Origin of the sequence: Acidithiobacillus concretivorus, assembly GCF_018853445.1 — a bacterium.
GTDB classification, from domain to species: domain Bacteria; phylum Pseudomonadota; class Gammaproteobacteria; order Acidithiobacillales; family Acidithiobacillaceae; genus Acidithiobacillus; species Acidithiobacillus concretivorus.
In genome coordinates this window covers 1-57,671 of sequence record NZ_JABELD010000017.1, presented here as the reverse complement: position 1 = coordinate 57,671, position 57,671 = coordinate 1, and the positions used below count along the sequence as shown (strand labels likewise).

Genomic DNA, 57,671 nt, shown 5'->3' with positions numbered 1-57,671 from the left:
CACCGGCAGGTCGTTTTCAGGTGCTGCACGCCGATCTGGTCGCAGAACGGGAGAATACGATGGCGGTGTGCTGGAATGATACTGATCTCGCAGATAACACCCATCCCCGTTGGCAGGAGGCGCATCCGGTCATCGGTTATGACGCAACGGGGACTTGGGAAGATCATTTATTGTGGGGACGGAGTTTGCGTTATGCCCTGTCCCATGAAATCCCCATCATTCCGGCCGCGCTATCCCGAACTTATGTAGGCCATACCATCACGCCACCCCGGGAAGGCCGTTTATTGCAGGTCGCCGGACATGTGTTTCTGGATACGGGGGCCGCCCATCTGGACCAGCCCGAAAAATATCTCAATCAGGGTTTAACCCTGTTTTGCCATCAGGAACAGCAGGGCTGGATGGCCACAGCCACAGAAATAGTGTGCGTGGCGCTGGGAAATGCGCCCGCACTCTAAAAAAACAAGGGGAGAAAGCACACATGGATATCGCCTTGGAACAGGCCTTGCGGCGGGATTATCCCGCACTGTACAGCCGCTATCGGGAAAATCATTTCTGGTGCGAAGACGGCTGGTATCCATTGCTTTGTACCTTGTCACAGACGCTGGAAACCTACGCCGAGGAGCATGGCATCCGTATTCACGTCCATGAAGTCAAACAGAAATTCGGGACAATGCGTTATTATTATAGCTATGACGGCGTGCTGACGGACCGGCAGAAACATGCCCTGTTTCAGATCGTCGAGGAATATGAGAATCGCTCCCGCCGGATCTGTGAGCACTGCGGTTTGCCGGGCACCTTATTGGTCCGTGGCGGTTACTGGTATGTAGCCTGCCCGGAACATGCCAAGGACGGACTTACGCCCGCTGCCTTCCAAAAGTTGCAGGAATCCCCATCTCAACAAAAAGGATGTCCAACTGAAGGCTCTTCTACCGCAGGTCGGTCGAGCGCTGATCCGGAACAGGAGGCGTCCACCTATCGGCGTTATGTGGCTATCCGACGGGCACATTATGCGGAAGAATTGGCAGAAGCGCGAAAGCACTGTCATCATGCCGACACCGGAGCGCAGGTGCTGCATTATCTGGCTGGCAGTGTCGGTTCCGGTAAAACCCTTCTTTCTGAACCGTTGCGCCACGAATTGGGTATAGCGGAAAACGCCTGGGTCGATGTGGATCGCTATCTGCCACAGCTCCCGAAAGAGCATGCCCATCTGGTCACGATTGCCCGTGCGGCCATTCATCGCTGGTTGCCCGATAGGGATGCCGCAGAAGCGGCCATGGGTCTGATTCCAGCCGCCAATGAACCACTGCCGGAATTGCAGGTGGCCTATCTGCTATCCAATGCGGACTGGCGACGGGGTATGGATTCCCGCCAGAATCTGCTGGTGGAAACCACCTTCTTCCTTGCCGGCCGGTTTGATCAGGTGCTGGAAAGCGTTCGGGCAGGGGCGGTCATCGATCTGGATTATGTGGGAGTACATGATCTGGATACGCTGGCCCAGCGGGTGCAATTCCGTGCCCGGAACAGTGATCGGCAGGATATTCCCGTGACCCAGATTCAACGCAACCTGTTTGCTGGTTTCACCCATACCGCGCTGGTGGCACATCTTGCGCGTCGCCTGCGGATTTATGATAACCGCAGCACGGCGGACCCGATGCCGACCGACTATCGGCCGCCCTTAATGCTGGAAATAGAAAAAGGGGTCATTCTCCGGCAAAGTGCGGCGTCATTGCCCTGGTGGGCGGAGATTCTGCGGGATGTAGCGCTGGGGGCGGACCTGGGCGTGGATGTGGATGCCTTGTACCGTTAGCTTTCAGCCATGACGATGCTTTTTAAGATGAGCCCTCTACAAAAGGAAACCGGTTATGCGTATCGCCTATGCTTCTGATCTTCACCTGGAGTTGGATGCCTCCATCACCATGACGGGGCTATCGACCGTCGATGTGCTGGTTTTGGCGGGCGACGTGGACACGATGCCGGAGTATTACACAGAGTTTCTGCGTAAACTGCGGAGAATCTACGATGGTCCCGTCATCTTTGTGCTGGGTAACCACGAATATTACGACGGAATCTTCCCCGATGACCGGCAGAAGTACCGCGAGGCGATTGCCCATGACCGCCAAGCCTTTCTGCTGGAAAACGAATCGATCCTTTTGGGCGCAGTACGCTTTTTGGGGGCGACTCTCTGGACGGATTTCGCTGAGGGGAAACAGAAGCACAGTTGCCAGCGCATGATGTCCGACTTCGAGGTGATTTATGATGGGCAAGCACTACAAACCGGCATTTCCGGTAGTATCACGCCAGAAGCCATCCTCAAGGTGCATCGGGACAGTATTGTCTGGATGGATGAGCAATTCACCCAAAATCCACATCAAGGACCGACGGTTGTCATAACCCATCATGCACCCAGCTACCGAAGCCAACATCCCCGATTTGCCGGAAGCCCCATTTCGGGAGGCTTCTGCTCCGATCAAGAGCAGCGCATTCAGCGCTGGCAGCCCGAACTCTGGATTCACGGCCATGTACATGATCCGATGGATTACCGCATCGGCAAAACCCGGGTGATCTGCAATCCATGGGGATATCCTGATGAAGGGAATGAACGTATATATCGGATTGCGGAGGTTGAAACTTATCCCTGACATTATGTATCAAAAAAAACTGCCATTATTAAACAGGTGATATTCCTCAAAATAGGACCTAACGACACACTGGGCTATTTCATCAGATTTGTGTTTTCATGTTTCACGAAAAAAATATTGAATGGGCATTTTCCTCTTGGAGAAGAGCGTACAGTGAACATGATTTTTCAGAGTGCAAAAAATTGGAGCTTTTGGGGGAAATGCTTAATCCATGAAAAAAGTCCAGCAAACAGTGCCGTTCAATGCTGACCCGAAAGTTCATCCTTCTCGGAAGAAGAACAGTACGCCTTGTTGCGTATGGAAATCAGGATACACCAATTCGGTGTAGCTGGCTCTTCCGACCGGCACCTATTTGGTGCACCCGTATCTATCTATTAATATATCTATTTATAGTAAGCGGTATAACCAGAATGGGTTAGACGCCTCAGATCAAAAATTTACTCCCATTTCCGCAATCGCAAAACTTCTGCACGATGCCTCTTGGCGACTTCCGGATCAAAGGGTTCCAGCGCATCACAAATATCGGCAATTTGCACGGGCCTGCCACCCCAAACATCTGCACTGACTCCCATAGAACCCGGTTGCGGTGGGAAGTTGCCATGCACGTGACCGTATAAATGAATCGTGCCATTCCACATGCCCGGCCATTCCCGCATCGGATAATGGCACAGAAAAAGGCTCTTTCCCTCTACATGAATCTTGGTCATTTCCTGTACGCTGGACCACCCCTTGATCTGATTGGAATGGACAGGATCGTGGTTTCCGCGAATCAGGTGTTTGGTGCCATTCAGCTTTTTGAGGAGTAGCGCGATCTGGTCTGGCTTGAGCATGGAAAAATCGCCCAGGTGATAGACGGTATCCCGAGGGTCCACCACGCTGTTCCAGATATCGACCATGGCGCGATCCATCTTATCTGCATCTGCAAAAGGCCGCTGGCAATAACGAATAATGTTGGCATGCCCGAAATGACTATCGCTGGTGAAGAAGGTCCGCAGCATGTATCCCAACCTCAATGCAAAAAATGCATCCTGTCACAACCTGATGAGCCTTTTCCATATCTGCGGCAAATCCATCCGGTCATGCGGCCTGAATCGAGATAACAGTAAAAGCTTATTTACGCCTGCGTCTCAGATTTGTAAGATCACCAGTAAGGAAAAACTTCTGCTGCTTTTGCAGGATTGATTGTGTTCTCCTGCCCATAGAAAAAAAGGATGCCGCTTATGATGCACTGGATGATGGATAGTCGCGCGGGTTTTCTGTTTTTGCTGATAGCGGCCTTTGTAATCGCGGCACTGGTCTATGCGCTTCCAATCTTTCTGGCCTGGACCATGGGAAGTCCCTACCTAAGTGCCATCACGCTCTTGGACCTCTTTCTGGGATGGACGGTACTGGGCTGGATCGCCGCTTTAATCTGGGCCATAGCTTTGGGTAACGGCGGCACCTTCGATGAAGATGGTCCATCCCGGCACAAACCCTCCCTCTGAACCACTTCTATTCCCTGCAAAAATTGACGAAAGCCCCTGAACCTCGCACCATGGGCGGGAGTGTTTACAGGAAGCCGCATCCCGCAACATGACCGAACAAGAAATCGAAGAAGCCCTCATCCAGAAACTGGGCGATTTGAAGTACAGCTATCGTCCGGATATTCATGATCGGGCCGCACTGGAAGCCAACTTCCGCCATCATTTTGAAGCTCTGAATCATGTTTCCCTCAATGACAGTGAATTTGCCCGATTGTTGGAGACGATGGTGACCCCTCATGAATACCGCTGAAAATATTGATCAGGCCCGCAATCCCGATTTGCGTGCTTCCATGGCAGCCATGCGCCGAGCTGCCCAACTGGCCAGACAGATCGCCATACAAACCAATACCGGCATTGTGATGGTTCGGGATGGGCAATGCGTCCGCATTTCCGCCCAAGAACTCCGCGAAGCCGATGCCGAGGCCCAGCTATCAACCGGAACCGCCGATGTCTGAGCGAAACACTTTTGCTCATGGGGCCATATCTAAAGGAAAAAACAGCTACCACGAAAAGCGCTCTGAATGGTTACGCTGTGTCCTATGAAAACGGGGTTCCAGGGTGAATGTTAGCCTCAAATCAATCTGCTGAATATCTTCTTACGGCTGTTGTGAGCTGCGTTTTTTTAAGACCATATTTCCATCATTTCCGCATTTCGGGCAGGCTCCGGCCCTGATCGCTCCCTTTTCGAGAAAGGTCAGGGGTTTTTATGTTGTAGGTCACGACCATCATGGTCATCGCAAAGCCTACGCGTACTTGGCCGATGGTCCGAATGCGATTGCCGCCCATTTGTTCTATGGCCGCAAATACATGCTAAATTTTCGCCCGCACTTTGGTGGTTTTACGATTATGATTTTGTTGGCATTCTGAGAGACGGAGAGGGGATGGCTGCCATTGCGTTGGATACATCCCCCGGTAACCTTGAGCCTTCGGTTGTTCTGCACGCTCGACACATGTTTAATGCCTCGGCAGAAGTAGATTGGCTTTCTGCCATTTTGGGGATATTCAGTTCGTTCCTTTTCTCACCTGCAATATTTGTTTGCAGGGTGGATATTTTGTGTAATTTTTGCAGCCCCAGAATTTTTTCCCCGTTGTTCTACTGGTTCTTAGCACCATTTTGATACCGCAATGTGGACAAGTTGGCGTGGTGTGGTCTCCTTCTGTTGCAAATGCCAGCAATCGCGCCTGCGACAGAGTAGGCAATTGTTCAATCAGTTCGATGAAGCGTTTTCCATCAACAAGAATAATATGGTCTTCCTTGGCGAGATCCTCGGCGGCTTTGGTGAATGTGCCATTGGTGATAAAAGTCCCGAACGGCGCTTTTTCATGAGTCATCGTACCCAAAAGCTGTCGAACAAGCGCAATCCCTATAGATTTATCTGGCCATGCTTTGCACTGGGTAACAGCGATTAATGCGCCTGATTCCCGATGGAACAAGCGAATATCTACACCGCCATCGGCACCAAGCCCTGTGGTGGTACTTTTCAGGCCGCATTCACGGTGATATTCATTACAAAGATCCTCAAACCGTTTCCATTCGAGATCTTTAAGTAACGACAAGGACCATCCATTGATCTGCTTAGGATCGGGGTTGGTGTAATTTGATGGGTTAATATTCTGGAATTTTTGAGTGGGCTTTGGTGGCTGATATGCAGGCTTGTACGTTGTGGATGGTACCTCGGGCACTGAATCACGGGTGAGAAACAATATGAACGCCATGAATCCGAAAATCAGCGCCAAAATACTGCCGAGTATCTCAAAAAGTGGCGTCAGTATCTTCAGGATGGGATTGATCTGAAAAATAGCTGGCAGAATCAGCCAAGATGAAAACAGGATGAAGCCTGCGAGGATAGCCGGGCCGTTCCAAGCAGGGTCAGTCATGGTGGCGATGTTTAGTAGTGGGCTTCCGCTGGAACCTCGGTATCTGCGGCGTTTTCTATAATAGGCCATCGGCGGCTCTTTATGCGGCTGTATGAGTATGTTCCCAGTGTGCAAAAAGCGGCAAGGGTTGTCGAGACGTGACGGTTGTTGGATAGCGTCGTCTGGAAAAAGGAGCATTCGTCTGAGCAAGTCAGTAACCGGTCCTGGTTTATAAGGTGCACACTTAGTTGCGCAGCAAGTTGATGACTGATCGCCTGTCCAGCATACTGATCCCATAAGAATACATTGTGATCAGTACATGGATTGCAGTATTCCGCAGAAAAGGAAACCGCATGGCCGCAGATCAAAGTCCTGTCCTCATCCTACCATCAACAACTGCTCCGACATGCGTGTGGTCCGCGTTATCAGATCGGTCTTTGGCGCGGGTGTCCGATACGGTAACATCATCGGCAACTTGCTGGGTGGTGTCTGCCCTATTTTTGCTGGCAAGCAGGTGGATCACCTTAAAATGATTGCCCATACCCGACACAACGATCTAGAACAATTGGCCGATTATGGCCGGCTCTCTTGGAGCCAATGCCATATTAGGGGTGCGTTTTGATTTATATTGGTTTTATTCCGATTAGGGCACTCAATGAATGAGTCCACTGCCTGTGATCCGGCGTGTTTTTTGATGAAGTATGAAGCTTGGACGGGTTGTTTGACGCATACAGGAGTTTGTAATGCTTGAGATTCCAGATGGTCAAGAGCACACAGTGTTTTTATTAGGAGCTGGATTTTCAGCAGAACGTGGCCTTCCGCTGATGGATGGTTTTGTCTACAAGATGATCGAGGCAAATGGTTGGTTACGTAAGGCAGGTAGAGAGGAAAAGAGTGCCGCTATTAGGGAGCTGCTCAAGTATAGGCATGACATCTCATCTGCTGCCCTACGGTGTGCTATAAGACCAGATAATATCGAGGATTTGCTGAGTGCTGCAGCAGCCGAACCCGCTGGTAGTTATAGCGAGTTAGATAGGAATATCAAAACAGCAATAGCTGCCACCATAGATTATACGGAAAAGCAAACTCCCATGCCGAGGGGCATAGGTATTATTTTGGATCAAACAGATATTAGTTCAAGAATGCTACCGCCATCATGGGATATGGATGGCCACGAAAAGATTAACCCCCATGGTCCTAAAAATACAGCAATTGTACCAATATATGATTTCTATGTCGCTGCGTTGACTAACCACCTGTATCATGGTGATAATGGTGATTATACATTTATTACTTACAATTATGATCTGCTATTGGAGCGGTCGTTAAATGCGTTAGGGATACCCATGTCATACGGATTTACGGCCAATGAGATTGTTTCAGAAAATCAAAAAGGCGGTTTTATTACTAATAATGTTCGCTGGAATGTGCCGATGGATAGCCGCCCATCAAATTGTGTTATGGTTCTGAAGATGCACGGGTCTATAAACTGGTCGTTGGAGCGCACAGTAGATAACCCATACCTATTTATAAAAGATGAATATTATAAAGGTTTTGGAGAATGTGAGGGTTTTATACAGCCACCAACATGGCAGAAAAGGCAAAACAGTAGAGGAGGAAGCGAGACGGATGGTGGTCTTCTTTCATTGTGGAGCAATGCGATAAAAGCCCTTTCTACAGCTACAAAAATAGTGGTTATCGGTTACTCCTTCCCAATAACAGACTATTATGTCAAGTCTATGTTTCAGATCGGCTTAAAAAATAACATAGGGCTGCGGAAGTTTTTGGTTGTTAATCCATCCCTAAATGGCGAAAAAAGCAAAGACGATTACATATCTCGCATGCGTACCATATTTAATGAACAATTTATGAACAGCGGCCTTGTGGAGTTTGTTCCGTATGGACTGAGAGATGTTTTGGGTCGGGCCGCTGACCAACAGAATCCCTGTAACCTTTTTAGCGAGTTCAATCCTCAGTCCGTAGGGAGATTGCTGCCTTTTACCTCGATTTAAATATTGACTGTGAATATTACCGCCTACCACGCTAAACTCTTTGCCCACGACCTGACACGGCGCTCTGCCGACGATGGTACTGACCGGCTGTCTTCTGCACTCTCTGATGCTCAGGTGGACCTGAATCCGCATCAAATTGAGGCAGCCCTTTTTGCCCTGCGCAATCCTTTTTCCAAAGGGGTCATCCTGGCCGATGAAGTGGGGTTGGGCAAAACCATTGAGGCGGGGCTTCTGCTGTCCCAATTTTGGGCAGAACGACGGCGTAAGCTCCTGATCATTCTGCCCGCCAATCTGCGTAAACAATGGTCCCAGGAATTAGCTGAAAAATTTCATCTGCCGTCCATCATTCTTGAAACCAAGAGTTTCAACGAGGCAATCCGTAATCGCAACCTAAACCCCTTTGTTCAACCGCAAATTGTCCTCTGTTCCTTTCAATTTGCCCGTACAAAAGACGCCTATCTCCAGCAGGTGGCTTGGGACCTGGTAGTCATCGATGAAGCGCACCGCTTGCGTAACGTCTATCGCGGTTCCAACAAAATCGCTAACGCTATCAAACAGGCACTGGCCCCATACACCAAGGTGCTGCTGACCGCTACGCCATTGCAGAATTCTCTTCTGGAACTGTATGGTCTGGTCAGCATCATTGATGAATATGCTTTTGGGGATTTGAAGAGCTTCAAAGCCAAATATTCCCGGCTGTCCAGTGACGATGATTTTGAAGAACTGCGGGAACGCCTGAATCCCTTGTGCAAACGCACGTTGCGCAAACAGGTGCTGGAATATGTGAAATACACCAGCCGCCATGCCTTGGTGCAGGATTTCTTTCCAACCGACGATGAACAACGACTGTATGATGAGGTGTCGGAATATCTCCAGCAGCCCATTCTCTATGCGCTACCCTCCGGGCAACGCCAACTGATGACCTTGGTACTACGCAAGTTATTGGCGTCATCATCCTATGCCATCGCCCATACTCTGGATGGTTTGGTCATAAAACTGGAGAAAGCACTGGCAGAAGCGGCGCTGGTGGACAGTCCACCCGAAGACCTTGGAGAAAATTGGGAGGACCTGGATGAACTGACCGACGAGTGGGATGGTGAAGAAAACCCGGAAGCGATCGTTAACTCGCTGACATCTGCGGAAATTGAAGGGATGAAAGCGGAAGTCCTTAAATTGCGAGAGTTTCATACGCTAGCCCGATCCATCATCCAGAATTCCAAAGGCGAAAATCTGTTGACCGCTTTGCGGCGAGGGTTTTCTGCCTCTGAAAATGCCCAAAAGCGCCAAGGTGCAGCAACCCTTCAGCAAAAGGCCGTTATTTTTACCGAATCCCGCCGTACTCAAGAATACCTACTGGAATTACTTGCCGAAACCGAGTTTGCCGGTAAAGCCATTCTGTTCAACGGCACTAACAATGACTCGCAATCCAAGGCCATCTACCGGCGCTGGATGGAACAGTATGCCGGCACGGATCGGATCAGCGGTTCCCCGACGGCTGACATGCGGGCTGCCCTCGTGGACTGTTTTCGGGATGAAGCATCCATTCTGATCGCCACCGAAGCCGCTGCAGAAGGGATTAACCTGCAATTTTGCAACTTGGTTGTGAATTACGACCTACCTTGGAATCCGCAACGTATCGAGCAACGCATTGGCCGTTGTCATCGGTACGGGCAGAAGTTCGACGTGGTGGTGGTCAATTTCCTGAATAAGCGCAATGCCGCTGATGTACGGGTTTACCAACTGCTGGATGAGAAGTTCCGCCTGTTCAACGGCGTTTTCGGGGCCAGCGATGAAGTGCTTGGCGTGGTGGAGTCTGGCGTGGACTTTGAAAAGCGGATCGCCAGCATCTATCAGAAATGTCGCTCACCGGGGCAAATCTCCTTTGAATTTGATGCCCTGCAAAGTGAAATGGAAAGCGAAATCACCGGAAACCAACAGGACGCCCGTGAAAAACTGCTGAACAATTTTGATATCGAGGTCATTGAAAAGGTGAAGGTGCAAAGTGCCCAAACACTGGATACCTTCAATGCCCGCCTCTGGAGTGTTACCCGGTTCATGCTGGACGGTTATGCCGCCTTTGATGATGCCGGGCACGCATTCCGCCTGGAGAATCGAAAAGCGGGCTGGCAGGATTGTCCCTTGGGTAACTACAGAATGGCCGTCAGCAAATCGGATTCTACCGACATGGCCGGTCAGCACACCTATCGGTTAGGGCATCCTCTGGCACAGCGGATTCTGGCCGATGCCCAAGAGATGCAGCTGCCCGTGGCCGAGGTGGTCTTTCGATACCCAGAATCTGGGAAGCATATCGCCATACTGGAGCCGCTGGTAGGGCAATCCGGCTGGCTGGCATGTGGCCGGTACCGCATGGATGCGATAGAGTCTGAAGATCATCTAGTATTTGCCGGTATGACGGATGATGGACAAGCAATCACCATGGATCAATGCAGACGGTTCTTTGATTTGGACGGTGAGGTGGTCGTTAGGGATGCGATTAAGGTCGGGCAATCGATGGAAGATGGACTATATGACCAACTGACGACACGTTGGCAGGCGCTGGCAGAAGATATAGGCAAAAGGGATGGCACCTGGTTCGACGTGGAAATGGATAAGCTGGATCGCTGGGCCGATGATCGGCGAATATCCCTGAAAGCGGAACTGGATGATCTGGAGCAAAAAATTAAAGAAAAGCGCCGTTTGGCTCGGCAAGCAGCAAATATTCCGGATAAGCTCGAAAAACAACGGGAACTCCGAAAGCTGGAATCTCAGCGGGACGATGCCTGGCGGACCTATGATCAGGCATCACGTGACGTGGAGAGAAAAAAAGACGATTTGCTGGATGATATGGGGAACCGGATGAAGCAACGGACTGAGGAAGAACTGCTGTTTGTGATGCAGTGGCGGCTCACATGAAAATTCCGAATGACTCAATTCCTGAGGTCTATGCTGCTGCGGCAGATGTTTACCGAGGTCTCATTTCCAAAGATGATGCCGTTGAACGCTTGGTGCGGGACTTCTCGCTTAACCGTACCTCTGCCTCCAATATGATCACGAATCTTGATGGTATGCTTAAGGGCAGAATCCTGAAGCGGGCTATGAACGATTTTACTTGGGATTATTTTCTGCAACACATACGGGAAGATTTTGGGCCGGAAGCGTTCGATACTGCATTACAGGCAGGTGAGCAGCATGTGGATTACTACGAATCTTTGGGCAGAGGAAAGCGGCCCTCTTTGCGTGCCCTACTTGCCCGGTATGGGAGACAGACCATTGGGAAGACTGCGCATCCAGTCGCGACGGTGTCCAACACCCTATACCCAGATGACATCGATGACCCCGCCAGTGTCCTGATCGAAGGCGCTTTGCAACGGGTCACCGTGAACAGGTACGAACGTGATCCTGTAGCCCGTCAAAAGTGTATCGAACACTATGGGGCGTTATGCGTGGTCTGCGGCTTTGATTTTGAGAAACGGTATGGCGATATTGGTGCCGGTTTCATCCATGTGCACCATCTGGTGGATATTGCAACAATAGGTGACCGGTACCAAGTGGATCCGGTTAGGGACTTGCGGCCCGTATGCCCTAACTGCCATGCCATGCTGCATCAAGAGAAGCCGGCGATGTCGGTAGAAAGTCTAAAGCGGATATCAGAAACACAATGATTTCATGTGGAATAGTAAATTATTGGTATTCGACAAATGTTTTATTTTCTGAATAAGATAAATTGACTATCGTATTTTTAAGGGAGGATTATATGAAAACTAAAGATTTTGATCAACTAGGGATAAAATCCTATATGGCAATTGGTCTCATAGCCTATTTAGTGGTTTCTACCTTGATGTTCGTTGCCCTTATGGTTCTCGATTCGGTCTCCGCTAGTGAGCTTGCAATGCAGAATGTTATTGCAACAATAGTGCAGGCCACGCTAGCTGCAGCAGCGTTGTTTGGAGTTTCCATTGCTGTGCTTTATGTGGCTAAAAATACCGATATAAGTACAGAAAGGCAGGCGTTGGCTCATGAGTTGGCAGCTGAAACCGCTTCATTGAATAGAATTGAAAAATATCTGCTTGAAGTAACAACTCCTCTATGGAATATTAAGAACGCCATAGATGATATGTTTGTTTTCGCCAAGGCCGAATCTGCTCGGCTTTCCGAATTTTGCGTTCTAGATGTTGAGGATGCCAGAATACTTTGGCTAGCCATTCGTATAGATTTAGAAGGAGATAAATTTTTTACTGAAGAAGATCGTAAATTTTTCGATATATACATTATTAGTTCAATATTGTCCGGCAGAAAGGAAATGTCCTTTGGTCTAGATAGGAATAAAATTCTTGACGATGCGTATAGTGCATATAAAAAAGAGCCTGATCAGTTTTATCGAGAAGTACAATCCTATGATAGTAAAAAAAGAAATCAGAGCGCTATATGCCTACATTATGATAATGTAAATACAGTTGACAAAGAAAAAGAAAATAAATTCATTGAACTTGTTAATAATGGTGACATGGAAAAACCGCATGCCGTTAATAGCTATAAGGTCGAAAAATATAATGATATTTCTATTATTATTCTTTCTTGGTATTTCCTGGAAAATGCTGGAATTGAGGTTAGGAAACGGCTTGACTTTCTAGACATTGTTTGTAGGAGTGAGAAATTTCGTCTTCTGGTTAACCCGTCAGATACACAAAATGTTCAGGCAGGTATTAAGTCTCACAAATCCTTTAAATTACAAGACGATGGCACTGTCTCGGCTGAACAAGAGGCTCGGTGGCGTAGTGAAGCGGAGTTTGAAAACGATGTAGGAAAAGGCTTTACCGGTGAAATGGAAGAATGGGAAATTCTTCGTGATATAAAAGCTATAAATAAGCTTTTTACTGAAATATATTGCGATAAAGTCGTCAATGTTGGAATCGAAGATTACTTGGAGAAGACATTGGCACGCCTGAATGATCTGTCCCATATTATGAATGAGGCTTTTAGGCTATTAAACGAAAATATACTGCCGGCGTCTTATGTGACCGCCTGCCTGAAAATGATTTACAAGGAAGCAGAAAAAAAGTTTACACCTAGCAGCATTGAGACTGCGGTTTCGGAGAGCTCCTTACAGATTGATATGTTTTCAAAAAAAATAATCAATGAAGATAGATACGCTGCACTAAGCGATATTCAGAAAAATGGACTTATCGACTGCTACGGGAAGTTATTTGTGAGGTTATGTTTGGCTTTCGTGAACGTAATTCCTTATGTTATTTTAGATTTGGTAAAGCCTATAGAGATAGAAAACAACAAGAGAGAAGAGCTTTTCGAGAAAGGAAAGCAGAAACAAATAAAAGAGGCCACAAGAAGCCCATTGGTCGATGCTTTAAAGCTTCAAGAATTTATTCGTAGAGAGTTAAATTATACTGAAATAAAACCCCTTGATAGCATTCAAGCGGATCTCGATACAAGTATATTTGCTATGTCTCAGGAGTTCTGGGAGCTTGCGAAGGAATGGCGTGAGATCAACGCGCCTCTTTGATCTGTTGGAATGTATAAGTTTTTATGTTCAAGTTTTATGATGTTGTTGAGACTTAAAAACCAGTTTTTTTGTGATATAGTAAAAATAAGGATGATAATTGGTGAACGATAAACTTAACCTCCAATCCCTCAACATCCCCGAAGAAAAACGGGAAGAACTGCTGCGCCTCTTTCCCGAAGTCCGCACGGAAGGCGGTCAGATCGACTTCGACCGCTTGCGACTGGCTCTTGGCGATATGGTGGATACAGGCAAGGAACGCTATGGTCTGAACTGGCCCGGCAAATCCGCCTGTTTCAAGGCCATCCAGACGCCGAGCATGGGCACCTTGCTTCCCGCACCAGAGGAAAGCGTCAATTTCGATACTACGGAAAACCTGATCATTGAAGGGGACAATCTGGAAGCGTTGAAGCTCTTGCAGAAGTCGTACATCGGCAAGGTAAAGATGATCTATATCGACCCGCCGTACAACACGGGCAACGACTTCATCTATCCAGACAACTACAGCGAAAGTTTGCAAACCTATCTGGAGTATACCGGGCAGACCGGAGAAGAGGGTAAGCGGTTTAGTAGCAATACGGATACTGATGGCCGGTTTCATTCCAAATGGTTGAACATGATGTATCCTCGGTTGTATTTGGCTAGGGATTTGTTGAGGGATGATGGGGTTATTTTTATTAGTATTGATGATGGTGAGGTGGCGCATCTAAGAGAAGTTCTTTCGGAATTATTCGGCGAAGAAAATTTTATTGTCAATGTTGTTTGGCAAAAAAAGTTTTCACCGCAGGCAAACGCTGTTGGGTTTTCCGATTCACATGACCATATTCTGGTGGTTGCAAAAAATAAAGAAGTATGGAATCCAAATCTTCTTGCTAGATCCGAAGAGGCCGATGCCCGTTTTGAAAATACAGACAATGATCCGCGTGGTCCTTGGAGTTCTGGAGACTTCACTATTAGTCTTACAGGTGGTCAACGTGGAAATCAATTTATGAAAACAGGGGTTAGCCAAAATATATATGAAATAATCACACCATCTGGCCGTATACTTACTCCGCCTAAAGGAAGGTGTTGGGGCTCTACGCCTGAAAAATTTGCTCAGTTAGTTGCAGATAATAGAATCTGGTTTGGCGAATCAGGTAATAACGTTCCTCGTATAAAGAGATTCCGATCGGAAGTGCAGGATGGTATTGTGCCTTCGACGTGGTGGCCACACACGGAGAGCGGTCATAACCAGGAAGCAAAGCAGGAACTAAATGCCACTTTAGGAGATGCTGCTGGTACTTTTGATACACCGAAACCAGTTAGATTGATCAAACGCATGCTCGATATTGCGACAAAAAATGAGGATAAGGAGATCATCCTTGATTTTTTTGCTGGTTCAGGAACAACGGCTCATGCAGTAATTAAACAAAATGGTTCAGATAATGGTAATCGTCTTTTCATTTTGGTTCAGCTCCCAGAGTTGATCCCAGAATCATCGCCAGCAAGACGATTTGGATTCGAAACCATCGCTGACATCACCAAAGAACGTGTCCGCCGTGTCATCAACAAGCTAAACGACGAGGACGGCAACGAAAAGAATCAGGATCGTGGCTTTCGGGTCTTCAAACTGGCCGAATCCAATTTTACGCCGTGGGATGGTTCCGTCGACCAATCGCCGGAAGATATATCTCTACAGATGGAAATGCACATTGAGCACGTCCGCCAAGGTCGCATTGATCAGGATATCCTGTACGAGATTCTGTTGAAAAGCGGCTTTCCTCTGTCTATTCCCGTGGAGACCCTGCAGGTGGACGGGAAAACTGTATACAGCATCCATGACGGCATCATGCTGGTCTGTCTGGACCGGAACCTGAGCATGCCCTCGGTGCAGGCTATCGTGGACCGATTGCCAGAGCGAGTGGTGTTCCTGGATGAAGGCTTTGCCGGTAACGATGCCTTGAAGGTGAACGCCAAGGAAGCCTGCAAGCTGAAAAACATCGTGTTCAAAGTGGTCTGACGGTCATGAAAATTCAGTTTGACCCCAATCAGCCTTTTCAGCGTATCGCCGTGTCCGCCGTGGTGGACCTTTTCGATGGCCAGCCCCGTGGAGAAGATGCCTTCACTGTCACCAAGTTCTCAGGGAATGCCTATGGCAATTTGGGCATTGGTGCCGAACAATCAGAATTAGGGCTGGGAAATCGCTTGTTGATTGACGATGCTGCTCTCCATGAGAATGCTCGGAAGATTCAGGACCGTAATGACATTGAGCAACCTGATCCGGCACTGCCATTGGAAGGCTGGACCATTTTTGATCCCGTTGCCAACCAACCCCGGCTCTGTCCGCACTTTTCCACTGAAATGGAAACGGGCACCGGCAAGACCTATGTGTATTTGCGCACCATCTATGAACTGGCAACCCGCTACGGCTTTAAGAAGTTCATCATCGTGGTTCCCGGTGTGGCAATCCGGGAAGGTGTGTTGCACAGCATCGAGATCATGAAAGCGCATTTTCGTGGGCTCTATAACAACCTTCCGGTCGAACATTTTGTGTATGATGCTAAACGGATCAACCGGCTTCGGCAGTTTGCCACCAGCAATACGGTGCAAATTCAGGTCATCAATATAGATAAATTTCGGAAAGACGATAACGTCATTTTCAAGGAAAGCGATAAACTCAGCGGTCGTCAGCCTATCGAATATGTGCAGGCGGCCCGGTCTATTGTCATCATTGACGAACCCCAGAGCGTGGACAACACCGATAAATCCCAGGAAGCCATCAAGGCGCTGAACCCGCTGTGTACCTTGCGCTATTCGGCAACGCATAAAAACCCCTACAACCTAGTGTACCGGCTGGACCCCATCCGGGCCTTTGACCTGAAATTGGTCAAGCAGATTGTGGTCGCCAGTGTCCGGGCTGATGAGGATGCCCGGTATGGCTATATCCGGCTGGATGAGGTGATCGACAGAGCCAGATCGGTAAGAGCCAAACTGAGTATCCACAAGCAAGGCCCCAAAGGCCCCAAGGATGCAAGAATTACTGTCGGACAGAATGATGATCTTTTTGTGAAATCCAGCGAGATGGCGGTGTACAAGAATGCCTATGTCGTTGCAGAAATCAGTGCTGAAAAAGGCGATGAACATATCCGTTTCGCCAATGGCTTGCGCATTAATCTGGGCAAGGAAGTCGGTGGTGTGCAGGATGATGAGCAGCGAGCCCAAATCCGTCTGACCATCCAGAAGCACCTCGATAAAGAACTCATGCTGCATGGACTGGGCAGGAGTATCAAAGTCCTGAGCCTGTTTTTTATAGATCGGGTCGCCAATTATCGGACCTATGATGCCGATGGGTATTCCATGCCTGGCCCTTTTGCCCGCATCTTCGACGAAGAACTGGCGGCCATGGCACAGAAGGAAAAATACAAACCGCTGAGTTGGTTGCAGGACAAGGCCAATCTGGAAGCCGTGCATAACGGCTACTTCGCCAAAGACGGTAAAGGGAAGCTGAAAGACAGCCGTGGAGATACCCAGGCTGATGATGAGGTGTACAACCTGATCATGAAGGAGAAGGAGCGCCTGCTGTCCATGGATGAACCATTACGCTTCCTGTTCAGCCATTCGGCGCTGCGGGAAGGCTGGGACAACCCCAACGTCTTCCAGATATGCACGCTACGGGAAATGGGCAGCGAACAAGAGCGCCGGCAGACAATTGGCCGTGGTTTGCGACTGCCCGTGGACTCGGATGGCCTGCGGGTCATGGATGATTCCATCAACCGCCTGACCGTAATCGCCAATGAAGGTTATGCTGCTTTTGCAGACGCTCTGCAAAAGGAATATGAGCGGGATTGCGGTGTGACCTTTGGGAAAATTCCCATGACGGCATTGAGCCGCCTATCGGTGGTGGATGGTGATACCGAAAAACCCATTGGCCGAGAAAAGGCTGAAATATTGAAAGCAGCATTGTTCGATCAGGGATTGCTGGATCTGGATGGCCGCATCCTGCCTGCCTTTGACCCCAAACGGCAAGGCTTCCGTGTGGTTGTGCCGCCTGTCTTGATGAGTGAAGGTATCACCTCTGCGGACGTGATTGATTTGCTTTACAAATACCGCATGGAACGGCATGTGCAGAAGGATAAGGATGAACGGCCCAATCCATTCAACAAGCAGGTGTTGCTAAATCCGGATTTCAAGGTGCTGTGGGATCAAATCAAACCCCGTACCCGTTATCGGATTGGTTTCACCACGGATGAGTTGGTGACGACTGCTGCCAAAGCCCTCAAGGAAATGCCAGCCATCAAAAAACCGGTCGTGCATGTGGATGAGGCTGCATTGCCGGTTGGTGGCGGCGGCGTGGGCACCAGAATGATTACCAGTTCATCCATGGATGGTGGTGCAACGGTGACGGCCATTCCGGACCTTATCGCTTACCTTCAGGAAAGCACAGGTCTGACCCGGCATAGCTTGGCTATGATCATCAAGCGGTCGGAAACCATGCAGCAATTCATTAACCATCCTCAGCGGTATCTGGATCAGGTGGCGGCCATCATCAACAAGGAAATGGCACGGCTGATTGTGGATGGCATTGAGTATGAGCGGATCATGATCGGCCCGGAGGCTGAGTGGGAAATGCACCGGCTCGAGGAGTCCGAAAAACTGGTGGATTACCTGACCAGCCTGAAGGTCGAACATCCTGACAAAACACCGTACCCCTACATCGAATATGAGTCGCAGGTGGAACTGGAATTTGCCAGGAAGATGGACAGTCGTGAAGATATTCTGGTTTTCGTGAAACTGCCCAAATGGTTCAAGGTGGATACCCCAGTAGGCACCTACAATCCGGATTGGGCCATTGTGAAGCGGGATGAGGAAGGCGAGAAGAAGTTGTATCTGGTTCGGGAAACCAAGGGCACGAAGGACATGAACAAGGTGCGTCCTGATGAGCGGGATAAGATTCGCTGCGGCGTAAAACACTTCGAAGCGCTTGGTGTGGATTATGCGTATGCGGTGAATGGGGATGAGGTTTAAGTGGACGCCAATGAATTAAGTGCTGCTCTACGTAGCGTCCCGTTTGCTAGATAAAGTTTCTGGCCATATCTTCGTAGGAAAAAAAGGGTTTAGAAAATAGGTTATAGTTTTTTCATAATATAATATAAAAAAGCATTGGGAGAAGCTGCATGGAAAAAAGTAAAACATGGTCTTGGATTGTTTTATGGGTGACTCTGTTATATTTAGTGGTTGAGACATCATTTAGTTCTGAGCTGTTGAATATCGTCGGACAAAATGCTTCTACAGCAGATATTACGGCTATTGAACATTGGGGTCGATGCATTTCCGGTTTTGCCGTTGGCCTTATTTTGTGGTCAGTGTTGACGCCAGATTTATCCATTTTCGGGATGCGCCCTTTCAAAAAGGTTTCTCGTGCATTGATCATCAATATTGTCGTTACCTTTTTCACCATGATTTTTGTTTATCATTGGGAAATGCAGATTGTCCATACTGCCAAATCAGACAATAGTGGTACCAAACGTAAAGAAGCTGTGTATGCGGCTTTTGTGCGTACTGGACTGCTCAAACATACCGTACAACTGACCGGCATGGACTCCAAAAACATCAATTACAAGACACCAGAAGGAAAATCATTTATTGCCTTGTTGCCATTATTGGCTGACTCAGATGGGGGGTTGTCCTCTAAGGTTCATGGTGTATTGAAAAACGTTTTAGAGGAAAACACGATTGTTCAAGAGCAGGGCGCACAAGGATTTTACAATAAAATCTTCATTCCATCAGCGCAATATATGGATAAAGCATGGACACGCTATCAGAGCATGGTAAACCATCTGAATAGTGCTTACGAAAAAGCCAATGCTGCACCATCTTTTGAACAAAATGCCATTATTAAAAAAGCCAATAATCAATTTAATGCGACTTTCCGCAAAGCTTTTTCTATTCATGGGTATCCACCTGCAACCGTAAATCCTTCCACAGTGCATAATGCACAGGAATTCTTTGGTCTACCGGCCATTCGTAGACTTTGGAAGCATTACCTTCATTTGTCAGGGTATGTACCACCCATGATGCCCAACGAAAGCTATCAGCAAGTAAAATCTGCCGTATGGCCGGTATTTCTCAACGATGCCGCAAACAAGGCGCTTAAAACCTTTCAATCGAATGCCAACGATTTTCGTGATGGTGGTATTTATGCGCAAAAAGGAAAAAACGCCGTGGTACTTTTGACGGTTCCTGCTATGGCCCTTATTTTTTCTGTGATTGGCATGCTTATTCATTCCACAAAAGTGATTTATTACCTACAGAAAGTCTCTCATAAGAAAGAAGATGATTCTGAAAGTCGTCACGTTTTGTTTTTTTGGAGAGCTTTTGTCGCTTTAGCGGTATCTGGTAGTGTGGCTTGTTTTTTTTACTTTTGGTCAAACGATATGACGCAATCCGCACTTTATCACCATCTGATCATGGAATATCAAAAAAATGGTCATGGTCTGTGGCCTGACTGGATGATTACATGGATTATCCAAGCAGAAAGATTTGTCTATCCTGTAGCGGATTTTTTGCGCAATCATGTCTTGATGGGATTTCATTTCGGAGTAGGACCATTAGCAAGAACGATTTCTACATCATAGAGAGATTATTATTTATCGCTTTTTACTGATTAAAAATGAGGCGTAACATCATGAATAATTTTAGTAAAATAAAGAAACATACCATTATATTTGGTGCTTTTGTTCTCAGCGGTTGTGCGAATCTTCCGCCGATTATGCAGGATCATGACGGTACTTATGGATTGTATTTGCCGACCAATCAACAATTGATGAGTGCTATGCTTTATCAACAGGATGCCAAGTTTACCGTGGCTAATGGAAAAACTTGCATCTTGGAGCACAATACTTTAAATGGTCATGTGCGCTTTCTTTACCCTGATGACACTTTCAATCAGATGCACGGATGGCGTGATGTCAAATATGTTTACAGCGAAACCTTGCCTGATGGACAAGTTCTGGGGATTTTTATCGTTGATATTAACGGGCAAATCACAGAAGAATTGGTTATTTTCCATCCACACGGTATTTCTTATGTCCCATTGGGGACCAATGGCATTGCTTATGCAGTAAGAAGGGTCACGGAAAATCACATTTTATTTCAACAAGTGAATGTGGGAAACCCGATGCTGCGACTGTACACCATTCCTCAAGGCACGTTATCTCGTGCTGTATTGCAATCTACGTTGACCGCGCAAGAGAATGCGGAGCGCGAACAAAAAATGCAAAAAGCGAGGGCTGAACAAGAAAAGCAGGAACGTGAAAAGGAAAGACGTGAACGCATGATTGAACGACAACGTGAAGAAGCGGTTCGTCCACAACGGGTATTTGTCCCACAACGGGCTGTTACCCCCATACAGAGCGAACCCAAACGCCAAGAACATATGGATGTACAGATTATCTCCATACAAGGTGGTGCTATTCCTGTTCAATCCAGTGTTCCAGCCGGTCATCAAAATGTCAGACCACAAACTGTCAATCTGCAATAAAGGAAAATAATATGTTAAAAAGTCTTTTGTTAATTACGATTGCTGTTCTGTTGATGTCAGGTTGCGCTGATATGGTTCAGAAACCACAAGTCAAAGTGGTTTCCATACGTTATGCAATTATTACCAAACATTCGCAAGAGATAGGGGTGAGATTGGCTATACATAACCCTAATGACTTCTCTATTCCCATTCAAAAAGGTTCAGCAAATATCACGGTAGAGGGGCAACGTATTGGAAAAGGCGTCATTCCGCGAGCCATCAAATTACCTGCAGATGGATCGGTACAGATCACCATCCCATTGCAGATGAACGTTGCTTTGTTGAAATCTGATTTACCTGAAATCCTTCTTGAAGGAAAAGTGAGTTACCTCATATCAGGGAAAGTTATGATATCCAGTCGTGGGCATACTTATTATCCGTTTACCTATAAAGGTACTCTCAATACATCTGAAGCAGAAAAAATAATTAAACGAATAGCATAATAATCACAGAAAACACATATTTTCACGTTAAGTAACTCAAATAAATAAAGGATTTATTTCATGTCTTATGACAAAAAAGCAGACTTTTTAAAATATCAAGAATTGATTCGTTTTCAGGATGTTTACCGACAATGGCGATTTTCTATCGCCATTTACCGGTTGTTTTGATGCTGGCGATAGCGGCCATTACTTTTTTTCATATCAACAGAATTTTCATAGTGTAGAAACCATTTTTATTTCTACAGGTGTTATTACCACGATTGTTTTGTTGCTGATGTATCCATTTCATACAGATAGGCACCTTGATAAATCTTCCCATTTCAGTTGTATATGATAAAATATAACCAATTGAAAGAAATAGGGTTCCTCGACAGATCGAGTGGGTAGATCCGGAACCCATGGGACACGGGAAGGGGTGAGTAGGACGTCATATGCTGCACGTGAACTGACCCCGATACTACACCTTGTAGGCCAAAAAATATCGTGTGGAACCATGTAGTTCCGCGCCAATTCTTTACCTAGAAGTTGTGGTATGATGGACGCACACAGTAGTTGCGCCAGCGATTGGCGCGGCCCCAGAAGCATGGTCTGCGGTCTCCATTCCACCCATTCAAAACATCGAATAGCCTTCTTTTTTATGAATAGAGAGCATGCAATGTTCAACATGGTGACACGTACCGATAATCAAGACGAAAAATCCAACATGATGAAAGTGCTGGATTACGCCTATGAAAAAGCCACAACTGGCGGATTGGGTTTGGAAACAGCCATAGAACTTGCAGAAGATTATCTTCAGAAAAATGACGGAGATCCTGAGAAAGCGGCCGAGAGCCTCATCAGTTGGCAGATAGCCAAAGCGGGCACTGCCGGATTTTTATCGGGGATGGGTGGATTGATTACGCTGCCCGTGGCCATACCGGCAAATATCGCCGCTGTAGTGTTCATACAAATACGAATGTCAGCGGCCATTGCGCATATGGGCGGCTATAACTTGCAACAGGATCAGGTGAAAACATTTGTATACATGGCTTTGACCGGTAATTCGATTGCCGACATCGCCAAAGATTTTGGCATAAAGTTCGGCGTGAAAGTCGCCGAATCCGCCATTAAAAAAATTCCCGGAACGATTTTGATGAAAATCAATCAGGCGGTAGGGTTTCGGCTGGTCACAAAAGCGGGAAGTACAGGCCTCATCAATATGGGGAAACTCGTGCCCTTCCTTGGTGGAGCAATTAGTGGGGCTTTTGACTCTGTGACGACGCGGATGATCGGCAAAACAGCCAAGAAGATGTTTATTACCGAGGGGGTAACCTACTCCGATGAATAGAGAAAACGACATGAAGAAAAACTGCGTCGTCACCCTTGTCGTGACCACAGCCCTCAATGAGGTTGAAATAGTCACCGAACTGCTGCATCCCCGATGGGAACGGAAGCAGGCCCATTAACGCCCACCCAGAGAGAACGAAACCATGAGCATCTTGCAAGAATTGGAAGCCGCCAAGAAAGCCAAAGAAGCCGCTGATAAACGGGTAGAGGAGCTTCTCAAAAAAGCCAAGGACGAAGGATTGGCAGAAATACGCCGGATCGTCGAGGACTTGGGATTGAGCGCCAAGGACCTCCTGAAACTGGTTCCTTCTGAACCGCAGAAAACGCGTCGCGTGCGCAAGTCCCCAGCCTTTTGGTATCAGCATCCAACGGATCCCAATCTAGTCTGGAAAGGAGCAGGACCCAAACCTGCCTGGTTCAAGGAGTTGAGTGAAGAAGCCCAACAAGCCTGCAAAATAGTGGCAGGTTGAATCGATGAAAGCCTCTACTGGCAGTAATGTGGCCTCCCCGCAAGCGCTCGCCATCACCGCATTGGCAACGCGCTATCTGCTGGACAATGAATTTTCTGTGGAACCCCAGTTGGGGGAAGCCGTGGACGCATTACTCGTCGAAGAGGATGAAGAAACCCTGCAAACCATCTCCCTGCTGCTGTATGAAAAGGATCCGGAAGCCTCTGAAGATTTCTGGGATTATGCGCGGGAACGGGCAGAAATGTTCCTGACCGAAGAAGGACAGGTCAGCACCCTGTTTGCCGTACCGGTACGGCATCCAGAATCCATTCAGGGATTTTCGGCAGAACGGGCTGCGGCTTCCTTTTTTACGCACGGACTTGTCTGCGCAAATGCCAAGGTTACCTTTTATCCCGCCCCCGTAGATGGTGGGCAACTGCTGAATATGTCTCCGGTAGAAGTGTTTCGCCTCCATACGGCACTGGGCCAGGACTATCGGGAAGCCGCCACCTTGCTCAGTACACAAGCCTATGCCGAAGGCACGCATCCCTATATTTGCTTCATCGGGATTGTCAGCTACTCCGCGCAAATGCCAGGGCATTGTGTGGCTTGGGAGTTACCTTCGGATGACTTTGTGCGCCGCATTCAAAACTGGACGGAACAATCGGATCTGGCCGTGTTGGGACTGAATAGGCAGCAGAGCGTGCTGGGATATCCGGGTCGAATGGTGTTTGCGGTTCGCGAAGGGGCACAGGAATATCAGGATATCGTTCTGGAGGAATTTGTGAACCGAGTGGTTGGGGAAAAGTCGGGCAATATTCTCGCCCGTCTGCAGGATCACCCGATTATGGAAGGGCTCACGCTGGAACTTTATGATGCCACCCAGGAATATGGGGCACTCTATATCCCCTGGAAACAGTTGGATCAGACCCGTGCGGATGTCATTGAGCGGATATTCGATTTACTCCAAGAATCGGGTGTCATGGGCCTCATGTTTCAGGACTATGAGGCGGGTGAAATATCCCGAGTGCAGCACTAATGGAATGGGTCAGCCTGTGAGCAATCCGGAGGGCGTGCATTCACCCAACGGAGTTGATTATGCGTGATCTGCGACAGGCTGGTGGCTTCCACCTCTCGAAAAGTGGCGTAATAGGGCGGTTCCAGTGCCGCTCCATTCTTGGACGGCATCATGTTCATTGGTCCGTGATGATGTATGGTAGGCGCGTAAACCAATCTGAATTCCTTTGGCCTATGGAGAATTCTTGGGCGCAGATCATGGGCCTGATCTCTTTGTTTGCAAGATGATGGGAAAATCCTATGGTTCGTAAAAAAGAGGCAACTTTATGCTACGATGCGAAAGCCCTCCATTCATAAAAAAGTTGCAACCTGCATGACCGTTACATCTTTAAAAAAACGTCCTCTGTCCTCTGAGGCATCGTTGCAAAACCCTTTGGTGATTATCACGATCGGGGTCACGGCTTCCGGAAAAAGCACCTGGGCGCAGCAGATGCAGAAAAAGTACAGCACACTGGATATAGCGATCATCCAAACGCCCGAAGCATCTGCCAGGAACCAAACACAATGGCTCAACACGGTGAAAGCAGCCCTGCATCACGCCGTGATCATATTGGACGGCAAAAATTTGGATGATGCTCAATTCTGCTGGGATATTCAGACGCTCAGAGCATTGGGTGTCAAGGGGGTTGTCATCCAGTATTTTGCGCCGGAAAGCCTGTTTGTTCTTCTGTCCAGAAGTAAGGGCGTCGGTGGCGAACAAATTCGCCATGAACTGCAGACCATCCAAAGTCAGGCGCATTATCTGAACCTGCTAGATGCAGAAGGGTATACATCTGACTAAAAACGGTTATCTATTTTCCGTGTAAAGAATTGGACATGTCGATAGAACGGGGAAAAATGCCACAGGAAACTGCCAGCAACTCCGAAGCAGATTATGGAATGACCCGACTGGATTATGCGAAATCGAAAGGGTGGTGGGTAAGGCTGTATCGCCCAGGATCGAAAAAACCGGATGCCAGCAAGCTCTTTTCTGACTCCGCGCATAATGGTTACGAAGCAGCGCGCATCGCTGCTCGAACATGGCGGGATGAAAAAATGGCAGAACTGGACATTCAGCCCAGACAGCGGGATGGAAACGGCCATTTTACGACGTATAGCCGCAACCGATCAGGAAAAATTGGGGTGCGGTTATGCCATGATTACACTGCGGACGGCAGTATTTCCCGGATCTACTGGGAGGCCAAATTCATGGTGAATGGCAAGCAGCGGGTGCGCTCTTACTCGGTGTGGAAATATGGCTATGAATGTGCCTGGAGATTGGCGATTGCCGAACGCCAGCGGCATGACGGTGAACCGGTTCCGGACACGGTTCCAGAACGTCCGGACTGGTTGGTGGCACTCGCTGTTACGCACGGTTTAACGTTATAACGGGCTTACTGCACTACTGCAGCTGACGCGTGGACCATTCCAAGAAGACCAAGGTAGTTGCAGATGCAGCATTATTTGTTATAGTTGTTTCATGAAGTGGGGGATCGCTCATGACGCAAACCGCAGTCATCTCAGACAGAGAAAACAAAATCCACGATCGCATAGTCTTGGCAAAGATGCTCATGAAGGCCTTTGAGCTCTGGATGGTGGACAATGAAGGGCAACTTGCCTTACTGGGTTTGGCGGCCGAGAACCGCGCAGCCCTCAGTCGGTATCGCAAAGGAGAACCCTTAGGCGCAAATAGGGATCTGCTAGAACGTGCGGGCCATTTACTCGCTATCCATAAAAATCTGCGATTACTGTTTCCACATGACCGGGATTTGGCTTATCAGTGGATGACCACCCGTAACCGTGCGTTCGATTATCGGACTCCCGTAGAAGTGGTCCGCGAGTGGGGATTTACCGGATTGTTGATGGTGCGAGCCTACCTGGATCATGCCAGGGGCGGATGATTGTGGCGGAGTCATTTTATGACGGTCTTACCCTGGCGGATACGCACCATACCTTGATTCGCAATATCATCAGTTTGCGGGTATCGGAAGACCTGTTTAACGATCTGTCGGTTAACCCAGAAGACTGGACTGTGGCACAGCGGTACGAAGCCTCTGCCAAGCCGCCCCACTATACTTCTCAGGCGCCGGCCATTGACCGACCCTTCGAGGAAGCGGAATGGTTCGCTGCTATCTGGTTTCCATTTAAAAACTGGACGGTAAGCCGATACAGCGATGGTTCCTTTGGCGTTTGGTATGGTGCGGATACGGTGGAAACCTCCGTCTACGAAACGGTACACCACTGGAGGTCACGGCTGTTGCGCGATGCGGGCTTTGAGCAGATGGTGATTTCTGGTGGTCGGGAAAGCATTACCGTGGATCGTTTATTATATGGGGTCCGTTGTGACGCTGCTTTGGTGGACCTGCGCCCACATGTCGCAGAGTATCCCGCGCTGGTAGATGCAGAAGGTTACCATTTTACGCAGCCGATAGGAATCCGATTCAAGACTGAAGGACACCCCGGGCTGGTTACCATCTCCGCACGATGTATCGGGGATGTGTTTGCTGTGCTGAATCCGGAGGTGTTATCGCATCCCAAAATTCAGTCCTATTTGACGTATCGACTGACGCTACATGGAGTGCAGGTGAATCGGGAAGCTGGCGATTCGAAAGGGGCGGATGCGGCATGGATGTGTGTCCCCTAGCGAGATCGCGAAAACCGCAAAAAAAATGTTGAAATGGGGCAAGATGCCTTATCCTCCAAAACCTATTCGCTGCCGGTTGTAAGGACTTAAATTATGCAACTGTTCCTGACCAAAGAAGAATTATGGTGGACCCATGAGCCAAGACAAATGAGCGAGAGTTTAAGCTAGTCTGGTTTCTAACCTTGCAGCAGAATGGTGCTGCCCCAAATCGTCCCTGAGTGATGGTCATGCTGCAACCCTTCGGATAGCGGTCCACAATGCAGGCACAGCCCTCTTGCCCTGTCAGGTATCCCTGATCTGGTGTCAGATAGCCAAGGGACTGATGCGGGCGCGACTATTGTAAAATACAAAGTGGGCAGTCAGCCCATCCATCAGTTCTGGTACATGAGCATAGCCCCGCAGGGAAATATCCTCATGCTTCACACTGCGCCAGAGCCGCTCCACAAACCCCCTAGATGCAAATGCATATGCATTTGCAATGCATTTGCATAAAAAAACCTAATAAATTCAATGGGCGTTTTTCAATATTTTATTTGGCTACTTATGAGCGCGATTTTTTAACGATATGAGGAAATAGCCCCATGCCCCAAATCTCTGTTGAACGTCAGACCTCCTATCGTGCCAGACGGCCCTTTGCAGGTACTGACAACAAATGGAGAACGCCAAATCAACACCTGGGTGAAAACGGGGACGTATCTGCCGACTGGACAAGATAATTGTCGCTGAGCACAGGGCTCTATGTCAGATTAAGTGGGCTCAGGGGTAGAATCTGGGGTATGTGACGCATGAAGACGAGGACTGGATTGGCTTGTGGCGTTCGCTGTTTCGCAAGGACTGGCGTTATAATGGGCATGGTAACTTCATCAAAGCATACCCAGAAGGCTAGGCAAAACGGCAATGTGCCTTGCCTTTCGAAATCATCTCACTACAGGATTTGAACGATGCATTTTTTTCTAACCAAGGAAGAATTACGCAAATCCGGCAAGGTCTTTTGTGAGGATTGCCAGCATTTTGAATCGGGCTCCACCTTGGGCGGTCTGGGTTTTTGCGCGCTCACCAAAAACCGACAGGCGAGGGTGGAAGAAACCGGTAAAACCGTTTCGGACCGCCAAGGGTTGCCACCCGACACAACCCCAGAACTGGGTTGCGCCGCGTGTTATCCTATGGCACCCAGAGTGTGCGGTAAATTTCGGGATAGAACGGCAGTAGCCGCGTTATAATTGTTATAATGTATGTCTAATGGATGTTGACATTGATGCGTGAAAAGGCAGTGTGGTGCTGGTTTCTATTCGGGAAAGGGGTGAAAAATGCTGAACGGAAATGACAAGGAACGTCTCGAAAAAGCGGCTCAATCGGCTGATTTATTTGTACAAGACCTGCAGGATTTGGCGAAGGCCGAGGATGTTCTTTTGGCGAATATTGCAGAGGAGCTGCTCAAACATGCGGCAGTCCTTGAACAAAGGTTGTGCCGGATCGAGCATGTAACCAATACAGAGTGAGGTGATGGGGCATTTTCCCGTAGTGAATCGGTAAATGACCTCAAGATTCTATGTGAAGGCTTGAAGCAGCAATTCAATGTGCTGAATTAAAATGTTTTTTGTAAACCCACATCCGCCTACACCCACCAAATCAGTGCAGAATCGAACGGCGCCGCGTTCCCTGCCTTCCCGTCTTGACCGACAAAACGCAACCTTCCACGTAAAAACTCCGGTTTTCCACCGCCTTCGAGAGCTTTGTGCCACCAGTTCGTTCCAGTCCTGGCCGGCACGAGGGCGATCACTTTAACCCCCAATATGGCTTCTGCGACCATTTTATCAATCCATAGTGACAGTGCTTTACCGTACGGTGGATTCACCCATACCACAGAGCCAGAATCGCCCCAGGAGCGGGATAAACCATCATCGGCCAGTGCATAGCGATTGACACACGGGATAGACCTCTGTCCATCGTCAGGAGAACAGGGATCCAGATCGAATTGCTGAATACCTAAGCGTGACAATACGTTTTGCCATACCTCTGGTGGCGTTTGCCATGTCATATCTTTTGAAGCATGCAGGGTTTTCCAGCGCGCACTTTTGCCTTCGGTAAGCACAACCCGAAAGTCAGCCGCTTCAGCAAGCTTTTTGTAGCTCGCAATAGTCCCGCCACCATACTGAAGCAGGCGATAAACCGTATCAAAACCGATACCAGAAGCGCGACATGCGGCTCGGATCCCGCCTAACGCGTCAACAATCTGGGCGGGCGACGGATTTGGTGCATGGACGGCAACCATGCTGCCAATGCCGGATAGCGCGCGTCTGCGAGTATGGGCTGCTAGATTAGGGCGGATTTTCAGTGTAATGGTGCGGGTCAAAATTGGTACTTTCCCAATATTGGACAGTGACAGATTCGGGAGCGAATTATTACAGATTCAGGAACGCAGAACAAGATGATGTGCGCTTTTGACGACTCCAGCCAAGAAAAAGAAAAAAAGACTAAAAGAACGTTTGCCATTCATGGTATTATTCGGAGGGCAATGCCTTGAACCGAAAGGGTGTAACTTTTAGTCAAGACCTGAACCAGTCTGGGGTATCCGTATCTATCTTTATTTTATCTTTATAGAATACAGATAAAGAATATTCTGCTTCACCAAGAAATTTCATTTTCTCGTAGGATTTGTCGAATCCGTGTTGGGGAGCAGTCAAACTCTTCTGCAAGTTGTTTTATGGCTTGAGCCTTAGTCGTTTCGTCATTTCTCCGAAGTGATTGCGCTACTTGAAGCATTTCTACCTTGTCAACTTTGATTGGTCGGCCTTTTCCCTTGCCTGAGTGGTAATAATCCGAAGCGTTATTCTGGGCATACCAGGACTCTTCTTGGAAAAGGCACATATATATGGCGACAATGGTGGGATGAAAAGGGATATCTTTATCGAAAACAAATTGCCCCACAAGCTGGGTTAGGTTCATTGGGGAGTGCTGCGATGAATCAATGAGAGACTGGACCATTTTTACGAACTTTTCTGGTCTAGCGATTGGTGGAAAGGATCGCTGAGCTTCATCAAGTAGCCTTTGCAAGGTGGGCGTGTCAACAGGCTGATTTTTTTTAGACGAAAATAAGGTTTTAGTGATACAAAATAAATCATTTCCGAGTATTTTAACCTCATTTAAATTATCCAAATTTATGTGCATCAGGAGGTTTGTTTTCCACGGTATCAGTTCCGGATCATTTGCATTACGCGCTACATTTATTGCCTTTTCCTTTCTTTGCCGGACCAGTTTCTCTTCTTGGGCGATGTACCGCTTGCGGGCTGCCAGATAGCGACTCATATTTTTCTGTGGGTCGTGCAAAGCGCAGGTTTTACCAGTTGATGATTTCGTTTCCCCTGAGCGCTCCGGTATTAATCTAAAGCAATACCGGCAGTGTTTTCTGGCAAACAGCTCTTTTAAGTTCGGGTCTCTCTTGCGCGAACGCTCAATGTGCTCATTCTCAAATTTTTCGCGTGACTCGCTTTCCCGCCGTGAAAGAGCCAGCGCTTTGTCGTCCTCGTGCCGACGTAACAACGTGGCAAGACCGTTAAAAAAATTATTTAACTCGCTACAAATAAGGTCGGGACCATGTTGACCATAATCTTCTCCCCAAACATCGAAGTCAGCGATGGGACTATCGCCAAAACCTTTTCGCCGATAGGCCTCTTCCAGTTTTTCGGCCAGTTCGACAGGGCCGAATTCTTCGTCTTTGCAATCTGTTGGTTTAAGTATAAAAAAGATACGCCCAGTACCATGAAACGTTTTAGTGGGTTCAACTTTGTGAATTTTCTCAGCCAATCCCTCCGAAAACCTAGAATCAAAACTCCCAGGATTATGCTCAAAATCAGCTAATACCTTATCCAGTACTTGCCAACGCTCGTAATAATGTAGTTTGTCCGTAGGAATGTGCATGCGGGGTTCCAATGTCAATTTCAGGAATCCACGAAGACTACGACAGTGGTCTACAAGTTGTGTACGCAATAAATTCTTATTGGAACGAGTTTTTGCCATTGTTTCTGCCTTTATATCTCCTATCCATTCAGTATGACATGAAATGAAAAAAAATGAAAAAGTTGCAGCGTGATGGAGTTACGTTATCCCGACATAATGCAATCCGGTTGAACACAAGGAGGTACACATGGTCACAGTTGTTACGAAACAGCAGCCACACAGGCTACTTAGATTTAATGAGGTCAAGTACCGAACCGGTCTCTGTCGGACCAGTATTTACAATCGCATCGCGAATGGTGAATTTCCATCGCCCAGAAAACTCGGCCGCATATCCGTGTGGTTAGAGGCCGAAATAGACCAATGGGTTTTAGATATAGCCCAGACGCAGAAAGGAGGAAATCTGTAAATGTCTAACTATTGGAATAAAAAATCGAAAATTTTAGCTAAACGAGGAAAAAATATGAAAATGGATCAAGCTAAACAGGCTCCCAATCAAGAACCTTTTGATTTTATGTCTACAGCTCAGGTGAGTCCTGAATCTGACGCAAGCTCCTGCATAGCGCTTAATCCGGTTGTTGGCCTGTCTGCTTTGGAAAGTATGAGTGAAGTCGTAACTAAAGATGCGGACAAAACGACACAGGTTCCCACGCCGGAAAATGTTGATGTCAAGACTCCCGAACGGACGATACCTGAAGCTTATTCCCATTCTAGTACCGCCCCAAATCCCTTTGACCCGAGCCATTTTGCAGTACCGACCACGGTGACGGGGGCGTTCGATGTGGTTAAGCAACTGGTAACTTGTCCGGTTCGCAAGCCCAATCGCAGGGAGTTTGTGCGGATTCACCCAGAATTTTCTCTCAGGGTGTTTATTCTGGAACTGAAAGAGGAACGCGAAACTTATCTGGTTGAGCCATCAGTGGTTGCAGGTCTGTCAGACGAAACACGCATCGTGACTTTGCATCTCGCTGTTAATCGGCAAGGGGCAATATTTTTGTGGCCGGTGCCGGAGCCCAGCTTAGATGGAAAGGAAAACGACTGGTGGACTTCTACCCGAATTGCTGCGCAGCGCGCGCGGACGGATTGGATCCGCATGGTCGCCAATATGTCACTGGGCGCTTACGATGTTTTTGTCGCAGCGGGTGCACTGGGAAACCCGATATGGCCAAACCAAACGATGGCGGAGATTTTACAAGTAGCCTTCGGTGATAGGTACATCATCCGGGATCTCGACCATCCGGTTGTTCGCCGTCTGCGCGGCCTGGAATGAGCAGTGGGATTCAATCTTCATTATCGCGCCATCTGGATACTCGATTTCGAGTACACAGCAAGTGTAGGTGATTGCCCAGAGCCCGTTTGTATGGTCGCCCACGACCTGGTTTCTGGGCAATGGATTAAGTTATGGCAGGATGCACTGAACAAAGAGCCGCCCTTTGATTTAGGTGCCGATAATACCCTGTATGTGGCCTTTGCGGCCCAGGCTGAATGGTCATGTTTTTTGCAACTGGGTTGGCCTATGCCGGTAAGGTGTCTGGATTTGTATGCGGAATTTGTCTGTTTGCACAATGGTAGTGTGAACGGCCAGTTCTACCCGAGCCTGCTTGCAGCTGCAAGACATTATGGCATTTCCAGTATGGTTGCTTCGCGGAAGGAATTTATGCGGGATCTGATCCTAAGCGGTGGCCCTTGGACCAGTGCCCAACGCGCTGACATTCTGGACTATTGTGCCGGCGATGTTCAAGCCACCACGGATTTGTTGCGAATCATGCTTCCGCAAATTGCAGAGAATCCCCAGCGATTGGGGCAAGCTTTGCTCCGTGGTCGTTATACTTGTGCAGTATCCAGAATGGAACGAAACGGCGTACCCATTGATGTTGTGTTTTATCGACGATTGCAAAAGGGGTGGAATGAAATAAAACTCAAGCTCATCGCGGAGATAGATCGGGACTTTGGTGTCTTTAATGGAGCGACATTTGTGGCTGACCGTTTCGCCGATTTTCTCCAACGCGCTCAAATACCGTGGCCGCGACTACCCAGTGGTCGACTGGCTTTAGATGATGGCACATTTAAAAAGCAGGCTAAGGCACACCCAATGATCGCTCGATTACGGGAGTTGCGTCAGGCTTTGGCAAAACTGCATCAGGCGGATTTTCCCATTGGTTCTGATGGTCGTATGCGTACTAGCTTGCACCCGTTTGCGAGTAAAACCGGAAGAAATCAACCCAGTAACTCAACATTCATTTTCGGGTCAGCGCGATGGTTGCGCAGCCTGATTAAACCTGCACCAGGACGTGCACTGGCCTATGTCGATTGGTCGGCGCAAGAGATCGCCATCGCCGCTGCGCTGTCCGGTGATCATGTCATGTGGGAAGACTATATTTCGGGCGATCCGTATCTTGCATTTGCTAAAAAAGTAGGGCTTGCACCAGCCGATGCCACTTGTTACACCCATAAATCTGAACGACAACGTGCGAAGGCTATCGTGCTTGGGGTCGGATACGGCATGAGCGCTGAATCCATTGCGCTGCAAGCCGGAGTGCATTTTGAAGAAGCACGCACGCTGTTACGTCAGCATCGGGAAACCTATAAGGCTTTTTGGCAGTGGGTCACAAATAATCAGAATGCGGGTCTACTCGGGCTGCCCTTGCAAACCACTTTTGGCTGGACTTGGCGCGCGGGTCATGGTGCCGAACCCAATCCCCGATCATTATTGAACTGGCCCATGCAATCAAACGGCGCTGAAATGCTGCGGTTGGCATGTTGTGAGTTGACGGAAAACGATATCCAGGTATGTGCGCCTGTGCACGATGCACTTCTGGCCGAAGCAGATATTGCTGAGATAGATGATGTCGTGAAGCGGACACTGTCGGCGATGGATCACGCGAGCGAATTAGTTTTAGGAAAGGGGCGAGTTGTGCGTACCAATGTCGATGTGGTGTGCTTCCCCGATCGTTATGTGGAGGAGGCCGGTAATGACTTATGGCATCGGATCACAATGCTTCTGAATGAATTGCCAATGAATGATGATGGCGTCGTCTCAAAATAACCCATTGGAGTGTTCTCGGCTTCATCCAACCCGTTTGTTACCATTAATGATTAGGACTTGATTAGAACCATGACCATCAAAAAATTCAATCGAACTCAATTTGATTGCAGACAGATGTTGCCGCAAGGAGATCCAGATTTGGACTTGTTGTCTTCCGCTGTAAAACTGGCGGTGCCGAGCATTAGACAACGCGAATATTATATCCCGGCGATCCCATTGCGTTTTTTGAGAGAAGCAGCCACTGCTGGGGATGCTTTGCCTGTGCTGCTCGTGGCATTGGCTATGATGCGAATGAAGGATTTGAATGAAATAGCATTGGGGCCAGCTCTTTGGTCGATGATTGACAATCCCGGCCCGCGTGTTCGAGCACGCTTACTGAAGCAGATTGCGGCGTTGCCAGAAGAATTGTGTACACTAGAACCCCGTCGTGGCAGGCCGCATTTGCTTAGAACTGGTCCGGATTGGCCTAAAAAAATGACGCGCCGGAAACAGGAATAAATTAATCCAGTTTCGGGGGAGGGTAGGAGACTTACCGTGCAATCTGTGATGGACTGCTGGTCGTTCTATAATCAGTAGCTGCGTTAGTCACCCTGCAGAGTATGCCAACCTCAAAAAATTCAAGCCACAAGCCCCTTAAAAGCACGAATGGCCGCATGAGGATCGACGGCCACAATCTGTAAAAGTGCCCTGGCTGGTCCCGCAGGTCGTACCCGTTTTTGTTCCCAATTCTGCAGTGTCTTGAGCTTTACCCTGATCATCAGAGCGAACTGCGACTGTGAAAGGCCTGTGGTTTCACGGATGGCTTTTACGTCGGGATCCGGAATGTGGATAGTCCGCGTATAGGCAATTACCTGGTCGGCTTGTTCCTCGCCAACTTCTCGTACTAACCACTTCGATAGCTCCAGTTGCACAACCGTGGGGACGATACAATGTGATTTTTCTGGAAACTGTTTTCCCAGACGCCTACCGGTGGGCGTGTCAGCAAGCCATTCAATCCATGCTGAGGTATCGACCACGCAAGGCACTAAATCCATCAGAATCGATCCTGGCGATCACGCCAATCGTCAATGCGAGCCCCTTTAGCAAGGCCGACTAACTGTTCCTTCTCGGGCACGGGTAACACCAGAACACCCTTGCCTTTGGGGATGAAGACAAACTCTTGTCCGGCTTTCCAGTGCTGTTCATCCCGCAAAGCCTTGGGAATGGAAATCTGGAACTTGCTCGATAAAGTAGCTGTAACCTTCATGGTTCGTACTCCTTAATGATCGATGCGTTTCTGGTAAGACTAGCTGATATCAACTCGCCATGCCACGCAAATTCACAGAGCAAGCCGGGTCATATTTCAATCCTGCCCGATCGTACCGCTCTTTTGATGATTGCAAACTCAGTAACAGTATCAGTAAGTTGTCATTCTTAAACTACTCCGAACTGATCCTTTCCCCCATAGACCATAGGCAATGAGTCCATCCCCATTATTCTGAAAAACCATTTTACGAGGATGCTCCGCAGTTTCTGTTTTTATATGACGCATATTGTCGCAGCATGGTGTTACCGTATCTCCATCGCCCAACCGCAGCAAGGAGAACGCCATGAGTCTTGAATCCATCATCCATCAACAGCAGGAGACCCTACAGCGCTGGCACCAACAATCTCAGCGAGATGCCGAAGACCTCGCCGAATCACTCAACGAAAGCTTCCAAGTCCATGTCGCCGCCGAACTGGATGGCTTTGTCTGGGATTTCGCCGATGATTTTGTCACGATGATCACCGCCGAATGGGGAGACCGATATGCCAGGGAGGTCGATGCACACTGGCAAAAAACATTAGGCCGCCTGCAAAGCCAACTCGAAGCCTATGTAGGGGATGAAACGCCTGAGTATGCACAAACGGCAAACGAGCTGGATCGCCGATCCCTGTACTTTTGTGTGGATAAAAGCGTCTTCCAAAAGGCTTTTGACGCAGCCAAACCGGGTGTGCTGGGTATGCTCCTGGCACCATCCATGGACAATGAACGCTGGGACGACTGGTCAGCTGAACAAAACCAGAAAATCCTCCAATCCCTCAAAAAGGCCCTGTCTTCCATACTACCCAAGATCGCCCTCGCCATCAGTAAAACGCTGGACGATGCCTATGACGAATATGCTCAGGGGCTGGCGTTGTTGAAGCCCGGTGCTTTGGTCGAAGCGTGAAAGTTCAGGTGCCAAAGATCGTCTGTCTAACGAGATGATGAAGCACCATAGGAATTCAGGATGACCAGAATGGCTACAATGTCGTGCTTTACCTCTCAGAGGGGCAGCGGCTATAGTTCCATCAGAGATCGCTGTTATCCACCCATGAAAACTAGGCAACCGGCATGGGTGGCGCAGCACCTTAATAAGGAAAAAAATGATCAGACCAGCCGCCATGCAGTTATCTTGCCCGAATTGTGGATGGAAGAACCGTTTCCAGCCCCGCAGCGATGCCTTATTGGGACAGGAGTTACCTCAGCAATGCCCGCAATGTGGCAATCCCCATTTGCACAGTGCCACCGTCCCCTCCATCTCGGAAAGTCTGACCCAACTGCTCGGTCAAGTTCGAGGCAAAAGGTCATGACTCATTCACGCAGTAGTGGATTGGAAACAGCTCTACTACTGCTGGAGATTCTTCGACGCATTCCCCGCAAACGCTTCATCACCGCCAAGCAAATTAAAACCTCATTGGATGCAGCCGGATTCGAGCGCGATCTGCGCAGTGTGCAACGTTATCTGGATACCATCAGTCAGCACTTTGACATTGAATGCGATACCCGCAGCAAACCCTACGGATATCGCTGGCCGGTCCATGCCCGAGGCTTTACGCTGCCATTACTCAGTCCTGCAGAAGCTTTGCTGGTCCATCTGGCAGAATCCGAATTGCACGACATTCTTCCCGCTGACCTCCTGCGTGATCTGAATCCGTTACTGGAACATGCTCAGCAACAAATTGACTGCGAACCGGAAGCGCAACCGGTCCGACAATGGATCCGCAAGGTGCGGCGCATTCCGACAACGCTTCCTCTATTGCCCGCAAAGATCGCCCCCAACATCCTGGAGACGGTCAGTAATGCCCTTTATCGGGAACAGAAGCTCTACCTGCATTACCACAATGTGCACGGCGAACAGAAAGAAGCGACTGTTTGGCCCTTGGGACTCGCCCAACAAGGGAACCGCCTTTATCTGGTGTGCCGATATGAAGGCTATGACAACGAACGTATTCTGGCGCTGCCACGCATTGAGAAGGCGGAACTCCTTCCGCAACAGTTTATCTATCCCAAGGACTTTGATCTGGCGCGTTACGATGGTGAGGGTCGGTTTGCATTTGGAGAAGGAAAGAAAGTGCGCATCAGCTTTACAATAGAGAAGGCCGCAGGTTGGCATTTGACAGAATCACGACTATCTGAGGATCAGGAGATAGAAGTTCAGGGAGATTGGCTGCAGGTTCGGGCTACGGTGACGGATTCCATGTTATTGCACACTTGGCTCGCAGGGATGGAATCGCTCATATGTGATATAGAAATCAATGAAATCAGTGGATAACACTATGCGTCACATGTTGTCGCAGGCTGGTGGTAGACTATAGGTATCGGTAAGGGTTGGTAGGTTTAAAAAGAAACCGGATAAAGGTGGGTCAGGTTTCTGTGTTGGGGAACATGTTTGTTAGCTTTAACGCAAAACAGTGATGAGGAGCACAATGTCTTTTCTTAAAGAAGCGCGTCAACTGGATCGAATGATAGCTCTCGCGCTTTTGTTGATAGGACTGTGTATGGTTTTGGGTTTTATATTGATGTTCGCAGCGCTGAAAATGCTGGTATGGATCGTTTCCTGTATATGAGTGATAGGGAAAGTTGGATTGGGCGGAGTGATCATGATGTTTTACCGCAGGAAAAAGCTTGCAATGCTTGCCCTAATGATATTGGGTAAACCTACAGCGGATTGGTTCAAAAAAAATAATTTTACATCGGCTCAGAAAATGTGGGGTTGACACGCGTAACCATACCTTGAGGGAGATATGACAGAAAGTCTGAGCAATATTTCATAGGAGAAAGCATTATGCCTATAATCGTTATGTTGGTTTTGTTATTCGTAGGGTGGCATTTGGCGCATAAGGTGATGCGTACCAAAAGTGATGAGCAGAAGTTGCTAGAGGCAAGAATCTGTGTGTTAGAACACGAAATAGCACAATTGAAACAGCAGGATTTCTACACGATCAAGTAATTTTTCTCAAAGAGATTATAGATAGCGAGAAGTAAAAGGTTGATATAATAGCCATTTTCAGAGAACTTTCAAAACAGACTGGACTGTGATTTTGGCTTCACATGAGTAAAACGGAGAGTGATTTTGAACAAAAGAAAGCGCAAAGCTAAGAAAAAGCTAAAGAAGTTAAACCTATTAAATAATAAGGCTATTCAGAAGCTTGTCATGCCTAATGAGATGCGCAAGAGTATTCAAGAGCAACAGATGATGCCCAGCGATCCTTTTGATGTTTTAGTGATTGCGACCATGAGTGCTGGAAAATCAACGCTTATCAACGCGCTACTTGGCCGAGAGCTTCTCCATGCAGCTAATGAAGCGACAACAGCCTGTCTGACCAGTATTGAGCATAGGGATACAGAACAATTTTATAAAGGTTCGTGTTATGCAATATCTGGTGATAAAATCTCAATGAGTGATAATATTTCAGGCGAACAAATGCGATTATGGAATGCAGATCCAAATGTGAATCAGATCGAGATTTCTGGATCATTTTTTGGATTGCCCGGTTGTGCTCATGGCCTGGTGCTGCACGATACCCCAGGACCAAACAATAGCCGAGATGAACAACATGAGATAGTTATGCAAGAAGCATTGGATCATGTTCGATCCAAAATTATTGTTTACATTCTAAATACAGAGCAACTAGGAACCAACGATGATAAATCATTATTGATGGTAGTGCGTAAGAAATTAGAAGAAGATATCATGGTTAAAATTGTGTTTGTGCTAAACAAAATAGATCTGCTTGATATTGAAAGAGGTGAAAATGTAAGAGGCTTTATATTTAAGACTAAGGAATATCTAGAGAGGTTAGGATTTGGTAATCCGGAAATTATACCGATTGCTTCAAATTCTGCTCTTTACGCAAGAAAATTTATTAACAAAGAAATGATGACATCAATGCAGCTTAAAAATTTGAATCAATTTATTGGATGGTTTCAGGATGAAAAAAATATATTAATTGATTCTGCGATAGTAGATGATAAAATCAAAAAAGACGTATTCGACGAGTTGCACCGTTTGGAGAATGCTGCCGAAAAAAGGAAGTTTTCGAGCGCTTACATTCAAAGAATGTTGCAAATGTATCAATTGGTAGCCTGTAGCGGTATCCGGACTTTGGAATTTTTTATTCAAAATCATCATTCAGAAAGGGGCTTCGAATGAACCAGATTGAAATTACTCACAATCCGTTTACGGTAGACACAAAGTTCTTGATTAATGGACAACCACCTGCTGAAGGATGTAAGTTATCAAGTTATAAAGAATCAAGGCTTCAAATTTGGGTTGAGAGTTTGTTTGATGAATTAAATAACCTTTTTAATGGAGAGGATGATTTTCATGTTATCTTCACAGGAGTCGAGTCGGATTTTCTTGATATCCAAGCTGCTGCAATTATGGCGAAAGAAAAGGGTATACATGCAGATGTGGATTGGATTTCAGTTCAACCTGCAGAAACTCGGTTGGAAAAAATAAAAGAACTTATTAATGAAGCAAAATCGCATCCTCAGTTCGGTTCTTATCTAGATAATAATGAGAAGGTAAGAGAGTCACTTGAAGAGGCATTTAATTGTGACTTTGATGTATATGTGGTTGCCACGATGTCTGCTGGAAAGTCAACTTTGATTAATGCGATGCTCGGTAATGACCTGTTACCTGCTGCCAATGAAGCCACAACTGCAACCATCACACGCATAATAGATGATGAACAGGTTAAAGGTAAATTTAAAGCGAAACGTTTTGATGAGATGGGCAACATTCTTGAAAGTGAAGAAAATATCGGCCTGGAAAAGCTCAAAATATGGAACCAGCAGGAAGGTACGTTTCGTATCGACATTGAAGGCGATATCGTGGCGATAGAAAAGAGGGATAATGTTCGTCTGGTGCTGACTGACACTCCAGGTCCAAACAATAGCCAGAACGATGAGCATAGAAGAAAAACCATGGAGTTTATTCAGGATTCAAGACGGAATCCATTGATTCTTTATATACTTAACGGTACGCAGCTAAGCACACACGACGATAAGATTCTCCTCAACTTGGTTGCAAAGCAAATGAGTGAAGGAGGCAAGCAAAGTAAAGACCGCTTTATTTTTGTTGTCAATAAAATGGATGCGTTTGATCCAGAGAAAGGAGAAGATCCGTCAAAGACATTAGATAATGTCCGTAACTATCTAAAAAGTAACGGGATTCTCAATCCATTAGTGTATCCAGTATCAGCCTATTTGACTGGTCTCATACGCAAACCTCATGATGGACATTCACGGAAAGAGCGTTGTGATTTTCAAGGGCTCGCCGATTTATTCAGTGAACAACCATGCATGAATCTCGTCCAATATATGCCAATTACTTCACGGGTAAAACGCACTCTATCTGAAAAGAAATATACTCCTTTGATGGTAAGCAGTGGTTTGCCCGCAGTCGAAGTTATGATTGATGAGTACATCGATAAATACAATCTACCTCATCGCCTTAAGCGTGCTTATGATGCTTTGCTTCAGTCTATTAAAGTTGGTCTTAACGAAGCGCATTTGATTGAGCAATTGAATGACGACCAAAAAGTACTTGATCAACTGTTAACTGAAATACAAGAACTCAAAAATCGCAAAAAGAAAAGTTTTGATAGCGAGACCTACAAAGAGAATATTAATAAAGATGGTAAACATCTACCACAATCAACAGTAGATTTATTGGTTAAAATTGAGGCAGATCACAAAAACTATACTAAACATATTTCTGAGAGATTTGATGGAGGCGTAGATGTAAAAAAGGCAAACATGATGGTCCGAGAAGTCGAAGAGGATTTAAATGCTCATTATCAACAATTGATAAATGAATACGAAAAGGCATATATATCCTCCCAAGAGTTGATTCGATATGAGCTGGAAAATGATTATAAATTTTATGTCGCAGAATTGTTTGACCATTGTCAAAATCTTAATTTGCCTATGCTCGCGGGTATTAAACAAACGATTACTGATATTTCCGTGAATCTTATTGTTGGTAAAGAAGATATAGATACAAAAAGTGTCAAAACTGGTTCATATGAAGTAAGTGATAGTAAATGGTGGAATCCTTTTTCCTGGGGTAGTACCAAAACGAGGTCTACATGTGAAGATCAGGAGTTTGTTGATTTGAAAAAATTTTGGCAGAATCATGAATTCGATCTTCGAAATCAATATTCTACCTTACAAAAATCTGCCCGAAAAAAGATTGAAAAGAAAAAAGATGATCTTGTTGAATACTTTTTGAGTTTTATGGAAAGAGAGTTTACTAATAAGTTTGATGAATTGATCGCCTCTCTTGAAAGCAAGGTAAACGATAAAGACGAACGTGTGCAGGCAATTGAGGCGGCTAAACAAAGATTGGAGTGGATCAACGGGTTTAAAGAAAAACTCGATCGGACTATGTCCGTTTAATTTAGGGGAATCTTTATGGATAAAAAGAAGGATGAGATTAAAAAGCGCTTTATTGAGGCTCTCGATCAACCGGAAATTGAAAAGGAAAGTCTTGAGCATGTTTTATCTGAAATGATGAAGGACCATCGAGATGTCTTCGATGAATATATCGAAAATGATCTATACGAACCTATAAATTCTGATTCATTGTGTTGGAATATAAAGTATTACCTTGAACAAAAGAATGAAGCTAAACGAAATTTTTCACAAAAACGTTTAGATCATCTGATAAAAGTACGAGAATATGGTCGTAAAAAAGAGTTGAAAGGATTTCTACCCCATTCAAAGTTGGCACCAGTGACACAATCACATCCTGTTTATTCTGAAGACAGTAAATACACTCCATCAGATATTCTTGATAGATCAATTAAGGAAAATAATATGCTCGGCATACGAACGGCATTACGTATGGAGCTTTTAGATATGAACCTTGATAAGGCCACGCTACGTGCTGCGCTTAACTGGGTCAAAAAGCAATCGCCAGACTTGTGCGAGCCTTACGTTGAAAAAGATTTTTGCGGGCCAATGGATCACAATTTAGAGCATTGGGATAAGGATTACTTTTTTAAGCAGGAAGTCTATTTAGATACCAGCTTCACGGAAGAAAGATTTTTGCACATGATTGAAGTACGCGAGCATTTACGCCAGAAAAAAGTGGATGGGTTTATACCAGATAAAGCACGCCAGAAACCACATGAAACTGCACGTACAACTCAAAATACTTCTAACCAATCTGCTTCTCACGACCATAAGGAACGCAAGTTACCTCACCAGGAAGATAAAAATTTCATCAAGCTTGCACTTGTAATTGGTGGCGCGATCGCAGCGCTTGTTACCCTCATATTTATTCTATAGTAATAACGGACGATTATAATGGATCTTAATTCTAACTCTGTTGCGGATATTAAAAAAAATGCCGAGTTGGCGCTGAGCGTGGGTCAGAAGCTGATTAACCGTAGCTACCTTGCAGAATTGGGATCATATCCCGTTCAAGACTTTGTCACAAATGTCCCCTTGACTCCATCGAGTGACGTGCGAATATTCCGTATTGAACGTATTGTGCAGGATAACAAACAATCTGTACTAGAAAGTACAACCGCTGCTTATACTGCCTTGGGTGCGGCTGGTTTTACCGTTTTTTTGTTTCTGCATTCAGATGGGATTGAAACTCAGTTGTACATCGGTACCCGTGGTGACCCTGGTAAAGCGCTTGGACAAAGCGCAGGTGAATTGCTTGACGAAACATTCAGGGGACATTTTTCGGGCAGTTCTTTGTTACCTCTAGCTGCATCTGAAGTGAAATCTGTGCTTGAGGGCGTGAAAACAGCACAATTTAATCATTCATCCAGCATTACTGCTGTTACAGGAGTGCCAGCACTGTCAACAGAAAATCGTGAACATTTCATGCAGGGGCTTGAACGATTTATTGATGCAGCCGAACGTCGTATATACCAAGCAATTATTTTGGCCGAACCCGTATCACCCCAGAATCTAGATTTGATTCGCACTGGTTATGAGCAGATGGCGACACAACTTTCCCCACTAGTTAAACAGCAGTTAACTTTTGGTCAGCAAGAAAGTGACAGTATTGGCTTGAGTATTAGCCAGAGTCTCAGTGAGTCTTTTGGGGAAAGTTTGGGTTTGACTACTTCGCAAGGTACTTCGCACACTTTAGGAACTTCGACTACAAAAACAGAAGGAATGTCCGAGTCCATTAGTTCGCAAACGGGAATTTCGAAAGCAGCATCAATTTTGGGACCATCCGTAGGTGCCCTTATTGGCTTTTATTCCGGCGCTGGACCTTTTGGTGCAATGGCAGGTGCGCAAGTTGGTTCAGCCTTTGCGACAGCAATGGGCAAGCAAAAAACAACTGGAACAAACGCGTCCGAATCCTATGGTCATAACGAGAGTCATAGTACATCAGAAACGAGTTCTGTCTCAGAAACAAAATCTTCAACCTTCACTACCGGTACCACAGACAACCGTTCAATAAATGTTACTACCGGCAGCAATCGCCAGATAACCATCGAAAATTGCGAAAAAGGTATTGAACAGTTACTGATCAAGATAGATCAGCACTTGAAACGCATTGATGAGGCAAAGACCTACGGTGGATGGAATTCAGCTGCCTATTCCATCGGAGACAGCACGGCATCATCAGAAGCTTTGGCCAGTATTTTTTTGGGGCTGGTAAGGGGCAGTAATTCCTGTCACGAGGATTTTGCCCTGACAACCTGGAAATCAGCAAAAAAAGCAGAAGTTCTCAATTGGTTGGGTGAACTCAGTCATCCTATTCTTGTCCCCAGTTTCTCAAAGAGCTTACCAATTCTCACATTGACTCCAGCAAGCTTGGTAACAGGGAAGGAACTTTCCATTCAATTGAGTTTGCCACGCCGTTCAACCTCCACTGTATCAGTGCTAGAGACACAGGCTTTTGGACGTAAAGTGCAACGTCTGGATGGCAGCCAAAATAAGCTTGCTACCGATCGCAAGCTAACATTAGGTCAAATACGGCATTTATGGGAAGACCTTAAACAAACGATGGACCTGGATCTTGAACAGATCTCCGGACATGTTTTTGTAAGCGGTTCGACTGGGGCTGGCAAAAGCAATGCTATGTATGAAATGCTCGCCCAGATCAGTGATGCTGGTGTTCCATTCCTGGTTATTGAACCAGCAAAGGGCGAATACAAGCATGTATTTGGACATCGCCCGGACGTGCAGGTGTATGGTACTCATCCTGCGCACACCAGGCTCCTCAGAATTAACCCATTCCGCTTTCCGGCAGCAATCCACGTATTAGAACATGTCGATCGATTGATTGAAATTTTCAACGTTTGTTGGCCAATGTATGCGGCGATGCCCGCCATACTTAAGGAAGCCGTTTTGCAGGCTTATCTGCAATGCGGATGGGATTTGGAGCTTTCAACTAACCAATTTGATGAAAACATGTTTCCAAGTTTTAGTGACCTGCAGTTCACCTTAGAAAAGGTGATCACAGATTCTGCCTATTCCCAAGAGCTTAAGGGGAATTATGCAGGTTCATTGTTGATGCGAGTAGGCTCACTGACCAATGGCTTGAATGGAATGATTTTTTCGGTTAATGAGATTGACAACTCTTTGCTGTTTGATCGTGCTGCCATTGTTGATCTGAGTCGTGTGAGCTCTTCTGAAACTAAATCTTTAATCATGGGGATGTTGGTTATGCGTCTAAGCGAACACCGAATGGCTCAGGGTGGTATGAATCGGAAGCTACAACATGTGACAGTACTGGAAGAAGCACACAATATTCTTCGGCGCAGTGCAGTCGAGAGTGGTGCCGAGGGTTCAGGACTAATAGGAAAATCGGTCGAGATGTTAAGCAATGCCATCGCGGAAATGCGCACCTATGGTGAAGGCTTCCTCATTGTTGACCAGTCACCGCATGCCGTCGATGTTTCTGCTATCAGAAACACGAATACCAAGATTATAATGCGGTTACCAGATGAAATGGATCGTCGCCTAATAGGCAAATCTGCAGGATTGAGAGATGATCAACTTGATGAAATTTCTCGGTTACCTACGGGTGTAGCTATTGTTTATCAAAATGATTGGCTTGAACCGGTGTTGTGCAAGGTGAATAAATTCCAAAGCAGTCAGCTAACATACAAATATGCATCAGATTCAGAGAATAACGGTATTGATAGACGGCTTTTAAATCAACAGGTTTTGTGTTTACTGCTTGCAAAGCGCGTTAAAACCCCTCTAACTCCAGATATATTTTTTATAGAAAAATGTTTGTCTGATCTATCACTGAGAGCTCGGAACAAAATAGCCCTATATAAAACTATTTCGGCCTTTAAACGAGAAGATCTCCCCAGACTGAGCTGTGGAGAAACCTTTGGAGAATTGTCACAATTGGTTACCGAACTGCTTGACTGTCGGGCGAAGGTGCACACTGCAATAAAAAATGCCGAAAACTTTGCAGAATTATACCATAATTTAGACGTTATAATTTGTGATTCAGTGGCTGAATTAACTGCTGAGATGAATCTGTCTATTCAACAATGTCTTATGAAAGATTACAGTATGCAACATGGTGATGGGCTTAAAATTTATTCTGCGTGGAGTAGTTACGTAAAAAATCGGAGTGTCCAATGATGCTGGAAAAATTTTTAGTAGAGAATCCTGAATCAACGTATAAACTCGGTTTACTTGCTGATGCAATGCCCGACAAAGTTATGGACGTTACAGAACTTGATCGTCCTATTTCGTTCACCCAGGAAACGCGAAATGAAATGCCTCCATTAAGTGATGAAAGTAGAGGGAGGCTTGCAGAAAAAGGTTACCCGGAATCAGTTCTAGATTGCATAAACAGCGAAGCAGAAGCCAGTATTTATGAAGACGCCAACTTGGAGTCAACAACGATCAATGGTAAAGATGCTTTGATTCGTACGGATATAGATTATAATCAGAACGATCTATTTGGAAGCACGAACCTTGAAAGAATGAAGGAGGGTAAAGCACCATTGGATGTCAATAACAAACCAATAGAGCTTCATCATATAGGGCAGAAGCAAGATTCATCTTTGGCTGAATTAAAAATTAATGAGCATAGAGGGGTCGGTAACGATAATATCTTGCACAATAAATTGAAAGAAACTGAAATCAATAGAGAAGATTTTGGAAGGGAGCGAGCAGAGTATTGGAAAGCGCGCGCAGAAAAAATTCAAAGCAATAGTTGATTGGAGAGAGATTATGAAAAAACTTATGGAACTTGTTGTAAGTAAAGGGGCAAAAATTCAACCGGCTTCTTCTAAAGACGTTAATTCATTGGAAGAAAATCTGGGGTTTGTCTTGTCTGATGAATACAAAGACTTTTTATCTACTTTTGGTATCATTGTGTACAAATCTAACGAGGTTTATGGCTTAGGTGTACCTGATGACTATTACCTGAATGTAAAGAACAAGTATGATGATTTACGCCAAGATGCTGCGTATCCTAAGGGGGCAGTGCCATTGTTAGAAGTTGGAGATGGTCAATATTACTTATATGATAATAAAACATACACCATATTGCTTTGGGCTACGCCTCACGGTGGGATAGTTAGAACGATAGGCGAGGGATTAGAAGATTTTTTGATAAGAATTCTTTTTGGGAAGTCGAGTTATTAATATAATTAAATAACTTAACCTGGCGAGCTTGACGGTGTCCTGGGGTGATAGCGAACTACGTACCATGGATGTTCCTTTGGCGGGATCTGGTAAGGGTTATCGCTGTTTCGGGCGGGTAGTTTCTACCGGGCAGATTGAGCTGGTGGCTTCAGCCTCGCACGAGGCCTTGGATGCTGATGCTCAGACCCTGATACCCATCCCCATCAACCTGGATGCTTGAGGAAATTGATTGTGCCGATAGCCATTGAAACGAACTGGGGTTGCATCAAGAAATTGGGTCCATTATGGCCCTGATATTCCCCGACATCAGCGGCATGCAAGCCACATCGGCTGGACAGGATCGTGAATTGTCCGTCATTCGCGTTCTTGCCAGTGATCTGTCCGATGGCTATGCCGTGTACCATAACGTCCTATACTCCACCGTCCATGATGCAAAGCAGTTTTGCGGGGAGATTGACGTCATTGTCCTTTGCCCCCATGGCCATCTGATCTTGCTGGAAATCAAAGCCGGGAATGTGGAATTTTCACCCACGGGTATTCATAAGGACTATGCTGACCGTAAGCGTGATGTTCTTTCACAGATGCGTTTTCAGTATGGTGCTTTGCGCCAACGTTTGAAGGAAGAACGCCTACAGGTGCAGATGCTGCAATATTTGGTTTTACCGGATATGGAAGTAGAGCAGGGCACGGTGACCTATCCATTGGCCCACATCATTGATCGTCGCAGTATGCGATTTCTGGGTAAGATAATCCGCGATGGCAGCGAGAATCTGGGCAAAAACCATCCCAACCGCTTTGAGGCAATAAGCCATTTTTTGAGTAACACCTTCGCCTTGGCAACCGATCCCAGCACCCGTATCGGGGCTCTCAATCAGGCGGTGGTCCAGTTATCTGAAGGGCTGGCCACTTGGGCAGTACGAATTCATGCGCCCAGCGGTCGTTATTTGCTGCGGGCAACGGCGGGGTCAGGGAAAACTCAACTGGCACTGCGTTTGTTGGACAAGGCGTTAACCCAAGGTCAGGAAATGCTCTATGTCTGCTACAATCGGGCATTGGCCGATCATCTGCGCCGCTGCGCGCAAGTGCCAACCCATTGTGTCGTTACTTTTCATGAACTGGCTCTGGACGCGTTGCGCCGCCAATTTCCCGATCAAGCATCATTTGATTTCACCCTTCCGGATATTTTTCAGCGTGCAGAAGCTGCATTTTGTGCCAGCAATCAGCCGCCAAGACTGAATCTGCTGATCATTGATGAAGGGCAGGATTTTCGTCCGGAGTGGATACAGGCCCTTCTGCGTCAATGTGTCCCAGACGCTCAGGCCTATGTGTTGCACGACCCGGCACAAAATCTTTATGGTTCTGATAACGCGATAGATGCTTCTACAGAATGCTTATCGGATGCGGTAGAAATTACCTGCATGGAAAATTTCCGCAGCCCGCGTCGTATTGTTGAGGTGATCAATGCGCTGGATCTGGCGGGAACTGCCATCGACGCGCGTTGCCCCCATGCGGGCGAAATTCCTGGATTTCACCGTTGGGAAAATACGGACAGCAGCGGCATGGAAAAGCTGGATGAAATTGTTGCTCAGCTTATGACAGAAGACATCGAGCCCAAAGATATAGCATTACTCAGTTATGCGGGCCGGGCAAATTCCCTATTGCTCCAGCGCGAATCCATTGCCGGCATTCCTCTGCGATGTTTTACCGGGAAATTTGATGAAGATCGAGAACCAATCTGGTCAGAAGGATTATTGCTGGCAGAAACGATCTACCGCTTAAAAGGACAAGCAGCTCCGGTCATCGTGCTTTGCGAAGTAGATTTTGAACGCTTGGATGCCCAAAGCAAAAATCGCCTGTTTGTGGGTATGACCCGCGCGCAGTGGCGATTGGAGATTGTCTTGAGTGCCAGGGCTGAAAATGCTTTGATGGCCGCACTTACTGAATCTGACGTGGGGTAAACGCCAGTTGATGATGATTTCATAGGTTAGTTTTTTTAAAATGCGGGACCATCATGCTTTCACATATTTGCCATAGTCGCAAAATCTGCCCACATCTGCATTAACTTCCGCCGCAGCTCAAATAGATCTGAACGTTGGTATGCAGCCTCGACCTTATTCGGATTGGTGTGGGCAAGTGCTTGCTCCAATACTGCAGCAGGAAAATTGGTCTGCTCGGCACCCCAGTCTCGAAAAGAACTGCGAAACCCATGTACCGTCACATCAGTGATTACGCTGTGAAGTGTTTTGTTCACGGCCACATCCGATAACAATCCGCCACGGGCGCCGGGAAAGACTTTGGGATTATTCCGCATCCTCCATTCTTGCATATTGGTTAAAATCTTCATGGCTGCATCAGAAAGGGGAACTCGGTGAGGTTTTGCGGCTTTCATGCGAGCACTGGGTATCGTCCAAACTCTTGCATCTAGATCAACCTCATCCCATGTGGCGCCGCGTGACTCCCCAGAACGGGCGGCCGTCAGGATTGTAAACTGCAAACAATAGGCCGATACATGCGATTTTTCACGCAATGCTGCCATGATTCGGGGAATGTCGGTGTAGGCTGAAGCAGCGTGATGTTTGCGTTTACTCACTTTGCCCGGTTCTGGCAACACTTTGTTCAGTATCCCTTTCCATCGTGCTGGATTACGGGTGCCATCACATAGATCGTGCACGGCGGCATAATCCAAAACTGCCTCAATTCTCTGACGTACTCTGGTTGCTGTTTCTGTTTTGGTGGTCCAGATAGGGAGCAAGATTGACTTTACATCGGCCAGAGTCACCTCTGCAGGAGCTTTAGTCCCGATAACAGGAAAGGCATAGTCACGCAGAGTGTTAATCCATTGTTGTGCATGTTTGACGTTTTTCCAGCCGGACCGCTTGGCTTCGAGCAAATCTTGTGCGCATTGCTCAAAAGTCATGGATATCGTCTCAGTGGGATCATTAACATGCAGTAATTCACCAGGATCACGGCCGTCCGCTTGGGTTTTGCGCATAGCTTCTGCCAGGACACGAACCTCTTTTAATTTGCGAATGGAAGTAGGTCCCAGACCAATCTCTCGTACTCGCCCTTTGTCTTTGTAGCGAAAGACCCACGCGCGACTGCCGCCTTTTACACGCAGATAAAGATTGCCACCGTCGCTGTGAAATCCTTCGGGCAGGGTGTCTACCTGCCGTACGATGAGTTTTCCAATGGTCGTCGCCATCGTGCGATCCTCCGAAAAAGTGATACTCCGCCAAACTTTTCTATCTTACCGTTTATCTTACCCGATGACATGGCTCATGGCGAATACCGCTGGACTTCGTTGGACTGTTGTGTTTATAACTAGATGAATAATTTATTTATAATGGAAACACCTGAACGCTGGTGGACAATGGTTTGTATTTCACCGCCTCCGCCACTATATGAATAGTAAAACTTGTTTAGCAGTTCTCCCGTAAAGCTTTTTCAATGTCTTTACGTAATCTGTCGGGTTTCTTGCTTGAAGCATAGCGAGCAATGGGTTGTCCGTTTCGGTTCAACAGAAATTTTGTAAAATTCCAGCGCACTTTGCGACCCCAAAATCCCGGGAGACTTTTGGTTAGCCATTGGTAGAGGGGATGGGCATTCGGTCCATTGACATCTATTTTCTCGAACAACGGAAAATGGATGTCAAAATGTTGAGAGCAGAATAGTTGAATGGTTTGGTTGTCACCCGGTTCCTGATGCCCGAACTGATTGCATGGGAAACCTAAAATCGTGAATCCTTGAGAAGCGTAGGTTGTGTATAATTCATTGAGTCCGGCATATTGCGGAGTGAATCCGCACGCGCTGGCTGTATTGACGATCAAGACCACCTGCCCCTGAAAGTAGTTAAAACTTATTTGTTCTCCGGTAATGCTGCGGGCCTGCATATTATAAAATGGGCTCATTTCAGCGCGGTCCTCCTCAAATTATGCTAGTGCTCAAGTTTTAACATTTTATTACATCGGTTCAATGCTACCCTCAAGGAATTTTTCAAGGGTTTCCGGTCCCTGCTTGTCTTTAAAAATAAAGGCAAAACCCAAAAGAGCAAAGCCTTTGTCGTTGGTGGTCATGTTGTCAGTATTCGTTAGATTTTGTGTCACCAGTGCAGAGCGACGTAGTTCTGCCTGGCTTTTCCAACTGCTGTGATCAGATTTGAGCAGAATGATTTCTCCCTGTTCATGCATAGTTATATTCAGTTTGCCATCATCATAGGCGGCCATATGCATTCCACCCAGAAAACCACCATAACTGACATCCATGACCTGTCCATATATGGGTTCATCGTGTTGTGGGTTACTCCAGTAAGCAGTCATATTAACCGTTAGGCTGAAACGTTCATGTTTTCTGGTATTTCGAAGCCATAACTGTTTTGGATAGTCGATATGCATTCCTGAGGCGTCGATCGCCCTGATGGTAGAGAGGAACCCCAGGGACTGGTCAGCGCCGTAGTACACACAGAGCACTTTTTCCCCGATTTGGCCGAGGAGACTCAAGGGGTTGTCTGTATTTATCTGAATAGAGGTGGCCGCCATTTTGGTAATGGCAATTTGCTGGGTGAGGGCAGTTTGTTCGCGAAACAGGGTCAGATATTTATTTTGTAGGCGCAGTTCAATCAGCAATTCCGGAATGTCTTCAGAGTCTACGGTGTTCCAGGAAAGAAACAACTCTTGCGCGTGTTCGTAAAGAGGTTTGTTAATCATGGCAGACGCTCTAGTTGGGTATGTGTAAGCATATCATGGTTAGCCATATCCGTTAATCAAATAATCACTGTTTAATTATATTAAATATTAATAATATTACTTTTATCATTTTTTAATAAGATGGGTGATCTCATAGATTTTTTATAGTTGTTCTACAGTGGGTAGTAATGTATATATCGCATAACACTATCCAATATAAATCAGGGTTGAGGGGGTAAAAAGTATGTATAACCATGCAACCTAATGAATATGGTAATTAATTTTGAATAGTGGTTTAGTACCTTTTTCTAATAAATACCTCATTGAAGGAGAGGTGAATATGTTGAAGAAAGCAAAGCTAAGTCATTTGCGTTATTTGGCGATTGTTCCGTTACTGCTGTTATTGAATGGCTGTGCAAAACATTCCGTCTGGTGGATTTTTAATCCCCAAGGGGTCGGCGCGAAAGCCAGTTATGATTACATGATGATTGATGTGGCCGTCATGCTGGCGATTGTTGGTATTACGGCCATTTTGATTGTCTGGTTCATGTGGAAGTACAAAAAAGGCAAGAATCGTGGCACCTATGATGGGAAATGGGAGCATTCCAGAAAGCTGGAGGTAGCATTCTGGGGTATCCCGATCGCCGCCGTGGCTTTTCTTTCCTGGGCCGTAGCCATACATGGCAGTTTCGCGGTCAATCCCTACAATCCTACCATCATTACTAAGCACATGAAGCCGAAAGGCGATCCCATACGGGTCGATGTCATTGCGACTGATTGGCAATGGCTGTTTATCTACCCCCAGTTTCACAACATGGCCGTCGCTAATGAATTGGTCGTGCCCGCCCATACTCCCGTGTTTTTCAAGTTGACCTCTACGGCGGTCACTACAGACTTCTTTGTACCACAATTGCTGGGCATGATTGATGTGATGCCGGGCATGCGGACTAAAGATGCTTTAGAAAGCAACAATATCGGTACTTATCAAGGTATTGCTGCAGACTATTGCGGGGCAGGGACTTCGTGGATGCTCTTCAAAACCAAAGTGGTCAGTATGGCTGATTTCAAACAATGGGCTGACGGTGTTGAAAATAGCCCGAATACCATGGATTACGCAGAGTTCAACCATTTTGCTGAACCCTATATCAATGTGAAGGATAAAACCCCGGTTTATGGGCATGTTGAGCATGGTCTTTTTAATCATCTGCTTCTGGAGGTTATGGATGGAAAAAAATGGCCTTTACCCATGTTTATGACTGAAAATATGTTTCACTACTTAAAACTGCAAGCCGCAGAACATCGCGCCTGATAACAACAGACTCGCAATGGAGAACCGTTATGCTGGTTAACGTACCTGGACCTTGGAGTCCTTTGCTGGGACGTCTCGCCTTGTCCGAGATCCCTTACACCAATCCCATTCTTGCGCCGCTTTTTGTGGTGATCGTTCTCGCCGGAATAGCGCTGGTGGCAGCTATCACTTATTACGGAAAATGGGGTTATCTCTGGAAAGAATGGTTTACCACGGTAGATCACAAGAAGTTGGGTGTCATGTATATCATCCTTGGTCTGGTTATGCTTTTTCGAGGATTTATCGATGGCCTGATGATGCGTACCCAACAAATGCTGGCCGTGGGGCCTGGTGATAATGGTATGAAAGCCATGGGGGCCATTCATGGCTATCTGACCCCCTTTCATTTTGGTCAAATATACAGTGCGCATGGGTTAATCATGATTTTGCTGGCGGCTACGCCGCTACTGGTAGGCATCATGAATATTATTGTCCCATTGCAAATTGGTGCCCGGGATATGGCTTATCCCTATCTGAATGCTCTGGGTTTATGGATTACTGCCGCCGCTGTGTTTCTGATCATGATTTCTCTATTTGTAGGAGATTTTTCGCACAATGGCTGGTTTGGTTATGCACCGATTTTTGAAATGGCTTATAGCCCAGGCGTGGGAGTAGATTACTGGATATGGACACTGGAACTGGTGGCCTTGGGTACTACACTCGGTAGTATTAATTTTCTGGCTACAGTGGTCAAAATGCGGGCACCTGGAATGACCTGGAGTCGTCTGCCAATTTTTACCTGGTCAGCCGTCTCGGCCAATATTATTGCCTTAACTTCCTTTCCCTGTTTACAAGTGGCATTGGCCCTTGTGGGTGCGGATCGCTATCTGGGTACACACTTTTTTACTGCCGGATTTGGCGGTAACTTGATGCTTTATACCAATTTATTCTGGCTCTGGGGTCATCCCGAAGTGTATTTCGTCATTCTTCCGGCTTTTGGCATGATTTCGGAAATTATTCCTGCTTTTTCCGAAAAGCCGATTTTCGGTTATACGGCCATGGTATTAGCTACTTTTGCCATTGCTGGCGTCTCTTGGATTGTCTGGCTGCATCACTTCTTTACCATGGGTATGGGTCCTTATGTCAGTACGGAGTTTAGTATTGCGACCATGCTGGTGGGTATTCCCACAGGTGTGAAAGTCTTCAATTGGGCAGCTACCATGTACAAGGGAAGACTCACCTTCAGTGCAGCCATGCTCTGGGCCATCGGGGCTTTGTTCCTGCTGTTGATTGGTGGTCTGACTGGAATGATGTTGTCTATTCCAGCGGTTAACTATATGGTGCACAACAGTGTATTTGTGGTGGCGCATTTTCATATGATGCTGCTTTGTATTGTCTATGCGGTATTCGGTGCCGTCATTTTCTGGTTCCCCAAGGTGTTTGGTTTCAAGCTGAATGAAGCCTGGGGGAAAATCATGTTCTGGTTATTTAGTGCTGGAACATTCCTGGTCTTTTTCCCGATGTTCATGCTGGGCTTTATGGGCGAAACGCGGCGCTTGGATTGGCCCTTTGATCCGCATTGGGCCGTATGGTTTGATGTTCAAGAAATCGGCATCGTCGTTTATGTACTGTCGGTACTGGCTTTTCTTTGGATGATTTATGTCAGCATTCGGGATCGGGCGCATCATCGTGTGGGTGCAGATGCCTGGGGTACTTCCCGGAGTCTGGAATGGCTGACCGATTCACCTGTGCCTTTTTATAATTACGCTATGGTTCCTCATATCAATGCCCGGGATGAAGCGGCCTGGCGTCGGGAACACGGCCTTTCAGAAAGTCGGCCAGATCATTTTGCTGACATACATATGCCCAATAACACAGGCGTAGCCGTTTATATTGGTGCATTAACTTTTGTCATAGGTTTTGGGCTGACCTGGCGAATCTGGTGGTTGACGGTTGCGGCGCTGGTTTTAACGGTGCTGATCATGATTTATCGTTCCGGTAAAGGTGATCCGGGTTACGTTATTTCTGCAGAAGAGATGGAGAAGCTGGATCGGGAATCCCGGCAGAATATGTCGGATGGTCAACAGCATCTCCCCAAAGGGGGTGGTTATACCGGAGGAACAGTAACGGCTTATTCCACCGCAGCAAGTGATCAAAGACCTCAGGGTACTCCGCCTGGAAATTCCCGACCGTTATCTTAATTCCGCCGGATAGCGTGGCGGGCTGAGTGCTGCCACGTATTTGCCCAGCATTTTAATGAAGGAGTTGGATATGAGTTCTTCTCATGATAAGCCCGTAGATCCCAATCAGGTGGTTTTGTGGTCGGATGATTACGAAGGGCATGATGTGATTTCCACCCGAACCTTCGGGTTCTGGATGTATATATTAAGTGACGGAATGTTGTTTGCGACACTTTTCGCAGCTTATGGTGTGCTCAGTTATTCTCATAGTTATTATACCGGCCCGACACCGGCACAATTTGTTGCTCCCTGGTACACCTTTATTCAGACCATGGCCTTATTTTTGAGTGTGCTGGCTTACGGGTTTTCCATGGCTTCACTTAAAACCGGCAGTAAGGCTGGCGTTATCAATGGAATAATTGCCTCCATGGTTTTGGGTATCTTATTTGTTGGTCTGGATATTCATGATGTGTTGCGCATGATCAGTATCGGCGTAACGCCGGAAGTCAGCGGCGGACTTTCGGCCTTTTACGCGTTGACTCAGGTCCACGCTGCTCACATTTTTGTGGGCCTGATCTGGATGCTGGTGATGTTGTATCAAATCTTGAGAAAAGGCTTTACGGAAGATGTGGTTGGACGTCTGATCAGTTTGCGCATGTTCTGGCAGTTTCAGGCGGTCATGTGGGTCTTTATTTATGTGTTCGTTTATTTGTGGGGGTATATGTCATGAGTCATGGTCATAGCAATCCAATTGAACATCCGGAAGTACAGATGGCGAGTCGTGGGAGTTATTTGACAGGTTTTATTATTGCATCTTTATTGATGCTGGCTGCTACCATTCTGGTCAGTGGGCAGGTAATGGCACCTTTCCCCCTGTTGCTGACCATTATGGGTTGTGCGGGTCTGGCGGCCATCGCCCAGATTTATTTCCTGCTGCATATCGATATTTCTGAACACAACATCTGGAATACGGTGGCTCTGGTGATGTTCATTCCCTTGTTTGTCATTACGATCGGGCTGACCTGGTGGATGTTCTCCCAGCTGTATCTGCGCACCATGCCGATGATTCCGGGTATGCCGGGTATGCACTAAAGGGTGAACCAAATGGGTGAGAAAATCATGAGACAGGCTGCCGAGTTAGGTGGGACAGGCGGAGATGGACAGCTTCCCCACGCCATAGAAGGGGAGATGACGCCGGTAGTGCGTTGGATTGGCCGGATCATCACGGCTGGTTTGCTGCTGGCGGTGGCGGCAGGTCTGTGGCAGGGCTTCAGCAGTCACGGACTGCTGAATGGTCTGGTCAACGGCCTCAAGGCCAGTGAAGTCGGCTTTGCCATTGTCCTGATTCTGCTTGGCAGCATCGTCGAAGGCTTCGGTTATGGCCTGTCTCTGGGGACCAAGTGGCCCTACACCCGCAATATTGTGGTGCTGATGGTCCGGGGTGACCCGGAAGCCGCCCATCGGGTCGTCGCCACCCTGGTCGGACTGGTTGCCTTGGCACTGGTCATTCTCGCCCCCACCGTCACCACCATCAGTGGTCTGATTCTGATTGTCGTGACCGCCCTGTTTGGCATGGGCACCCTCTACGTGCTCGCCGGTCGGGCCCCGGCTTTTGTGCACGGCACCCATGGCCTGCTGGCCTATGGCGTGTTCCTGATTTACCTCACCGGGCTGGCCTATCCCGGTCTCAATTTCTGGACCTATCTCGGGGCCATGGGCGCGCTCCATGCCCTGCTGCTCGCCGTCTTTCTGGGGGGCATGACCACCGGACAACGCGGCTTCGGCACCGCGATCGGCGCCTTTGTACAACCCAAAAAAGCCTCGCAGTGGACCATTGCCGCCCACATCACGGCAGGCCTGCTTCTGGTCGCCACCCTGGGCTACATGATGCCCGCCTACCCGATCGCCTTCTATCTGGCCGTCGGCCAATTCGCGGTTGGATTTTTACTTTTTCACGCCGTCAGCCTCAAACCCAAAGACCCTGGCATCATGGTCGCCTTTCACCAGAGCATGGTACTGCTCATGGCCCTGGCCATTGTCCTGGTCTGGCGCTGAGACACGGCCACAGGAACCCGCATGAAAAGTCACATAATCACCGCTACCCCCACCGACGCCGACGGCATTCTGCCGACGGCAGGTGCAGAAGTCGCCCGCCCCCAGAATTTTCGCCCCGGCCTCTTTCTCCATGACCTCTGGGTCCTGGCCAAAGCCCGGGTCGTCTCCCTGCTGGTATTCACCGCCGCCGTCGGCGAAATTCTCGCCCCCAACGCCCTGATCCACTGGCAGTCTGCCCTGGCCGGACTGCTCGGCATTGCCCTGGCCGGTGGAGCGGGCGGGGTGCTCAACCAGATCGTCGAACCGGATCTCGACCAGCACATGCGCCGCACCCTGCACCGGCCGCTGGCCGAAGGTCGTATCAGCCGCCGGGGTGCCATCGTCTACGCGGCTCTGCTCATGACCGCAGCCATTGCCATTCTCGCCTGGGGCACCAACCCCCTGACCCTGATTCTGACCCTGGCGGGCACCGTAGGCTACGGCGTGGTCTACACCCTCTACCTCAAACCCAGCACCCCCTGGAACATTGTCTGGGGTGGACTGGCAGGTGCCCTGCCGCCCCTG

The 57,671-nt window shown here is 47.3% G+C and carries 53 protein-coding genes and 2 pseudogenes (1 of these 55 running past the window's edge); 44 read left to right on the top strand and 11 right to left on the bottom strand.

The window, feature by feature from the left end; all coding sequences use genetic code 11:
- The 3 genes in view from HJG40_RS02645 to HJG40_RS02635 are tightly spaced (at most 55 nt apart) and all read left to right on the top strand, a layout consistent with a single transcriptional unit that may run on beyond the window.
- A protein-coding gene (locus tag HJG40_RS02645; protein ID WP_215862761.1) for a metallophosphoesterase crosses the window boundary here: on the top strand, window positions 1–455 show its 3' portion. Its footprint begins 445 nt before the window's first position; only the last 455 of its 900 coding nucleotides appear in the window; the start codon falls outside the window, past its left edge; the stop codon is at window positions 453–455.
- A 23-nt stretch (window positions 456–478) separates the two neighbouring features.
- Window positions 479–1,807 carry a hypothetical protein gene (locus HJG40_RS02640; RefSeq protein WP_215862760.1) on the top strand — a complete coding sequence of 443 codons (1,329 nt, stop codon included), beginning with the start codon at window positions 479–481 and terminating at the stop codon, window positions 1,805–1,807.
- A gap of 55 nt (window positions 1,808–1,862) precedes the next feature.
- Window positions 1,863–2,639, top strand: coding sequence for a metallophosphoesterase (locus HJG40_RS02635; protein ID WP_215862759.1), 777 nt, complete (start codon window positions 1,863–1,865; stop codon window positions 2,637–2,639).
- A gap of 437 nt (window positions 2,640–3,076) precedes the next feature.
- Here the strand turns inward: HJG40_RS02635 and HJG40_RS02630 are convergent, their stop codons facing one another.
- On the bottom strand, window positions 3,077–3,637 hold the full coding sequence (locus HJG40_RS02630; RefSeq protein WP_215862758.1) for a metallophosphoesterase family protein: 561 nt from the start codon (window positions 3,635–3,637) through the stop codon (window positions 3,077–3,079).
- Window positions 3,638–3,859: 222 nt separating this feature from the next.
- On the opposite strand from HJG40_RS02630, the gene HJG40_RS02625 reads away from it, so the two are divergent.
- From HJG40_RS02625 to HJG40_RS02615, 3 genes are all read left to right on the top strand, one after another.
- Complete coding sequence (locus HJG40_RS02625; RefSeq protein WP_215862757.1) at window positions 3,860–4,123, top strand: superinfection immunity protein; 264 nt, start codon at window positions 3,860–3,862, stop codon at window positions 4,121–4,123.
- Between the two features lie 88 nt (window positions 4,124–4,211).
- Window positions 4,212–4,412 carry a PDDEXK family nuclease gene (locus HJG40_RS02620; protein ID WP_226856919.1) on the top strand — a complete coding sequence of 67 codons (201 nt, stop codon included), beginning with the start codon at window positions 4,212–4,214 and terminating at the stop codon, window positions 4,410–4,412.
- Complete coding sequence (locus HJG40_RS02615) at window positions 4,399–4,617, top strand: hypothetical protein (protein ID WP_215862756.1); 219 nt, start codon at window positions 4,399–4,401, stop codon at window positions 4,615–4,617. The genes HJG40_RS02620 and HJG40_RS02615 overlap by 14 nt, the downstream gene beginning before the upstream one ends.
- A 141-nt stretch (window positions 4,618–4,758) precedes the next feature.
- Here HJG40_RS02615 and HJG40_RS15020 read toward each other — a convergent pair.
- A pseudogene (locus HJG40_RS15020) lies at window positions 4,759–5,107 on the bottom strand (hypothetical protein); the annotation flags it as partial.
- Window positions 5,108–5,164: 57 nt separating this feature from the next.
- Window positions 5,165–6,109: a restriction endonuclease gene (locus tag HJG40_RS02610; protein WP_215862755.1), complete on the bottom strand. Its 945-nt coding sequence runs from the start codon at window positions 6,107–6,109 to the stop codon at window positions 5,165–5,167.
- 653 nt (window positions 6,110–6,762) lie between these two features.
- Here HJG40_RS02610 and HJG40_RS02605 point away from each other — a divergent pair.
- The 16 genes from HJG40_RS02605 to HJG40_RS02530 all read left to right on the top strand — a co-directional run bounded on the left by HJG40_RS02605 (window position 6,763) and on the right by HJG40_RS02530 (window position 27,022).
- Window positions 6,763–8,031, top strand: a complete 1,269-nt coding sequence (locus HJG40_RS02605) for an SIR2 family protein (protein ID WP_215862754.1) — start codon at window positions 6,763–6,765, stop codon at window positions 8,029–8,031.
- A gap of 9 nt (window positions 8,032–8,040) precedes the next feature.
- A complete protein-coding gene (locus HJG40_RS02600; protein ID WP_215862783.1) occupies window positions 8,041–10,944 on the top strand; it encodes an SNF2-related protein in 2,904 nt (967 codons plus the stop codon).
- Window positions 10,941–11,693, top strand: a complete 753-nt coding sequence (locus tag HJG40_RS02595; RefSeq protein ID WP_215862753.1) for an HNH endonuclease — start codon at window positions 10,941–10,943, stop codon at window positions 11,691–11,693. Before HJG40_RS02600 ends, HJG40_RS02595 begins: the two co-directional genes overlap by 4 nt.
- 92 nt (window positions 11,694–11,785) lie before the next feature.
- Window positions 11,786–13,549 carry a hypothetical protein gene (locus HJG40_RS02590; RefSeq protein WP_215862752.1) on the top strand — a complete coding sequence of 588 codons (1,764 nt, stop codon included), beginning with the start codon at window positions 11,786–11,788 and terminating at the stop codon, window positions 13,547–13,549.
- A 100-nt stretch (window positions 13,550–13,649) separates the two neighbouring features.
- A complete protein-coding gene (locus tag HJG40_RS02585; RefSeq protein WP_215862751.1) occupies window positions 13,650–15,545 on the top strand; it encodes a site-specific DNA-methyltransferase in 1,896 nt (631 codons plus the stop codon).
- Window positions 15,546–15,550: 5 nt separating this feature from the next.
- A complete protein-coding gene (locus tag HJG40_RS02580) occupies window positions 15,551–18,550 on the top strand; it encodes a restriction endonuclease (RefSeq protein WP_215862750.1) in 3,000 nt (999 codons plus the stop codon).
- Window positions 18,551–18,699: 149 nt separating this feature from the next.
- Window positions 18,700–20,160 carry a hypothetical protein gene (locus HJG40_RS02575; protein ID WP_215862749.1) on the top strand — a complete coding sequence of 487 codons (1,461 nt, stop codon included), beginning with the start codon at window positions 18,700–18,702 and terminating at the stop codon, window positions 20,158–20,160.
- 50 nt (window positions 20,161–20,210) lie between these two features.
- Window positions 20,211–21,065 carry a hypothetical protein gene (locus tag HJG40_RS02570; RefSeq protein ID WP_215862748.1) on the top strand — a complete coding sequence of 285 codons (855 nt, stop codon included), beginning with the start codon at window positions 20,211–20,213 and terminating at the stop codon, window positions 21,063–21,065.
- Between the two features lie 11 nt (window positions 21,066–21,076).
- The gene (locus HJG40_RS02565) at window positions 21,077–21,547 is read left to right on the top strand and encodes an LEA/WHy family protein (RefSeq protein WP_215862747.1); all 471 of its coding nucleotides are present in this window, start codon (window positions 21,077–21,079) and stop codon (window positions 21,545–21,547) included.
- A 532-nt stretch (window positions 21,548–22,079) separates the two neighbouring features.
- The gene (locus tag HJG40_RS02560; RefSeq protein ID WP_226856915.1) at window positions 22,080–22,874 is read left to right on the top strand and encodes an EcsC family protein; all 795 of its coding nucleotides are present in this window, start codon (window positions 22,080–22,082) and stop codon (window positions 22,872–22,874) included.
- Window positions 22,875–23,016: 142 nt separating this feature from the next.
- Window positions 23,017–23,343, top strand: coding sequence for an H-NS histone family protein (locus HJG40_RS02555; RefSeq protein WP_215862746.1), 327 nt, complete (start codon window positions 23,017–23,019; stop codon window positions 23,341–23,343).
- Window positions 23,344–23,347: 4 nt separating this feature from the next.
- Window positions 23,348–24,361, top strand: coding sequence for a hypothetical protein (locus HJG40_RS02550; protein WP_215862745.1), 1,014 nt, complete (start codon window positions 23,348–23,350; stop codon window positions 24,359–24,361).
- A 255-nt stretch (window positions 24,362–24,616) separates the two neighbouring features.
- The gene (locus tag HJG40_RS02545) at window positions 24,617–25,180 is read left to right on the top strand and encodes an ATP-binding protein (RefSeq protein WP_215862744.1); all 564 of its coding nucleotides are present in this window, start codon (window positions 24,617–24,619) and stop codon (window positions 25,178–25,180) included.
- Between the two features lie 35 nt (window positions 25,181–25,215).
- Window positions 25,216–25,767, top strand: a complete 552-nt coding sequence (locus HJG40_RS02540; RefSeq protein ID WP_215862743.1) for an AP2 domain-containing protein — start codon at window positions 25,216–25,218, stop codon at window positions 25,765–25,767.
- Window positions 25,768–25,877: 110 nt separating this feature from the next.
- Window positions 25,878–26,279 carry an MbcA/ParS/Xre antitoxin family protein gene (locus tag HJG40_RS02535; protein WP_142086104.1) on the top strand — a complete coding sequence of 134 codons (402 nt, stop codon included), beginning with the start codon at window positions 25,878–25,880 and terminating at the stop codon, window positions 26,277–26,279.
- Between the two features lie 2 nt (window positions 26,280–26,281).
- Complete coding sequence (locus HJG40_RS02530) at window positions 26,282–27,022, top strand: RES family NAD+ phosphorylase (RefSeq protein WP_368355867.1); 741 nt, start codon at window positions 26,282–26,284, stop codon at window positions 27,020–27,022.
- Window positions 27,023–27,260: 238 nt separating this feature from the next.
- On the opposite strand, the pseudogene HJG40_RS02525 reads toward HJG40_RS02530, so the two are convergent.
- A pseudogene (locus HJG40_RS02525) lies at window positions 27,261–27,469 on the bottom strand (integrase core domain-containing protein); the annotation flags it as partial.
- A 494-nt stretch (window positions 27,470–27,963) separates the two neighbouring features.
- Between HJG40_RS02525 and HJG40_RS02520 the strand changes: the two are divergent.
- Complete coding sequence (locus HJG40_RS02520; RefSeq protein WP_215862741.1) at window positions 27,964–28,242, top strand: hypothetical protein; 279 nt, start codon at window positions 27,964–27,966, stop codon at window positions 28,240–28,242.
- Window positions 28,243–28,329: 87 nt separating this feature from the next.
- Complete coding sequence (locus HJG40_RS02515) at window positions 28,330–28,521, top strand: hypothetical protein (RefSeq protein ID WP_193640887.1); 192 nt, start codon at window positions 28,330–28,332, stop codon at window positions 28,519–28,521.
- Window positions 28,522–28,637: 116 nt separating this feature from the next.
- On the opposite strand, the gene HJG40_RS02510 is transcribed toward HJG40_RS02515, so the two are convergent.
- On the bottom strand, window positions 28,638–29,375 hold the full coding sequence (locus HJG40_RS02510; protein WP_193640886.1) for a DNA N-6-adenine-methyltransferase: 738 nt from the start codon (window positions 29,373–29,375) through the stop codon (window positions 28,638–28,640).
- A gap of 272 nt (window positions 29,376–29,647) precedes the next feature.
- Window positions 29,648–30,940 carry a hypothetical protein gene (locus HJG40_RS02505; RefSeq protein WP_215862740.1) on the bottom strand — a complete coding sequence of 431 codons (1,293 nt, stop codon included), beginning with the start codon at window positions 30,938–30,940 and terminating at the stop codon, window positions 29,648–29,650.
- Window positions 30,941–31,166: 226 nt separating this feature from the next.
- On the opposite strand from HJG40_RS02505, the gene HJG40_RS02500 reads away from it, so the two are divergent.
- The 4 genes from HJG40_RS02500 to HJG40_RS02485 all read left to right on the top strand — a co-directional run bounded on the left by HJG40_RS02500 (window position 31,167) and on the right by HJG40_RS02485 (window position 34,520).
- A complete protein-coding gene (locus tag HJG40_RS02500) occupies window positions 31,167–31,385 on the top strand; it encodes a helix-turn-helix transcriptional regulator (protein WP_215862739.1) in 219 nt (72 codons plus the stop codon).
- Window positions 31,386–32,246 (top strand): hypothetical protein, encoded by an 861-nt coding sequence (locus HJG40_RS02495; RefSeq protein WP_193640883.1) that lies wholly within the window; start codon window positions 31,386–31,388, stop codon window positions 32,244–32,246.
- A gap of 267 nt (window positions 32,247–32,513) precedes the next feature.
- The gene (locus tag HJG40_RS02490; protein WP_215862738.1) at window positions 32,514–34,022 is read left to right on the top strand and encodes a DNA polymerase; all 1,509 of its coding nucleotides are present in this window, start codon (window positions 32,514–32,516) and stop codon (window positions 34,020–34,022) included.
- A 69-nt stretch (window positions 34,023–34,091) separates the two neighbouring features.
- Complete coding sequence (locus tag HJG40_RS02485; RefSeq protein ID WP_215862737.1) at window positions 34,092–34,520, top strand: hypothetical protein; 429 nt, start codon at window positions 34,092–34,094, stop codon at window positions 34,518–34,520.
- 119 nt (window positions 34,521–34,639) lie between these two features.
- Here the strand turns inward: HJG40_RS02485 and HJG40_RS02480 are convergent, their stop codons facing one another.
- On the bottom strand, window positions 34,640–35,056 hold the full coding sequence (locus HJG40_RS02480) for a type II toxin-antitoxin system RelB family anti-toxin transcriptional regulator (RefSeq protein ID WP_226856913.1): 417 nt from the start codon (window positions 35,054–35,056) through the stop codon (window positions 34,640–34,642).
- Window positions 35,056–35,268: an AbrB/MazE/SpoVT family DNA-binding domain-containing protein gene (locus tag HJG40_RS02475; RefSeq protein WP_215862736.1), complete on the bottom strand. Its 213-nt coding sequence runs from the start codon at window positions 35,266–35,268 to the stop codon at window positions 35,056–35,058. The genes HJG40_RS02480 and HJG40_RS02475 overlap by 1 nt, the downstream gene beginning before the upstream one ends.
- A gap of 343 nt (window positions 35,269–35,611) precedes the next feature.
- On the opposite strand from HJG40_RS02475, the gene HJG40_RS02470 reads away from it, so the two are divergent.
- From HJG40_RS02470 to HJG40_RS02425, 10 genes are all read left to right on the top strand, one after another.
- Entirely contained in the window at window positions 35,612–36,211 is a 600-nt protein-coding gene (locus HJG40_RS02470; protein ID WP_215862735.1) for a hypothetical protein, read from the top strand.
- 399 nt (window positions 36,212–36,610) lie between these two features.
- On the top strand, window positions 36,611–37,576 hold the full coding sequence (locus HJG40_RS02465) for a helix-turn-helix transcriptional regulator (protein WP_215862734.1): 966 nt from the start codon (window positions 36,611–36,613) through the stop codon (window positions 37,574–37,576).
- An 801-nt stretch (window positions 37,577–38,377) separates the two neighbouring features.
- A complete protein-coding gene (locus tag HJG40_RS02460; RefSeq protein ID WP_215862733.1) occupies window positions 38,378–39,457 on the top strand; it encodes a dynamin family protein in 1,080 nt (359 codons plus the stop codon).
- Window positions 39,454–41,709 carry a dynamin family protein gene (locus HJG40_RS02455; RefSeq protein WP_215862732.1) on the top strand — a complete coding sequence of 752 codons (2,256 nt, stop codon included), beginning with the start codon at window positions 39,454–39,456 and terminating at the stop codon, window positions 41,707–41,709. Before HJG40_RS02460 ends, HJG40_RS02455 begins: the two co-directional genes overlap by 4 nt.
- Before the next feature lie 15 nt (window positions 41,710–41,724).
- Window positions 41,725–42,603 carry a hypothetical protein gene (locus HJG40_RS02450; RefSeq protein ID WP_215862731.1) on the top strand — a complete coding sequence of 293 codons (879 nt, stop codon included), beginning with the start codon at window positions 41,725–41,727 and terminating at the stop codon, window positions 42,601–42,603.
- A gap of 18 nt (window positions 42,604–42,621) precedes the next feature.
- Complete coding sequence (locus HJG40_RS02445) at window positions 42,622–45,888, top strand: ATP-binding protein (protein ID WP_215862730.1); 3,267 nt, start codon at window positions 42,622–42,624, stop codon at window positions 45,886–45,888.
- Window positions 45,885–46,472 carry an HNH/ENDO VII family nuclease gene (locus HJG40_RS02440; protein ID WP_215862729.1) on the top strand — a complete coding sequence of 196 codons (588 nt, stop codon included), beginning with the start codon at window positions 45,885–45,887 and terminating at the stop codon, window positions 46,470–46,472. The genes HJG40_RS02445 and HJG40_RS02440 overlap by 4 nt, the downstream gene beginning before the upstream one ends.
- A 13-nt stretch (window positions 46,473–46,485) precedes the next feature.
- Complete coding sequence (locus tag HJG40_RS02435; protein ID WP_215862728.1) at window positions 46,486–46,902, top strand: SMI1/KNR4 family protein; 417 nt, start codon at window positions 46,486–46,488, stop codon at window positions 46,900–46,902.
- 34 nt (window positions 46,903–46,936) lie between these two features.
- Entirely contained in the window at window positions 46,937–47,122 is a 186-nt protein-coding gene (locus HJG40_RS02430) for a hypothetical protein (RefSeq protein ID WP_215862727.1), read from the top strand.
- 40 nt (window positions 47,123–47,162) lie between these two features.
- Complete coding sequence (locus HJG40_RS02425) at window positions 47,163–48,860, top strand: nuclease-related domain-containing DEAD/DEAH box helicase (RefSeq protein WP_215862726.1); 1,698 nt, start codon at window positions 47,163–47,165, stop codon at window positions 48,858–48,860.
- A 59-nt stretch (window positions 48,861–48,919) separates the two neighbouring features.
- Here HJG40_RS02425 and HJG40_RS02420 read toward each other — a convergent pair whose 3' ends face one another.
- The 3 genes from HJG40_RS02420 to HJG40_RS02410 form a co-directional block, all read right to left on the bottom strand.
- Entirely contained in the window at window positions 48,920–50,104 is a 1,185-nt protein-coding gene (locus HJG40_RS02420) for a tyrosine-type recombinase/integrase (RefSeq protein WP_215862725.1), read from the bottom strand.
- 217 nt (window positions 50,105–50,321) lie between these two features.
- Window positions 50,322–50,810: a glutathione peroxidase gene (locus HJG40_RS02415; RefSeq protein ID WP_215862724.1), complete on the bottom strand. Its 489-nt coding sequence runs from the start codon at window positions 50,808–50,810 to the stop codon at window positions 50,322–50,324.
- A gap of 51 nt (window positions 50,811–50,861) precedes the next feature.
- Window positions 50,862–51,605: a hypothetical protein gene (locus tag HJG40_RS02410; RefSeq protein WP_215862723.1), complete on the bottom strand. Its 744-nt coding sequence runs from the start codon at window positions 51,603–51,605 to the stop codon at window positions 50,862–50,864.
- 319 nt (window positions 51,606–51,924) lie between these two features.
- Here HJG40_RS02410 and HJG40_RS02405 point away from each other — a divergent pair, with 319 nt between their 5' ends.
- The 6 genes from HJG40_RS02405 to HJG40_RS02380 all read left to right on the top strand — a co-directional run.
- Window positions 51,925–52,893, top strand: coding sequence for a ubiquinol oxidase subunit II (locus HJG40_RS02405; RefSeq protein WP_215862722.1), 969 nt, complete (start codon window positions 51,925–51,927; stop codon window positions 52,891–52,893).
- Between the two features lie 29 nt (window positions 52,894–52,922).
- Window positions 52,923–55,073 carry a cbb3-type cytochrome c oxidase subunit I gene (locus tag HJG40_RS02400; protein WP_215862721.1) on the top strand — a complete coding sequence of 717 codons (2,151 nt, stop codon included), beginning with the start codon at window positions 52,923–52,925 and terminating at the stop codon, window positions 55,071–55,073.
- 70 nt (window positions 55,074–55,143) lie between these two features.
- Window positions 55,144–55,782, top strand: a complete 639-nt coding sequence (locus HJG40_RS02395) for a cytochrome c oxidase subunit 3 (protein ID WP_215862720.1) — start codon at window positions 55,144–55,146, stop codon at window positions 55,780–55,782.
- Complete coding sequence (locus tag HJG40_RS02390) at window positions 55,779–56,144, top strand: cytochrome o ubiquinol oxidase subunit IV (protein WP_215862719.1); 366 nt, start codon at window positions 55,779–55,781, stop codon at window positions 56,142–56,144. Before HJG40_RS02395 ends, HJG40_RS02390 begins: the two co-directional genes overlap by 4 nt.
- 27 nt (window positions 56,145–56,171) lie before the next feature.
- Entirely contained in the window at window positions 56,172–57,107 is a 936-nt protein-coding gene (locus HJG40_RS02385) for a cytochrome C oxidase assembly protein (RefSeq protein WP_215862780.1), read from the top strand.
- Between the two features lie 21 nt (window positions 57,108–57,128).
- Window positions 57,129–57,671: protoheme IX farnesyltransferase (locus HJG40_RS02380; protein WP_215862718.1), on the top strand; the 543-nt coding region annotated here is incomplete at its 3' end.

Bases quoted from the DNA above. Each gene is read 5' to 3' on its own strand.
- HJG40_RS02580 (WP_215862750.1), top strand. From the start codon at position 15,551: ATGAAAATTCAGTTTGACCCCAATCAGCCTTTTCAGCGTATCGCCGTG.
- HJG40_RS02485 (WP_215862737.1), top strand. From the start codon at position 34,092: ATGACCATCAAAAAATTCAATCGAACTCAATTTGATTGCAGACAGATG.
- HJG40_RS02505 (WP_215862740.1), bottom strand. From the start codon at position 30,940: ATGCACATTCCTACGGACAAACTACATTATTACGAGCGTTGGCAAGTA.
- HJG40_RS02415 (WP_215862724.1), bottom strand. From the start codon at position 50,810: ATGAGCCCATTTTATAATATGCAGGCCCGCAGCATTACCGGAGAACAA.
- HJG40_RS02500 (WP_215862739.1), top strand. From the start codon at position 31,167: ATGGTCACAGTTGTTACGAAACAGCAGCCACACAGGCTACTTAGATTT.
- HJG40_RS02445 (WP_215862730.1), top strand. From the start codon at position 42,622: ATGGATCTTAATTCTAACTCTGTTGCGGATATTAAAAAAAATGCCGAG.
- HJG40_RS02455 (WP_215862732.1), top strand. From the start codon at position 39,454: ATGAACCAGATTGAAATTACTCACAATCCGTTTACGGTAGACACAAAG.
- HJG40_RS02605 (WP_215862754.1), top strand. From the start codon at position 6,763: ATGCTTGAGATTCCAGATGGTCAAGAGCACACAGTGTTTTTATTAGGA.
- HJG40_RS02385 (WP_215862780.1), top strand. From the start codon at position 56,172: ATGAGACAGGCTGCCGAGTTAGGTGGGACAGGCGGAGATGGACAGCTT.
- HJG40_RS02520 (WP_215862741.1), top strand. From the start codon at position 27,964: ATGCATTTTTTTCTAACCAAGGAAGAATTACGCAAATCCGGCAAGGTC.
- HJG40_RS02555 (WP_215862746.1), top strand. From the start codon at position 23,017: ATGAGCATCTTGCAAGAATTGGAAGCCGCCAAGAAAGCCAAAGAAGCC.
- HJG40_RS02590 (WP_215862752.1), top strand. From the start codon at position 11,786: ATGAAAACTAAAGATTTTGATCAACTAGGGATAAAATCCTATATGGCA.
- HJG40_RS02560 (WP_226856915.1), top strand. From the start codon at position 22,080: ATGATGGACGCACACAGTAGTTGCGCCAGCGATTGGCGCGGCCCCAGA.
- HJG40_RS02435 (WP_215862728.1), top strand. From the start codon at position 46,486: ATGAAAAAACTTATGGAACTTGTTGTAAGTAAAGGGGCAAAAATTCAA.
- HJG40_RS02400 (WP_215862721.1), top strand. From the start codon at position 52,923: ATGCTGGTTAACGTACCTGGACCTTGGAGTCCTTTGCTGGGACGTCTC.
- HJG40_RS02475 (WP_215862736.1), bottom strand. From the start codon at position 35,268: ATGAAGGTTACAGCTACTTTATCGAGCAAGTTCCAGATTTCCATTCCC.
- HJG40_RS02640 (WP_215862760.1), top strand. From the start codon at position 479: ATGGATATCGCCTTGGAACAGGCCTTGCGGCGGGATTATCCCGCACTG.
- HJG40_RS02535 (WP_142086104.1), top strand. From the start codon at position 25,878: ATGACGCAAACCGCAGTCATCTCAGACAGAGAAAACAAAATCCACGAT.
- HJG40_RS02630 (WP_215862758.1), bottom strand. From the start codon at position 3,637: ATGCTGCGGACCTTCTTCACCAGCGATAGTCATTTCGGGCATGCCAAC.
- HJG40_RS02615 (WP_215862756.1), top strand. From the start codon at position 4,399: ATGAATACCGCTGAAAATATTGATCAGGCCCGCAATCCCGATTTGCGT.
- HJG40_RS02495 (WP_193640883.1), top strand. From the start codon at position 31,386: ATGTCTAACTATTGGAATAAAAAATCGAAAATTTTAGCTAAACGAGGA.
- HJG40_RS02610 (WP_215862755.1), bottom strand. From the start codon at position 6,109: ATGGCCTATTATAGAAAACGCCGCAGATACCGAGGTTCCAGCGGAAGC.
- HJG40_RS02515 (WP_193640887.1), top strand. From the start codon at position 28,330: ATGCTGAACGGAAATGACAAGGAACGTCTCGAAAAAGCGGCTCAATCG.
- HJG40_RS02395 (WP_215862720.1), top strand. From the start codon at position 55,144: ATGAGTTCTTCTCATGATAAGCCCGTAGATCCCAATCAGGTGGTTTTG.
- HJG40_RS02575 (WP_215862749.1), top strand. From the start codon at position 18,700: ATGGAAAAAAGTAAAACATGGTCTTGGATTGTTTTATGGGTGACTCTG.
- HJG40_RS02410 (WP_215862723.1), bottom strand. From the start codon at position 51,605: ATGATTAACAAACCTCTTTACGAACACGCGCAAGAGTTGTTTCTTTCC.
- HJG40_RS02440 (WP_215862729.1), top strand. From the start codon at position 45,885: ATGATGCTGGAAAAATTTTTAGTAGAGAATCCTGAATCAACGTATAAA.
- HJG40_RS02620 (WP_226856919.1), top strand. From the start codon at position 4,212: ATGACCGAACAAGAAATCGAAGAAGCCCTCATCCAGAAACTGGGCGAT.
- HJG40_RS02635 (WP_215862759.1), top strand. From the start codon at position 1,863: ATGCGTATCGCCTATGCTTCTGATCTTCACCTGGAGTTGGATGCCTCC.
- HJG40_RS02420 (WP_215862725.1), bottom strand. From the start codon at position 50,104: ATGGCGACGACCATTGGAAAACTCATCGTACGGCAGGTAGACACCCTG.
- HJG40_RS02470 (WP_215862735.1), top strand. From the start codon at position 35,612: ATGAGTCTTGAATCCATCATCCATCAACAGCAGGAGACCCTACAGCGC.
- HJG40_RS02540 (WP_215862743.1), top strand. From the start codon at position 25,216: ATGTCGATAGAACGGGGAAAAATGCCACAGGAAACTGCCAGCAACTCC.
- HJG40_RS02405 (WP_215862722.1), top strand. From the start codon at position 51,925: ATGTTGAAGAAAGCAAAGCTAAGTCATTTGCGTTATTTGGCGATTGTT.
- HJG40_RS02480 (WP_226856913.1), bottom strand. From the start codon at position 35,056: ATGGATTTAGTGCCTTGCGTGGTCGATACCTCAGCATGGATTGAATGG.
- HJG40_RS02595 (WP_215862753.1), top strand. From the start codon at position 10,941: ATGAAAATTCCGAATGACTCAATTCCTGAGGTCTATGCTGCTGCGGCA.
- HJG40_RS02565 (WP_215862747.1), top strand. From the start codon at position 21,077: ATGTTAAAAAGTCTTTTGTTAATTACGATTGCTGTTCTGTTGATGTCA.
- HJG40_RS02450 (WP_215862731.1), top strand. From the start codon at position 41,725: ATGGATAAAAAGAAGGATGAGATTAAAAAGCGCTTTATTGAGGCTCTC.
- HJG40_RS02390 (WP_215862719.1), top strand. From the start codon at position 55,779: ATGAGTCATGGTCATAGCAATCCAATTGAACATCCGGAAGTACAGATG.
- HJG40_RS02550 (WP_215862745.1), top strand. From the start codon at position 23,348: ATGAAAGCCTCTACTGGCAGTAATGTGGCCTCCCCGCAAGCGCTCGCC.
- HJG40_RS02465 (WP_215862734.1), top strand. From the start codon at position 36,611: ATGACTCATTCACGCAGTAGTGGATTGGAAACAGCTCTACTACTGCTG.
- HJG40_RS02570 (WP_215862748.1), top strand. From the start codon at position 20,211: ATGAATAATTTTAGTAAAATAAAGAAACATACCATTATATTTGGTGCT.
- HJG40_RS02625 (WP_215862757.1), top strand. From the start codon at position 3,860: ATGATGCACTGGATGATGGATAGTCGCGCGGGTTTTCTGTTTTTGCTG.